This window comes from Rhodoferax mekongensis (assembly GCF_032191775.1).
In the GTDB taxonomy this organism is placed as follows: domain Bacteria; phylum Pseudomonadota; class Gammaproteobacteria; order Burkholderiales; family Burkholderiaceae_C; genus Allorhodoferax; species Allorhodoferax mekongensis.
Genome location: NZ_CP132507.1, coordinates 3032284 through 3087075, shown reverse-complemented (window position 1 = coordinate 3087075; position 54792 = coordinate 3032284). Strand labels below are relative to the sequence as shown.

At 61.1% G+C, this 54792-nt stretch carries 58 protein-coding genes (2 of these 58 cut by a window edge); 22 read left to right on the top strand and 36 right to left on the bottom strand.

Features of this window, described 5'->3' with window-relative positions; genetic code table 11:
- From RAN89_RS14725 to RAN89_RS14700, 6 genes are all read right to left on the bottom strand, one after another.
- On the bottom strand, nucleotides 1–493 hold the 5' portion of the coding sequence (locus tag RAN89_RS14725; protein ID WP_313867002.1) for a 4-hydroxyphenylpyruvate dioxygenase. Its footprint begins 392 nt before the window's first position; only the first 493 of its 885 coding nucleotides appear in the window; it begins with the start codon at nucleotides 491–493; its stop codon lies beyond the left edge, outside the window.
- Between the two features lie 38 nt (nucleotides 494–531).
- Entirely contained in the window at nucleotides 532–1284 is a 753-nt protein-coding gene (locus tag RAN89_RS14720) for an ABC transporter ATP-binding protein (RefSeq protein ID WP_313867001.1), read from the bottom strand.
- Nucleotides 1285–1287: 3 nt separating this feature from the next.
- Nucleotides 1288–2046: an ABC transporter ATP-binding protein gene (locus RAN89_RS14715; protein ID WP_313869408.1), complete on the bottom strand. Its 759-nt coding sequence runs from the start codon at nucleotides 2044–2046 to the stop codon at nucleotides 1288–1290.
- Nucleotides 2046–3029, bottom strand: a complete 984-nt coding sequence (locus tag RAN89_RS14710) for a branched-chain amino acid ABC transporter permease (protein WP_313867000.1) — start codon at nucleotides 3027–3029, stop codon at nucleotides 2046–2048. The genes RAN89_RS14715 and RAN89_RS14710 overlap by 1 nt, the downstream gene beginning before the upstream one ends.
- 19 nt (nucleotides 3030–3048) lie before the next feature.
- Entirely contained in the window at nucleotides 3049–3924 is an 876-nt protein-coding gene (locus RAN89_RS14705; protein WP_313866999.1) for a branched-chain amino acid ABC transporter permease, read from the bottom strand.
- 119 nt (nucleotides 3925–4043) lie between these two features.
- Nucleotides 4044–5243, bottom strand: coding sequence for an ABC transporter substrate-binding protein (locus RAN89_RS14700; RefSeq protein ID WP_313866998.1), 1200 nt, complete (start codon nucleotides 5241–5243; stop codon nucleotides 4044–4046).
- A gap of 220 nt (nucleotides 5244–5463) precedes the next feature.
- Between RAN89_RS14700 and RAN89_RS14695 the strand changes: the two genes are divergently transcribed.
- Nucleotides 5464–6270, top strand: coding sequence for an IclR family transcriptional regulator domain-containing protein (locus tag RAN89_RS14695; protein ID WP_313866997.1), 807 nt, complete (start codon nucleotides 5464–5466; stop codon nucleotides 6268–6270).
- On the opposite strand, the gene RAN89_RS14690 is transcribed toward RAN89_RS14695, so the two are convergent.
- Nucleotides 6267–6533, bottom strand: coding sequence for a hypothetical protein (locus RAN89_RS14690; protein ID WP_313866996.1), 267 nt, complete (start codon nucleotides 6531–6533; stop codon nucleotides 6267–6269). The genes RAN89_RS14695 and RAN89_RS14690 overlap by 4 nt on opposite strands.
- A 72-nt stretch (nucleotides 6534–6605) precedes the next feature.
- Here RAN89_RS14690 and RAN89_RS14685 point away from each other — a divergent pair, with 72 nt between their 5' ends.
- Nucleotides 6606–7058: a hypothetical protein gene (locus tag RAN89_RS14685; protein WP_313866995.1), complete on the top strand. Its 453-nt coding sequence runs from the start codon at nucleotides 6606–6608 to the stop codon at nucleotides 7056–7058.
- 4 nt (nucleotides 7059–7062) lie between these two features.
- Here RAN89_RS14685 and RAN89_RS14680 read toward each other — a convergent pair whose 3' ends face one another.
- Nucleotides 7063–7617 carry a LuxR C-terminal-related transcriptional regulator gene (locus tag RAN89_RS14680; RefSeq protein WP_313866994.1) on the bottom strand — a complete coding sequence of 185 codons (555 nt, stop codon included), beginning with the start codon at nucleotides 7615–7617 and terminating at the stop codon, nucleotides 7063–7065.
- Between the two features lie 100 nt (nucleotides 7618–7717).
- Here RAN89_RS14680 and RAN89_RS14675 point away from each other — a divergent pair, with 100 nt between their 5' ends.
- The 3 genes from RAN89_RS14675 (at nucleotide 7718) to RAN89_RS14665 (ending at nucleotide 9619) form a co-directional block, all read left to right on the top strand.
- Nucleotides 7718–8425: a CoA transferase subunit A gene (locus tag RAN89_RS14675; RefSeq protein ID WP_313866993.1), complete on the top strand. Its 708-nt coding sequence runs from the start codon at nucleotides 7718–7720 to the stop codon at nucleotides 8423–8425.
- A gap of 2 nt (nucleotides 8426–8427) precedes the next feature.
- Complete coding sequence (locus RAN89_RS14670) at nucleotides 8428–9066, top strand: CoA transferase subunit B (protein ID WP_313866992.1); 639 nt, start codon at nucleotides 8428–8430, stop codon at nucleotides 9064–9066.
- Between the two features lie 88 nt (nucleotides 9067–9154).
- Nucleotides 9155–9619 (top strand): hypothetical protein, encoded by a 465-nt coding sequence (locus RAN89_RS14665; RefSeq protein ID WP_087494342.1) that lies wholly within the window; start codon nucleotides 9155–9157, stop codon nucleotides 9617–9619.
- A gap of 62 nt (nucleotides 9620–9681) precedes the next feature.
- Here the strand turns inward: RAN89_RS14665 and RAN89_RS14660 are convergent, their stop codons facing one another.
- The 11 genes from RAN89_RS14660 to gabT all read right to left on the bottom strand — a co-directional run bounded on the left by RAN89_RS14660 (nucleotide 9682) and on the right by gabT (nucleotide 22831).
- A complete protein-coding gene (locus RAN89_RS14660) occupies nucleotides 9682–11244 on the bottom strand; it encodes a DHA2 family efflux MFS transporter permease subunit (RefSeq protein ID WP_313866991.1) in 1563 nt (520 codons plus the stop codon).
- 6 nt (nucleotides 11245–11250) lie between these two features.
- Nucleotides 11251–12516, bottom strand: coding sequence for an HlyD family secretion protein (locus tag RAN89_RS14655; RefSeq protein WP_313866990.1), 1266 nt, complete (start codon nucleotides 12514–12516; stop codon nucleotides 11251–11253).
- Between the two features lie 53 nt (nucleotides 12517–12569).
- A complete protein-coding gene (locus RAN89_RS14650; protein WP_313866989.1) occupies nucleotides 12570–14069 on the bottom strand; it encodes an efflux transporter outer membrane subunit in 1500 nt (499 codons plus the stop codon).
- A gap of 7 nt (nucleotides 14070–14076) precedes the next feature.
- Nucleotides 14077–14586 (bottom strand): MarR family winged helix-turn-helix transcriptional regulator, encoded by a 510-nt coding sequence (locus tag RAN89_RS14645; protein WP_240791971.1) that lies wholly within the window; start codon nucleotides 14584–14586, stop codon nucleotides 14077–14079.
- 114 nt (nucleotides 14587–14700) lie between these two features.
- Nucleotides 14701–16173: an NAD-dependent succinate-semialdehyde dehydrogenase gene (locus RAN89_RS14640; protein WP_313866988.1), complete on the bottom strand. Its 1473-nt coding sequence runs from the start codon at nucleotides 16171–16173 to the stop codon at nucleotides 14701–14703.
- A 100-nt stretch (nucleotides 16174–16273) separates the two neighbouring features.
- Complete coding sequence (gene speB, locus RAN89_RS14635; RefSeq protein WP_313866987.1) at nucleotides 16274–17218, bottom strand: agmatinase; 945 nt, start codon at nucleotides 17216–17218, stop codon at nucleotides 16274–16276.
- 19 nt (nucleotides 17219–17237) lie between these two features.
- Nucleotides 17238–18056: an ABC transporter permease gene (locus RAN89_RS14630; protein WP_313866986.1), complete on the bottom strand. Its 819-nt coding sequence runs from the start codon at nucleotides 18054–18056 to the stop codon at nucleotides 17238–17240.
- Nucleotides 18057–18067: 11 nt separating this feature from the next.
- Nucleotides 18068–19309, bottom strand: a complete 1242-nt coding sequence (locus RAN89_RS14625; RefSeq protein ID WP_428984457.1) for an ABC transporter permease — start codon at nucleotides 19307–19309, stop codon at nucleotides 18068–18070.
- Nucleotides 19310–19336: 27 nt separating this feature from the next.
- The gene (locus tag RAN89_RS14620) at nucleotides 19337–20368 is read right to left on the bottom strand and encodes an ABC transporter substrate-binding protein (protein ID WP_087494334.1); all 1032 of its coding nucleotides are present in this window, start codon (nucleotides 20366–20368) and stop codon (nucleotides 19337–19339) included.
- A gap of 43 nt (nucleotides 20369–20411) precedes the next feature.
- A complete protein-coding gene (locus RAN89_RS14615; RefSeq protein WP_313866985.1) occupies nucleotides 20412–21506 on the bottom strand; it encodes an ABC transporter ATP-binding protein in 1095 nt (364 codons plus the stop codon).
- 32 nt (nucleotides 21507–21538) lie between these two features.
- Nucleotides 21539–22831 (bottom strand): 4-aminobutyrate--2-oxoglutarate transaminase, encoded by a 1293-nt coding sequence (gene gabT / locus RAN89_RS14610; RefSeq protein WP_313866984.1) that lies wholly within the window; start codon nucleotides 22829–22831, stop codon nucleotides 21539–21541.
- 173 nt (nucleotides 22832–23004) lie between these two features.
- Between gabT and RAN89_RS14605 the strand changes: the two genes are divergently transcribed.
- Entirely contained in the window at nucleotides 23005–24423 is a 1419-nt protein-coding gene (locus RAN89_RS14605; RefSeq protein ID WP_313866983.1) for an aminotransferase-like domain-containing protein, read from the top strand.
- 12 nt (nucleotides 24424–24435) lie between these two features.
- On the opposite strand, the gene RAN89_RS14600 is transcribed toward RAN89_RS14605, so the two are convergent.
- From RAN89_RS14600 to RAN89_RS14575, 6 genes are read right to left on the bottom strand one after another with little or no spacing between them, the layout of a single operon-like run.
- On the bottom strand, nucleotides 24436–25605 hold the full coding sequence (locus RAN89_RS14600) for a fumarylacetoacetate hydrolase family protein (RefSeq protein WP_313866982.1): 1170 nt from the start codon (nucleotides 25603–25605) through the stop codon (nucleotides 24436–24438).
- Nucleotides 25606–25611: 6 nt separating this feature from the next.
- Nucleotides 25612–26910, bottom strand: a complete 1299-nt coding sequence (locus RAN89_RS14595) for a TRAP transporter large permease (RefSeq protein WP_313866981.1) — start codon at nucleotides 26908–26910, stop codon at nucleotides 25612–25614.
- Nucleotides 26907–27386 (bottom strand): TRAP transporter small permease, encoded by a 480-nt coding sequence (locus RAN89_RS14590; RefSeq protein WP_313866980.1) that lies wholly within the window; start codon nucleotides 27384–27386, stop codon nucleotides 26907–26909. Before RAN89_RS14590 ends, RAN89_RS14595 begins: the two co-directional genes overlap by 4 nt.
- Before the next feature lie 26 nt (nucleotides 27387–27412).
- Complete coding sequence (locus RAN89_RS14585) at nucleotides 27413–28423, bottom strand: sialic acid TRAP transporter substrate-binding protein SiaP (RefSeq protein WP_313866979.1); 1011 nt, start codon at nucleotides 28421–28423, stop codon at nucleotides 27413–27415.
- Between the two features lie 27 nt (nucleotides 28424–28450).
- Nucleotides 28451–29365, bottom strand: coding sequence for a dihydrodipicolinate synthase family protein (locus RAN89_RS14580; RefSeq protein ID WP_313866978.1), 915 nt, complete (start codon nucleotides 29363–29365; stop codon nucleotides 28451–28453).
- Nucleotides 29362–30132, bottom strand: a complete 771-nt coding sequence (locus RAN89_RS14575) for a GntR family transcriptional regulator (protein WP_313866977.1) — start codon at nucleotides 30130–30132, stop codon at nucleotides 29362–29364. The genes RAN89_RS14580 and RAN89_RS14575 overlap by 4 nt, the downstream gene beginning before the upstream one ends.
- A gap of 143 nt (nucleotides 30133–30275) precedes the next feature.
- Between RAN89_RS14575 and alaS the strand changes: the two genes are divergently transcribed.
- Both alaS and RAN89_RS14565 read left to right on the top strand, forming a co-directional pair.
- On the top strand, nucleotides 30276–32927 hold the full coding sequence (alaS, locus tag RAN89_RS14570) for an alanine--tRNA ligase (RefSeq protein ID WP_313866976.1): 2652 nt from the start codon (nucleotides 30276–30278) through the stop codon (nucleotides 32925–32927).
- 79 nt (nucleotides 32928–33006) lie between these two features.
- Nucleotides 33007–33570: a TlpA family protein disulfide reductase gene (locus tag RAN89_RS14565; protein ID WP_313866975.1), complete on the top strand. Its 564-nt coding sequence runs from the start codon at nucleotides 33007–33009 to the stop codon at nucleotides 33568–33570.
- Here RAN89_RS14565 and RAN89_RS14560 read toward each other — a convergent pair.
- Entirely contained in the window at nucleotides 33549–33917 is a 369-nt protein-coding gene (locus RAN89_RS14560) for a thioredoxin family protein (protein ID WP_313866974.1), read from the bottom strand. The two genes, RAN89_RS14565 and RAN89_RS14560, sit on opposite strands and share 22 nt — an antisense overlap.
- Nucleotides 33918–34038: 121 nt before the next feature.
- Between RAN89_RS14560 and RAN89_RS14555 the strand changes: the two genes are divergently transcribed.
- On the top strand, nucleotides 34039–34815 hold the full coding sequence (locus RAN89_RS14555) for a ferredoxin--NADP reductase (protein WP_313866973.1): 777 nt from the start codon (nucleotides 34039–34041) through the stop codon (nucleotides 34813–34815).
- 57 nt (nucleotides 34816–34872) lie between these two features.
- Here RAN89_RS14555 and RAN89_RS14550 read toward each other — a convergent pair whose 3' ends face one another.
- The 3 genes from RAN89_RS14550 to RAN89_RS14540 are packed head-to-tail and all read right to left on the bottom strand — an operon-like array spanning nucleotide 34873 to nucleotide 35749.
- The gene (locus RAN89_RS14550; RefSeq protein ID WP_087494321.1) at nucleotides 34873–35121 is read right to left on the bottom strand and encodes a TIGR03643 family protein; all 249 of its coding nucleotides are present in this window, start codon (nucleotides 35119–35121) and stop codon (nucleotides 34873–34875) included.
- Nucleotides 35118–35576, bottom strand: coding sequence for a DUF3429 domain-containing protein (locus RAN89_RS14545; RefSeq protein ID WP_313866972.1), 459 nt, complete (start codon nucleotides 35574–35576; stop codon nucleotides 35118–35120). The genes RAN89_RS14550 and RAN89_RS14545 overlap by 4 nt, the downstream gene beginning before the upstream one ends.
- On the bottom strand, nucleotides 35573–35749 hold the full coding sequence (locus RAN89_RS14540; protein ID WP_313866971.1) for a hypothetical protein: 177 nt from the start codon (nucleotides 35747–35749) through the stop codon (nucleotides 35573–35575). Before RAN89_RS14540 ends, RAN89_RS14545 begins: the two co-directional genes overlap by 4 nt.
- Nucleotides 35750–35882: 133 nt before the next feature.
- Here RAN89_RS14540 and RAN89_RS14535 point away from each other — a divergent pair, with 133 nt between their 5' ends.
- The 3 genes from RAN89_RS14535 to RAN89_RS14525 are packed head-to-tail and all read left to right on the top strand — an operon-like array spanning nucleotide 35883 to nucleotide 37188.
- Nucleotides 35883–36242 (top strand): DUF2237 family protein, encoded by a 360-nt coding sequence (locus RAN89_RS14535; RefSeq protein WP_313866970.1) that lies wholly within the window; start codon nucleotides 35883–35885, stop codon nucleotides 36240–36242.
- Between the two features lie 50 nt (nucleotides 36243–36292).
- Complete coding sequence (locus tag RAN89_RS14530; RefSeq protein WP_313866969.1) at nucleotides 36293–36841, top strand: lipocalin family protein; 549 nt, start codon at nucleotides 36293–36295, stop codon at nucleotides 36839–36841.
- A gap of 2 nt (nucleotides 36842–36843) precedes the next feature.
- Nucleotides 36844–37188, top strand: a complete 345-nt coding sequence (locus RAN89_RS14525) for a single-stranded DNA-binding protein (RefSeq protein ID WP_313866968.1) — start codon at nucleotides 36844–36846, stop codon at nucleotides 37186–37188.
- Nucleotides 37189–37197: 9 nt separating this feature from the next.
- On the opposite strand, the gene dinG is transcribed toward RAN89_RS14525, so the two are convergent.
- Nucleotides 37198–39357: an ATP-dependent DNA helicase DinG gene (dinG, locus tag RAN89_RS14520; RefSeq protein WP_313866967.1), complete on the bottom strand. Its 2160-nt coding sequence runs from the start codon at nucleotides 39355–39357 to the stop codon at nucleotides 37198–37200.
- A gap of 149 nt (nucleotides 39358–39506) precedes the next feature.
- Between dinG and RAN89_RS14515 the strand changes: the two genes are divergently transcribed.
- Genes RAN89_RS14515 through RAN89_RS14495 form a run of 5 tightly spaced genes read left to right on the top strand, consistent with a single transcriptional unit; the run spans nucleotide 39507 to nucleotide 44663 of the window.
- Nucleotides 39507–40658 (top strand): transglutaminase-like domain-containing protein, encoded by a 1152-nt coding sequence (locus tag RAN89_RS14515; protein WP_313866966.1) that lies wholly within the window; start codon nucleotides 39507–39509, stop codon nucleotides 40656–40658.
- Between the two features lie 19 nt (nucleotides 40659–40677).
- Nucleotides 40678–42444, top strand: a complete 1767-nt coding sequence (pabB, locus tag RAN89_RS14510) for an aminodeoxychorismate synthase component I (protein WP_313866965.1) — start codon at nucleotides 40678–40680, stop codon at nucleotides 42442–42444.
- The gene (locus tag RAN89_RS14505) at nucleotides 42428–43243 is read left to right on the top strand and encodes a TIGR03790 family protein (RefSeq protein ID WP_313866964.1); all 816 of its coding nucleotides are present in this window, start codon (nucleotides 42428–42430) and stop codon (nucleotides 43241–43243) included. Before pabB ends, RAN89_RS14505 begins: the two co-directional genes overlap by 17 nt.
- Nucleotides 43221–43529, top strand: coding sequence for a TIGR03790 family protein (locus RAN89_RS14500; RefSeq protein ID WP_313866963.1), 309 nt, complete (start codon nucleotides 43221–43223; stop codon nucleotides 43527–43529). The genes RAN89_RS14505 and RAN89_RS14500 overlap by 23 nt, the downstream gene beginning before the upstream one ends.
- 57 nt (nucleotides 43530–43586) lie before the next feature.
- A complete protein-coding gene (locus RAN89_RS14495) occupies nucleotides 43587–44663 on the top strand; it encodes a rhomboid family intramembrane serine protease (RefSeq protein ID WP_313866962.1) in 1077 nt (358 codons plus the stop codon).
- Nucleotides 44664–44731: 68 nt separating this feature from the next.
- On the opposite strand, the gene RAN89_RS14490 is transcribed toward RAN89_RS14495, so the two are convergent.
- Together RAN89_RS14490 and trmB are read right to left on the bottom strand one after the other, a co-directional pair.
- Entirely contained in the window at nucleotides 44732–45661 is a 930-nt protein-coding gene (locus RAN89_RS14490; RefSeq protein ID WP_313866961.1) for a pseudouridine synthase, read from the bottom strand.
- 43 nt (nucleotides 45662–45704) lie between these two features.
- Nucleotides 45705–46493: a tRNA (guanosine(46)-N7)-methyltransferase TrmB gene (gene trmB, locus RAN89_RS14485; protein WP_313866960.1), complete on the bottom strand. Its 789-nt coding sequence runs from the start codon at nucleotides 46491–46493 to the stop codon at nucleotides 45705–45707.
- 225 nt (nucleotides 46494–46718) lie between these two features.
- Here trmB and RAN89_RS14480 point away from each other — a divergent pair, with 225 nt between their 5' ends.
- The gene (locus tag RAN89_RS14480) at nucleotides 46719–48281 is read left to right on the top strand and encodes a methyl-accepting chemotaxis protein (RefSeq protein WP_313866959.1); all 1563 of its coding nucleotides are present in this window, start codon (nucleotides 46719–46721) and stop codon (nucleotides 48279–48281) included.
- Between the two features lie 18 nt (nucleotides 48282–48299).
- On the opposite strand, the gene gluQRS is transcribed toward RAN89_RS14480, so the two are convergent.
- From gluQRS to RAN89_RS14465, 3 genes are all read right to left on the bottom strand, one after another.
- Complete coding sequence (gluQRS, locus tag RAN89_RS14475) at nucleotides 48300–49241, bottom strand: tRNA glutamyl-Q(34) synthetase GluQRS (RefSeq protein WP_313866958.1); 942 nt, start codon at nucleotides 49239–49241, stop codon at nucleotides 48300–48302.
- A gap of 95 nt (nucleotides 49242–49336) precedes the next feature.
- Nucleotides 49337–50377, bottom strand: a complete 1041-nt coding sequence (locus RAN89_RS14470; protein ID WP_313866957.1) for an NAD(P)/FAD-dependent oxidoreductase — start codon at nucleotides 50375–50377, stop codon at nucleotides 49337–49339.
- 62 nt (nucleotides 50378–50439) lie between these two features.
- On the bottom strand, nucleotides 50440–51381 hold the full coding sequence (locus RAN89_RS14465) for a LysR family transcriptional regulator (RefSeq protein ID WP_313866956.1): 942 nt from the start codon (nucleotides 51379–51381) through the stop codon (nucleotides 50440–50442).
- Between the two features lie 111 nt (nucleotides 51382–51492).
- Between RAN89_RS14465 and RAN89_RS14460 the strand changes: the two genes are divergently transcribed.
- The 4 genes from RAN89_RS14460 (at nucleotide 51493) to RAN89_RS14445 (ending at nucleotide 54175) form a co-directional block, all read left to right on the top strand.
- Nucleotides 51493–52194 carry a pirin family protein gene (locus RAN89_RS14460; RefSeq protein WP_313866955.1) on the top strand — a complete coding sequence of 234 codons (702 nt, stop codon included), beginning with the start codon at nucleotides 51493–51495 and terminating at the stop codon, nucleotides 52192–52194.
- A 65-nt stretch (nucleotides 52195–52259) separates the two neighbouring features.
- Nucleotides 52260–52793, top strand: a complete 534-nt coding sequence (locus RAN89_RS14455) for a flavodoxin family protein (RefSeq protein ID WP_313866954.1) — start codon at nucleotides 52260–52262, stop codon at nucleotides 52791–52793.
- Between the two features lie 111 nt (nucleotides 52794–52904).
- Complete coding sequence (locus RAN89_RS14450) at nucleotides 52905–53354, top strand: hypothetical protein (protein WP_428984456.1); 450 nt, start codon at nucleotides 52905–52907, stop codon at nucleotides 53352–53354.
- 14 nt (nucleotides 53355–53368) lie between these two features.
- The gene (locus RAN89_RS14445; RefSeq protein WP_313869406.1) at nucleotides 53369–54175 is read left to right on the top strand and encodes a DUF2145 domain-containing protein; all 807 of its coding nucleotides are present in this window, start codon (nucleotides 53369–53371) and stop codon (nucleotides 54173–54175) included.
- 4 nt (nucleotides 54176–54179) lie between these two features.
- Here RAN89_RS14445 and RAN89_RS14440 read toward each other — a convergent pair whose 3' ends face one another.
- Nucleotides 54180–54792, bottom strand: partial view of a sulfurtransferase gene (locus tag RAN89_RS14440; protein ID WP_313866953.1) — the 3' portion only. 143 nt of this gene lie beyond the right edge of the window; only the last 613 of its 756 coding nucleotides appear in the window; its start codon lies beyond the right edge, outside the window; the stop codon is at nucleotides 54180–54182.

The window sequence follows — 54792 nt, the reverse complement described above, 5'->3', positions numbered from 1 at the left end:
CGGTGATGGCCGGCGGGTTCTTGTCGACTGCAGGTACGGGCGTGAAGTCCACGTCGTAAATAGAGAACTCGCGGTGGCGATCCACAAAGTAAATGCGGCTGTTGCCCACGCCATGCACGGCGGGAATGTGCAGCTCCATCACTTCGACTTGCACTGGCACAGCCCAGGCACCGCGGGCCAGGGCGCGCTTGTAGGCGGCAGACGCATCTTGCACCCGCAGGGCGATGGCGGCGATCACCGGCTTTTCGGTCAGCGCAGCACCCCGGCCGTGGGCGTTGACGATGACGTTGATATCGCCCTGGCGGTAGAGCAGCACTTCACGCGAGCGGTGGCGGGCGATGGGGCGGAATCCCATGGCTTCCAGCACCTGGCCCAGCGCCTGTGGCTTGGAGGTGGCGTACTCGATGAACTCAATGCCTTCCAGACCCAAGGGGTTGGGGCCTTCGTCAATGTGTTCGCGGTCTGCGCCGCTGGGGCGTGGGGTGTTGGCCATGGGTTCTCCCGGTCGTCAAAAAAGAAATACAAAAGGGTTTAAGCGGTGGCGGGGCTGGTGGCCGCACCGGTGTGTGCCCCACCCAGAAACAGGCGTTCAATATGCGGGTCCGCCAGCAACTCTGATGCCGGCTTTTGCAGCACCAAGCGGCCGGATTCGAGGGCAATGGCTTCGTCTGATATCTTGAGTGCACTTTTCACGTTTTGTTCCACCATCAGCACCGTGGTGCCCTGGTCGGCGAGCTTGCGCAAGAGCTTGAACACATCGGCCACCACCATGGGCGAGAGGCCGATGGAGGGTTCGTCAATCAAAATCACCTTGGGGCGCAAGAGCAGGGCGCGGCCGATTTCCAGCTGCTTTTGCTCCCCGCCTGAGAGTGCGGACGCCGGTGAATGCAGGCGCTGGCTCACACGGGGGAAGAACTCCAGCACTTCCGGAATGCGCTCGTGGGTCGTCTTCATGCCCAAGGTGATACCACCCAGCTCCAGGTTCTCAAACACGCTGAGCTGTCCGAAAAGGTTGCGCCCTTGGGGCACAAAGGCAATGCCTTGTGCGAGCAGTTGCTTTTGGCTTGCGCCCGCCACGCTCACGCCGTCAAGCAGGATGTCGCCCTGGCGCGGTTTGAGCAGGCCGAACAGGGTCTTGAGCACCGTGGATTTGCCCGCGCCGTTGGGCCCGAGTAACAGGGTGATGGTGCCGCGCTTGGCTTGGAAGGACAGGTTGTTCAGGATCATGAAATCCTTGTAGCCGGCCACCACGTCTTTGAATTCAATGCAGGTGTCTGTGGTCATGACTCAGCTCCCCAGGTAGGCGTCCAGCACCTGCTTGTTGTTGCGAATTTCTTCGGGGGTGCCGATGGCCAGCACCTGGCCCTCCACCATCACCATGATGCGGTGGCACAGGTCCATCACAAAGTCCATGTTGTGCTCGATGACCACAAACGAGCTCTTCTTGCCGAATTTGGGGTTCTGGTTGAGCTCCTTGAGCAGGGTGCTGATGCCCCCTACCAGGCTGGGGTTCACGCCGGCGCAAGGTTCATCGAGTAGCACCAGATCGGGTTCGCTCATGAAGGCCATGGCAATGTCCACCAGCTTTTGCTGGCCGTAGGACAGCTCGCCCGCCTTTTTGTCGGCCACATGGCGGATGCGGAACTGGTCGATCAGCGCATCGGCCTTGGCGCCCAAACCGGAGTCGGACGGGGCGAACATGCGGCTGAGCATGGAGCCTTGGTGCTCCTGCGCGGCGACGATCAGGTTGTCGCGCACGCTCATCTTGCCGAAGACCTGCAGGGTCTGGAAGGTGCGGCCCACTCCACGGCGGCTGAGTTCCAGCGGACCGGCGTGGGTCACGTCCTGGCCGTTGAGTTCGATCTTGCCTTCATCCGGCGTGATCTGGCCCAGCATGCTGTTGAACAGGGTGGTCTTGCCCGAGCCGTTGGGCCCGATCACGCCGAAGATTTCTCCGGGCATGACTTCGAAGGACACACCGCCGACGGCCTGAATGGCGCCGTAGGCCTTTTTGATGTTGCTAACTTTAAGCACGGGTTGGCTCATCATCGGGCTCCCTGTTGTTGGGCGGCAGCGGCACGGGCGGCGCTGGCTTCACGGGCCTGGCGTTTGGCCTTGATACGGTCAGGAATGCTCAGCAGTCCATCCGGCAACCAGATCATCAGTAACACCACCGCAGAGCCGAACACAAAGAGGTACCAGGCCTGCGCAAAGCGCAGCCATTCGGGCAGGATGACGCCGACGGCAGAACCCAGCAGCGGGCCCAGGAAGTAGCCGGGACCACCGACCACCACCATCAGGTACATCATGATGGACGCGCCGACCGTGAAGGGCGCGGGTTCGATGAACTGCACCAGCGAAGCAAACAACGCCCCTGCAATGCCCGCATAGACAGCGCCAATGGCAAAGCTCAGCAGCGTGTAGCTGCGGGTGTTGATACCCAGGCTTTCGGCGCGTATGGGGTTGTCCCGCAACGCGGTAAATGCCTTGCCCCAGGGGCTGCGCAGCAGGCCCCATTGCAGCGCACCCAGAACGACGGCAGTGCCCAGCACAAAGTAGTAGTACGCAAGGTTGCCTTCCAGGGAATAGCCGAAAAGAGAAGGTCGGGTGATGTTGTTGATGCCGAAAGTGCCGCCGGTCAGCCATTCTTCGTTGCGCATCACCAGCCAGACGGCCGTATTGAAGCCCAGCGTGGCAAAGGCGAGGTAAATCGTCTGCACCCGCAATGCCGGAAAGCCCAATGCGATGCCCACAAAAAAGCAAATCAGCGCGGCAGCAGGCAAGCCCAGCCAGAAGCTGAAGCCCGCTTTCATCAGAATGGCGACGGTGTAGGCGCCTATGCCGAAGAAAGCCGCATGCCCCAGTGACTTCTGGCCCGCGTAACCCACGGTGAGGTTCAGGCCCATGGTGGCGATGACAAACACCAGCCAGTAAGAGAGCAGGTAGATGCCGTAATTTTTAAGAAAAGGCGGCGCAGCGAGCAGCAGGATTGCGCAAGCAGCTATCAAAATGAGAGTAATTTTTTTCATGAGGGTGTCCAGGTGGTACTCAGACTTTGCGTTCCACTTTTTTGCCCAGCAGCCCTTGCGGCTTGAACAAAATCACGACCATGAAGATCACGAGTGCCACCGCATCTTTGTACGCGGGTGAGATATAGGCCGCAGCCAAGTTCTCGCATACGCCGACGATGAGTCCGCCCAACAGCGCACCCCGTGAGTTGTTGAAGCCGCCGATGATGGCGGCGAAAAAGGCCTTGGTGCCCAGGCTCTCACCCATGTCGAACTTGGCAAGGTAGGTGGGCGTGACTAAGAGCGCGGCCGCGACAGCCAGCACGGCATTGATGGCAAAGGCGTAAAAAATCATGCGGGGCACATTGATGCCCAGCACCGACGCGCTTTCGGTGTTTTGCGCCACCGCCTGCATGGCCCGGCCGGTGACCGTTTTGGTCATGAAGGCTTGCACCACAAAGACGAGGATCAGAGCTACCGCAAAGGTACCTACATCCGCCAAGGTAATGGTCACACCGGCGATGTTGAAGAGCTTGTCTGCAAACAGGCTGGGGAAGGGGTGGGCTTCGGCGCTGTAGCCGGCGCGCAGCCCGTTGCGCATGGCAATGGACAGGCCGATGGTGGCCACGACGATGGGCATCATGCCGAACTTGAACAAAGGGTCGACCAAGCCGCGTTTGAACACCCAGCCCAGCAGGAACACGGCCAACACGACCGTCATGGCGAAGCTCACCGCCAGGGGGGCGCCAATGCTCATGAAGCCCAGCATCATGAAAGCGGGCAGCATCACAAACTCGCCTTGGGCGAAGTTGATGGTGCCACTGGCCTGCCACAACAGCGTAAAGCCGAGGGCCGCCAGTGAGTAGATGGCGCCGGTGGCCATTCCACTGAAGAAGAGTTGGAGAAAGTCGGTCATTCGGAGTCCTTGGGGCGCGGTGCCAGCCGGGGAACTGGTGGATCGCCAGTCCCCTGAAGAGAAAGCCCGCCTGGTCCGCTCGGGTGGCTATGCCCGAGCGAGCAGGGGGCTTCAGGCCATTACTTCTTGGCCGGTGCAGCGGGCTTGGCAGCGGCTGCGGGCTTGTTCACGACGATGGGGTTCAGCGGGGGCAGGGTCGCCACCACTTCCTGCTTGCCGTTTTTCACCTCCACCAGGAAACTTTCGCGGTCCAGATCGCCGTTCTGGTCAAAGGCCACGTTCATCAGGATGCCGGGTTCCTTGTCGGTGGTCACCACCAGGCTGTGCAGCGCGTTGGCTACGGCCTTGCGGTCCAGCTTGCCGACCTTCTCAATCGCGGCCTTCAAGGTGTAAATGCCGGAGTAGCCCTTCATGCCGTTGTGGTCGGAGATGTATTTGTACTCACGTTCGAACTTGGCGCGGAACGCACGCACGGCGGGGATGGGGGCATCCACCGTCAGGCCCACGTGAGCGACGGCGCCGTTGGCGGCTTCGCCGGCCAGTTCAATAACCTTCTGGCCGGTGAGGGTGGTTTCACCGACGATGGGCTTGTTCCAGCCCTGCTTGCGCAGTTCGCGCAGGGCACGGGCGGACTCTTCTTCGTTGGTGTACACAAACACGCCGTCGGCATTGCTCTGCTTGGCCTTGAGCACGGCGGCAGAGAAGTCCACTTGGCCGGCATCGGTCGAGATTTCGGCTGCAATCTTGGTGCTGGAGTTGGCCAGCGCCTTTTTGATCATGTCCAGGCCACCTTTGCCGAAATCGTTGTTCACGTAAATGATGGCGATGTTCTTGAGCTTGGCCTGTTCGCTCATGTAGCGGGCCACCTTGGGCATGGCAGTCGCTTGGGTGAAGCTGGTGCGGAAGATGTAGGGATTGCCTTGGGTGGTGATGCTGGCTGCCTCGCCGCCGGTGAAGTTGGGGATCTCCGCTTTGCGGCTTTCGGCCATGGACACCATGATGGAGCCGGAGAACACGGGGCCGAAGATGGCGAATACGTCATCGTCCACTGCTTTCTGTGTCAGGCCCTTGGCCACGCCGGGGTTGGACTGGGTGTCAGAAGTGATGGTCTGGATCTTCTTGCCCAGGATGCCGCCGGAGGCGTTGATTTCTTTCACGGCCAGTTCTACACCGTTTTTGAAGTTGGTGCCGGCGGATGCGCCACCACCGGACAGCTCGACGATATTGGCGATCTTGATCACTTCCTGGCTGAAAGCGCTGCTAGCGCCCATCAGCATTGCGCATGCAGCTATCAATTTGAGAGTGTTCCGTTTTTGCATGGTGTCTGTCTCCTGTTATGGCGTTCGGGTGGGGTAGACCGTCTGTTCGCTAGTCGTACGAATGGGGCGGTTCGAAGCGGACTTTAGCGATTCGCTTGTGTGAATGAAAGCGAAGAATCGCCAGATTGAGCGTTTGTCGTACTTTAAAGATCGATAATCGTTCATTTTGCGGGTAAGCACTAGGCTGACACCGTTTTTCAGACCTCCAGAATCAGCGCCCATGACTACCGAACTCGCCCTGCGCCCTCCTGTTGTGGGGATTGACGCACCCGCCTTGGACAAAAAGGATTGGATTGCCGGTCTGGAAAAAGGCTTGGGCCTGATTGAGGCCTTCGATGACGCCCACCCACGCATGACGGCCAGCCAGGCCGGCGAGCGCTGTGGCATGACCCGCACCGCCGCCCGGCGCTATCTGCTGACCTTGCAGTACCTGGGCTATGTGGCGAGTGACGGCAAGTTGTTCTGGCTGACGCCGCGGGTGCTACGTATCGGGCAGTCTTACCTGGAGTCGGCCCGTTTGCCCCGCGTGGTGCAACCCTTCTTGCAGAGGGTGACTGCGGGTACGCAGGAGATAGCGTATGTGAGCGTGCTGGACGGGGACGAGATCGTCTACATCGCCCGCAACGGCAGCAACCGCCCCATGAGTACCGGCTATGTGTTGGGTTCGCGGGTACAGGCGCAGGTGACGTCTGCGGGCATGCTGATTCTCGCGATGCGCGACCCGGCTTGGCTGGAGGACTGGTTGCAAACCCGGCAGTTCAAGGCCTACACCTCGCACACCATTGCCAGCAAAGACCGCATGCGCGTGGAGCTGGCGCGCATACGGCAGCAGGGCTGGGCTGTCTCAGAGCAGCAACTCGAAATGAATTACCGCGGCGTGGCGGTGCCTTTGATTGACCGCCATGGCGCCCTGATGGGCGCGCTCAACGTCACCATGCCCATGGGTAACGAGAGTACGGATGATGCGGTGCGCCGCGTGCTGCCCGTGTTGCAGGAAACTGCACGCGCCATGCGCAACCTGATTTAAGCCTCGCCGGGCGTCTGCAGCTGGGCCTGCATGTCCGGCACGTACTGGGTGCTGACCCACTCAGAAATGACCTGGGTGGTCATGGACTCGGGGTGGCCGGCTTCTTCACTGACCCGCGCTACTTCCTCGGCGGAAGTGACCACGCTGATGAACATTTGCAGCAAGGCCTGCATGCCACCGGTGGATACTGCGGTGTCTCCCAGTTGCTTCAGGGCAATCCACGCGTCGGTTTCAAAAGGGGCTGGGGTGTAGTGGGTGGTCATGGTGAGTTCTCGGAAATGCGGGAGAGTCTAGCTTCAGTACACTGCGCGGGCTCCCAACCCTGAGACTCACGCATGTCTGACCGCACCTATCTTCCCGTCACAGAGAACGCGAACCCTCGCACCGAGGCAGCGCTAGCGCGGCTGCGCAAGGCGATGGCAGAGATAGAGGCCGAGATTGCAGCGCACCAAGGTGTATACCCGTACAACTTCGGTCGCGTAACCCAAAGTGAGTTGTGTCGCCGGGCGGATGTCAAAAAGGCCACTCTGCAGACGCCGCTGCATAAAGACACCACCCGGGTCCAGATTCTTGCGTGGCTCGATACCGTCACGGCAGGTCTGACTGTCACCCGTGATGCCACCCGAGAAAAGGTCACTGCGGCTGCAGACACGCTAGCCGCTGAAGTGCATCGGTTGGAAGTAGAGCTTCAGGCGGCTTTGTTGCAGCTGGGGCTGGCCGAGCAAAGGTTGGAGGTGTTGGAGATGGAGAGGGCGGAGCTGCTTGCGCGACTTGCGGAAAAAACGTAGGCGTTCAGCCTGCCATCAATTTGTGCACCAAGTCCGCCGTGGTTGAAGCCTTGTACTTGCGCATCAGCCGTGCGCGGTAGATTTCCACGGTGCGGTGGCTGATCTCCAGCGTTTTGCCGATCTGCTTGGAGGTCTGACCCTGCATGAGGTAGGCCGCAACTTCCCGCTCCCGGGGGGTGAGTTCCGCGCGCACCGGACGCAGGGCGCTCAGGTCCTCGAAAGTCCAAATGCCGGCTTCGTGCGGGGCACTGGGGTTCAGGGCCCTGCCGCTCACGTGGCACCAGAAGGTTTCGCCCTTGAAGCGACCGTCCAGCCGTTTCATGATCCGGTCATCCGCGTAGGTTCCATTGCGATTCAGCAAAGGGGCCATGCGCGCGCCGAGGCGTTCAAACTCGTCGGCGCTGGGGTAGAGCACCTGGAAGGACTGGCCGACCAACTGGTCTTTGGTGGCCCCGAACATGTCGCACAGTTGCTGGTTGCAATCGATCATGGTGCGGTTGCGGGACAGCGCCAGCCCGACGGGCGCGAGGTCAAAGGCTTGGCGGTAGTCAATATCCATGCGATATGCAGTGAGGGAAAGGCTTTAGGGGGAACTACGTATCTGGTTACGTAGTATCGTAGCGGCCATGTTGTTTCTATCCACTTAGGAGATACGCGCAGTGAACAAGATTTACCCCAGCGCCGCTGCGGCGCTTGAAGGCATCATCCAGGACGGCCAGTTGCTCGGCGTGGGTGGTTTCGGCCTGTGCGGCATTCCGGAGGCCTTGATTGACGCGCTGCGCGACAGCGGCGCCAAGAACCTGACCGCCATTTCCAATAACGCTGGCGTGGATGGTTTCGGTCTGGGCAAACTGCTGGAGACCCGCCAGATCAAGAAGATGATTTCCAGCTATGTGGGTGAGAACAAGGAGTTCGAGCGCCAGTACCTAGCCGGCGAGCTGGAGTTGGAATTCACCCCCCAGGGTACCTTGGCCGAGAAGCTGCGCGCCGGAGGTGCGGGCATTCCGGCTTTCTTCACGAAAACCGGCGTGGGCACCATGGTGGCCGAGGGCAAAGAGCTGCGCGAGTTTGATGGCGAGATCTATGTCATGGAGCGCTCCCTGGTGCCGGATGTGTCGCTTGTCAAAGCCCATCGTGCCGACAAGTCCGGCAATTTGCAGTTCCGCTTTACCGCTCGCAACTTCAACCCCGCCGTGGCCATGGCCGGGAAGATTTGCGTGGTGGAGGTCGAAGAGATTGTGGAGACCGGCGCTATCGCCCCGGACCAGGTCCATCTGCCCGGCATTTATGTGCACCGCATCGTCCTGAATGCTTCGCCCGAGAAGCGGATTGAAAAACGCACGATCACAGAGAAAGCAGGAGTCTGAACATGAGCTGGAATCAAGACCAAATGGCTGCCCGTGCAGCCCGCGAGCTGGAAGACGGGTTTTATGTGAACCTGGGGATTGGCATTCCCACGCTGGTGGCCAACCATGTGCCTGCAGACAAAGAGGTGTGGCTGCAAAGCGAAAACGGCATGTTGGGCATAGGGCCGTTCCCGACTGAGGACGAGGTGGACGCGGACCTGATCAACGCCGGCAAACAAACGGTAACCACCATCAAAGGCAGCAGCATCTTCGGTTCGGACCAAAGCTTTGCCATGATCCGCGGCGGCAAAATCAACCTCTCCATTCTGGGCGCCATGCAGGTGAGCGAAAAGGGTGATCTGGCCAACTGGATGATTCCCGGCAAGATGGTCAAGGGCATGGGCGGTGCCATGGACTTGGTGGCCGGTGTGAAGCGCGTGATTGTGCTCATGGAGCACGTGGCCAAGAAGAAAGACGGCACCGAGGACCTGAAGATTCTGCCCCGCTGCACCTTGCCCTTGACCGGCGTGGGTGTGGTGGACCGCATCATCACGGACCTGGCCGTCATGGACGTTACTCCCGAAGGGCTGAAGCTGGTGGAGTTGGCGCCCGGCGTCACCCGCGAGGCGGTGCAGGCCAAAACGGGTGTGCCGCTGCTCTGAGATGCACTTTCTAGCGGGTAAGATGCTGCGCAGCCGTGATTCCAGTATCTAACCCGGGGAAAACATGTCCAGAGCGCTTAAATTTCTGATGTTCATCTACTTCGTGGTCTTCGCGACCACGGGGGCTTTCATGGTTCTCATCGTGAATGCGGATGAAACCTCCCAACCCTGGATTGCGCTCCTTGTGCGCAACCACGCCATTGTGTATGCGTGGCATTTGGGCTGCTGGATGGTGATGGGCATGTTTACCAACTACTACTGGGATTTGTTCAACCTCGGCAAGGGGCTGGAGTCCATGCAGGCATTGCGCATTGGTTTGCCTTTGCTGGTGTCTCCGTTTGTGTTCATGCCGGTGTACAACCTTTGGCTGGCCTCCAGCTCGCAGAGCTACATGTTGTTTGCCGTTATCGCTATCCAAAGCGGCTTCTTCTGGCAGGCCCTGTTGACCAAGGTTGCGCCTTTGGACCGGGCACCTTCCATTCCATGGTCGGTGAACAACGGCGTAAACCGCAATGCGCGCGCCAGCAACCCGCAAGGGCCTGAGCTGAGCTGATCAGATCGCTGCAGAAAAAAACGGGGCCTCGGCCCCGTTTTTTTCGTCTGACTGTTGCTTTATCAATGCGCTCCGGCGGCTGCCTCGGAGGCCCCTGCACCGCTACGGGCCGGGCGAGAGAGCCACACCAGCGGGATCAGCAGCACGAAGATCACTGCAGAGGCGTAAAACACGTCGTTGGCAGCCAGCGTTGCTGCTTGCTGATCGATCATGCGGTTGATCTGGCTGAAGGCTTGCTCTGCACTCAGGCCCGCAGCGTTCAGGCCTGCCAGGGCACTGTTGGAGGCCGTGCTGCCCCGGTTGATCATCTCGGTGAGCTGGGCGTGGTGCAGGGCGGTGCGGTCCTGCCACACGGTGACCGAGATCGACGTACCGAAAGAACCGAACAACACCCGGCAGAAGCTGCTCAGGCCTGAGGCGGATGCAATCTTGTCGCCCGGCAATCCCCCCAGAATGATGCTGGTGAGCGGAATGAAAAACAGCGCCAGCGCAATGCCCTGGATCAGGGTCGGAATCATCATGGTGTTGAAGTCCGACAGCGTGCTGAAGTGCGAGCGCATCCAGAGCACCAGTGCAAACACCAGAAAGGCCACGGTAGCCAGCCGGCGGGTATCGAACTTGGCAATGTTCTTGCCGATGATGGGCGACAAAATGATCGCAAACAGACCTACCGGTGCCATCAGCATGCCGGCCTGGGTAGCCGTATAGCCCATAAAGCTTTGCAGCCACAACGGCAGCAACACGATGTTGCCCATGAACAGTCCGTAGGCAATCGACATGGCCACCGTACCGGTCAGGAAGTTGCGCACCTTGAAGAGCTTCAAGTCCACCACCGGGTGGTCATCGGTCAGTTCCCAGGCAATCAAAAAGGCAAACGCAATCACCGACACCACGGTCATGAGGATGATTTCTTCGGAATGGAACCAGTCCAGCTCCTTGCCGCGGTCCAGCATCAGCTGGATGGCGGTCACACCAATCACCAGCAGTGCCAAACCTACCGTGTCGATCGGCAACTTGCGGGTAGGTGTCTCGCGCTTGTGAAAAATAGTCCAGGTGATGAAGCCTGCGATGAAACCAATGGGCACGTTGATGAAAAAGATCCATCCCCAATGCGCGTTGTCCGTGATCCAGCCGCCCAACAGCGGCCCCATCACAGGGGCTACGAGCGTGGTCATGGCCCAGAGTGCCATGGCGAGACCCGCGAGGGCCGGCGGGTAGCTGGAGAGCAGCAGGGTCTGCGCCAGCGGCATCATGGGGCCCGCCACAAAGCCCTGCAACGCGCGGGCACCGATCAGGAAGGGCATGTTAGGGGCAATGCCGCACAACCAGCTGGAGAGCACAAACAGCAGCACGCTGGTGACGAACAACCGCACCTGGCCGAAGCGCTGGGACAACCAGCCCGTCAGGGGCAGGGCAATGGCGTTGGCCACACCGAAGCTGGTGATGACCCAGGTGCCCTGGTTGGAGCTGACACCGAGGTCGCCGGCAATGGCGGGCAGGGACACGTTGGCAATGGAGGAGTCCAGCACGTTCATGAACGTGGCGGCTGACAGTGCAATCGTGCCCCACAGGCGCGCCGACCCTTGCAAGGGAGCGGGCGCAGTGTAGGCGGCGGGGGCGCTCATACCTTGTTACACACCAGCGCCGTTTTTGGCGGCAGCGTGGGCATTGAGCTTGGCACCGCGGCCGAGGTTGGCAGCGATCACCTTGCGCACTTCGTCGCTGGCCTGCTGGTCGAGCGCGGTGTACACATCGGTTTGAGTCGCAGAAGCCGTGCGGGGTGCATCAGCCAATGACTTGCCGCTTTGGTCTGTCACGTCCACTGTGGCTTCCATGGACAGGCCCACGCGCAGTGGGTTCTGGGCGAGTTGCTCGGCATCCAGCGCCACACGCACCGGCACGCGCTGCACGACCTTGATCCAGTTGCCGGTGGCGTTCTGGGCGGGCAACAGGGAGAAGGCGGCGCCCGTGCCGGCACCCAAACCAGCCACCGTGCCTTTGTATTCCATCTTTTTGCCGTAGAGATCAGCGGTGAGCTTGACCGGCTGGCCGATGCGGATGTTGCGCAGCTGCACTTCCTTGAAGTTGGCATCCACCCAGAGTTGGTTGAGGGGGATGATGGCCATCAGCGGGGCACCGGCGGCGACGCGCTGGCCCAGCTGTACGGTGCGCTTGGCTACGTAGCCGTCCACGGGCGCGGGCAGCTCAGCGCGGTGCAGCGCCATAAAGGCCTCGCGCACTTTGGCGGATGCGGCAACCACGCTGGGGTGGCTTTCCACATTGGTGCCTTCGGTCAGGGTCTGGTTGCTGGAGAGCTGCTCACGCGCAGCAGCCACACCTGCCTGGGCGGCGGACAGTGCGTTCTGCGCGGTGGTGAGTTGTGACTTGGCGTGGTTGAGTTCTTCCTTGGACACGGCACCGTTGCCTGCCAGTGCCTGGCGGCGGTTCAGGTCGTCGGTCGCACGGGCAATGTCGGTTTGCGCGCGGGCGATGTCGGACTCACGCAGCGTGACCTGGGCCGACAGCGTGCCGTTGTTGGCATACAGGGTGCGGACTTGACGCACCGCTTGCGCCAGGTTGGCCTCAGCTTGGTCGAGCGCAACTTTGGCATCCGCCGGGTCCAGCTTCACCAGCGCCTGGCCGGCTTTCACGAAGTCGGTGTCGTCGGCCAGGATGGCGGTGACGGTGCCGCCCACTTGGGGGGTGATCTGGATCACGTTGCCCTGTACATAGGCGTTGTCGGTTTCTTCGGAATGGCGCGCGCCGTAGTACTCAAAACCGCCATAGGCCAAGCCCAGCAGTACGACGATGGAGAGAACAGTCAGGGCTTTTTTGCGAGCGGGATTGCCGGATGGCGCAACGGTAGGAGTAACGGTGGTGGTGGAAGAGGTGCTCATGGTGTTTCTTTCAATCTGGTTCAGTGCGAGTTAGGTGGGGCCGTGGTCAGTGCTTAGCGGACTACGGTGTCGCTCGTCGGTGCGGCGGCCGAGGTGGTGTCGGTGTCGGTGAAGCCGCCACCCAGTGCGCGGATCAGCTGGATCTGGGTGTCTACGCTGCGGGCCGCCAGGTCCACGGCCAACTTGCGCTGGGCCAGCACGGCGGTCTCGGCGTTGAGCACGTTCAGGTAGTTGCCCAAGCCTGCCTCGTAGCGTTGCACGGCAATGGCGTAGGCGCTTTCGGCGGATCGCTGCGCGGCTTTTTGCTCGGCCTGCTGGCGTTCAATCGATTGGGTGGATGCCAGCTGGTCGGCAACGTCGCGCACGGCGTCCGCCACAGCGGCGTTGTAGGTCTCAATGGCGGCATCCAGATCCGCAGCCTTGCCTTTGAGGTTGGCGCGCAGGCGGCCACCTTCAAACAGTGGCAGGCGGATGGCCGGACCCACGCCCCATTGGGCGCTGCTGCTTTGCACCAGCTTGTCAAAGCCGATGCTCGAGAAACCGGCAAATGCGGTCAGGTTGATGTTGGGGTAGAACAGGGTTTTGGCGTTGTCCACATCGCGGGTCGCAGCTTCGACGCGCCAACGGGCGGCGACCACGTCGGCGCGCCGGCCCAACAAGTCCATGGACACGGCTTGTACCTTGGTTTGTGCAGCTGCTACGGAATTGATAGCTGCTGGCGCACGGTTGGTGAGCGCCAGGCCTCCATTTTGTTGTCCGGTTAAGGCGGCGAGGGCGTTGGTGAGCAGAGCTTCCTGCTCTTTGAGGGCCTCGATCTGAAAGCGGGCATCAGGCAGGGCGCTCTCGCTTTGTTGGAGCTCGAGTTGGGTGTCCAGGCCGGCTTGCAGGCGATCTTTCACGAGTTGTTGGGTTTGCTGGCGCTGTGCGAGGGTGCGCTGAGCAACTTCAAGCTGACCCTGCACCCGCAGCCACTGGAAGTAGCTGCGTGCCACATTGCTGGCCAGCAGCATGCGGGCGGCCTGGGCGTCGGCTTGAGCAGCGCGGCTTTGGCCGATCGCGGCATCCAGCGCAGCGCGGTTCTTGCCAAACAGGTCCAGCTCCCAGCTGCCAGTGGCTTGCAGCGTGGCAATCTCGCGCTCGCTGCCGGCAATCGGTGCGGGCACCAGGCCGTTGCGGGTGTAGAGCTGGTGGGTGGCATCCAGCCCGGCGTTCAATTGCGGCGCGCTGGCGGCATTGGCGTTATCGATTCCTGCTTGCACACGCTGCACACGTGCCTGGGCCACGCGCAGGTTGGGGTTGTTGGCCAGGGCTTGGGCGACCAGCTGGTTGAGTTGCTCATCGCCGTAGGCTTTCCACCACTGGCTGTCCAGTGCCACGCTGTCCGCAGGAATGGCTTGGGTGGACAAGCCGGCTTGCTGCGCAGCAACGGGCTTGGCCTGCGAAAAGATGCCCGAGAAGTTGGCACACGCGCTCAAAGACGCAATGGCCACCGCGCTAAGCGCAAAACGGCTCCAGCGCAGTGCTTGTGAAGTGGAGAAGATGGTGTCTTGCATGGGGTGGTTAGCGGTCGGTAGAGGGGGTGTCGGCAGCGGCGTTGTTGGCTGCCTTGATGCGTTGGGCGTTATCCAGAATACGGCGCAGATAGCCCTTGAGGTTCTCGAACTCTTCAGTGCTGAAACCTTCGAGGTGGGTGTTTTGCACCTCGCAAAGCACCTGGGGAATGTCGGCTGCGGCTTGCGTGCCGGCAGGGGTGAGCTGGATGTTGACCACCCGGCGGTCTTGCTCGGAGCGCACGCGCTGGACCAGGCCTTTGGCCTCCATGCGGTCCAGCAGGCGGGTGGTGGCGCCGTTGTCGAGCTCGCAGGCGCGGGCCAGTTCGGCCACTGTCGAGGCCTGCTTGTTGTACAGCTTGAAGAGCGGTATCCACTGCGCGTTGGTCAGGTCGGTGTGGGCGAGCTGATGCTCCACCGACTGGGCCACGTGCGAGAGGATGCTGCGCATCAGGTAACCGACGCTGTCTTCCGGCCGGTAACTGTCGGGGCGGTAAAACGAAGGGGCAATGTGTTGCATAGCCCGAATATTAGTTGCCTAAGCAAATATTGTCAAGGCTGATATTGCATGGGCAATGGAATGGGCTAAAAAAAAGCCGGCCCAAGCCGGCTTTCCAGGCATGCGGGTGCAGGCTTATTTCAGGATGTCGCCCAGGCAGAGGTACTTGACCTCGATGTAGTCATCCATGCCGAAGTGCGAGCCTTCGCGGCCGAGGCCCGATTGTTTGACACCGCCGAACGGCACGTGCTCGGTCGCCAGAATGCCTACGTTCACGCCCACCATGCCGTACTCCAGCGCCTCGCCTACGCGGTAGATTCGGCCGATGTCGCGGCTGTAGAAGTAGCTGGCCAGGCCGAATTCGGTGGCGTTGGCTGCGTCAATGGCTTCTTGCTCGGATTGAAATTTGAACACCGGGGCAAAGGGGCCGAAGGTTTCTTCGCGGGCGCACAGCATGTCAGCGGTAGCACCGGATACGACGGTGGGCTCGAAGAACTGCCCTTGCAGGGCGTTGCCGCCGGTTTCCACCTTGCCACCTTTTGCCACGGCGTCCGCCACGTGGCGTTTGACCTTCTCCACGGCGGCGTCTTCGATCAGCGGGCCTTGCACTACGCCGTCTTCAAAGCCGTTGCCGACCTTCATGGCCTTTACTTTGGCGCTGAACTTGGCCACGAACTGGTCGTACACGCCGGCCTGCACATAGAAACGGTTAGCGCACACGCAGGTCTGGCCGGCGTTGCGGTACTTGCTGGCTAGAGCACCTTCCACTGCGGAGTCCACATCGGCGTCATCGAACACGATGAAGGGTGCGTTGCCGCCCAATTCCAGCGACAGCTTCTTGACGGTAGGCGCGCTTTGCGCCATCAGGATGCGGCCCACTTCGGTGGAGCCAGTAAAGCTCAGGTGGCGCACCACGTCGCTGGCGCAAATGACCTTGCCCACGGCAATGGACTGATCGCTGTCGGCGGTGATCATGTTGAGTACACCGGCCGGAATGCCGGCGCGGATGGCCAGTTCGGCGGCGGCCAGCGCGGTCAGGGGGGTCAGCTCCGCAGGTTTGATGATCACCGGGCAACCCGCTGCCAGCGCAGGCGCCACCTTGCGCGTGATCATGGCCAGCGGAAAGTTCCAGGGCGTGATCGCTGCGCACACGCCGATGGGCTGCTTGATGACCACCAGGCGGCGGTTGTTGTCGAACTGGGGCAGGGTCTCGCCGTTGACGCGCTTGGCTTCTTCGGCAAACCATTCCACAAAGCTGGCACCGTAGGCAATCTCGCCCTTGGCCTCGGCAAACGGCTTGCCTTGCTCGGCGGTCATGATGCGGGCCAGGTCTTCCTGGTTGGCCATCAGCAAATCAAACCACTTGCGCAGGATGATGCTGCGCTCTTTGGCGGTCTTGGCTTTCCACGCAGGCCAGGCGGCGTTGGCCGCGGCGATGGCGGCTTCCGCGTCTGCGGCACCGAGGTTGGCCACATCGGCCAAGTGCTGGCCGTTGGACGGATCGGTCACCGCAAAGCGGCTGGCGCCAGTCACCCACTGGCCATTGATGAGTGCGTCTGTCTTGAGCAGGCTGGGGTCTTTCAAGAGGGAAAGCGGCGATGTGGACATGGTGTCTCCTCAATATACAAACAAAACTGGCTGCCAGCGCCCGTGGAATATGCGCAAGCAGCTATGAAAAACGTAGCAAATTCAGGTATGTAGCCGGCCGTCAGCGCACCGGCACCCCGGGCAGCACACACAGCATCTCGTACAACAGGTTGGCCCCTAGCAAGGCGGTATTGCCCGTGGTGTCGTAGGGCGGTGATACCTCCACCAAGTCTGCGCCAACGATATTAAGCCCACGGCAACCCCGGATGATCTCCAGCGCCTGCGGCACGGTCAGTCCACCGATTTCAGGCGTCCCGGTACCGCCGGCGTAGGCAGGGTCAATACCGTCAATGTCAAAGCTCAGGTAGCAAGGGGTGTTGCCCACGCGCTGGCGCACCTGCTTCATCACGGGTGCCAAGGACTGGTGCCACACCTCGTGGGCGGGTACCAGCGTAAAGCCTTGCCTGCGCGGCCAATCGAAATCATCGGCCGCGTAGCCGGTGCCGCGCAAGCCGATCTGGGTGACCTTGTTGCAATCGAGCAGGCCCTCTTCCACTGCGCGGCGGAAGGGGGTGCCGTGCGCAATCCGCTCGCCGAACATGTCTTCATTCACGTCGGCATGCGCATCCACATGCACCATCGCCACCGGGCCGTGTTGAGCTGCAATGGCCCGCAGAATGGGTAGCGCAATGGTGTGGTCGCCGCCCAGAGTAAGGGGTATGCAGCCGTGGCCCAGCACCTCGGCGTAATAGGCGGTGATGATGTCGACAGACTTCAACAACGAATAGGTGTTGATGGGCACATCTCCCAGATCCGCCACTTGAAGGGCATCAAACGGCGCGGCGCCGGTGGCCATGTTGTAGGGGCGCAGCAGGCAGGATTCCGCCCGGATCTGGCGCGGACCGAAGCGCGCACCCGGGCGGTGGCTGGTGCCGATGTCCAGCGGAACACCGATGAAAGCAGCATCCAGCCCTTGGGCGGATGTGGCGACCGGCAGGCGCATCATGCTGGCGATGCCGCCGAAGCGCGGCATGGCGTTGCCGGAAAGAGGTTGGTTCAAATTCATAGGGTAGCGGGGTTCAGGGTCAGGCTTTGCGGCCGCGCAGCCACTCCAACACCAGCAGCATGGCGGTGGTGAACAGGATCAACAAGGTGGCCACCGCTGCAATCGTGGGCGAGATGTTTTCGCGGATGCCGGTGAACATCTGGCGCGGCAGGGTGGTCTGCTCGGCGCCAGCCAGGAACAGGGTCACCACCACTTCGTCAAACGAGGTGGCAAAGGCGAACAGCGCGCCGGAAATCACACCAGGGGCAATCACCGGCAGGGTGACCCGCATGAAGGTGTTGAAGGGTGTCTCGCCAAGGCTCAGCGAGGCGCGCACCAGGTTGTGGTTGAAGTTGGCCAGGGTGGCGAGCACGGTGGTCAGCACAAAGGGGGCACCCATGGCAGCGTGCACGGCAATCAGGCCCACATAGCTGTCGCTCAGACCCAAGGGGGCGAAATACAAGTAGGTGGCTACGCCGATCACGATCACCGGCACCACCATGGGGGCGATCAGGAATGCCATCAGCAGGCCCTTGAAACGAAATTCGGTGCGGGTCAGGCCCACGGCAGCCAAGGTGCCCAGGACCGTCGCAATCACCGTAGCGGCGGGCGCCACGATGAAGCTGTTGCGCATGGCGTTGGACCACTCGGGCGCGGTGAACAAGTGGCTGTACCACTTGGTCGACCAGCCGGGAATGGGGTAGGTCAGGAATGAGCTGCTGGAAAACGACAGCGGAATGATGGCCAGGATGGGCGCAAGCAAGTAGCCCAGCACCAGCACACACACAATGCGCAACAGCCACCAACCGGCCTTGTCGGCCAGCGTGAAGTAGAGGGGAAATTCGGGCAGTTTGAACATGGGTGTCTTTCTTATGCCAAGGCCAGGTCGGATTTCCCGATGCGGCGGTACACGCCATAGAGCACCAGTGTGGTGGCCAGCAGCAGGGCACCCAAGGCGCAGGCCATGCCCCAGTTGACTTCAACGTTGGTGTAGCGGGCGATGTAGTAGCTCAGCATCTGGTCATCTGCACCACCCAGCAGCGCCGGCGTGATGTAGTAGCCAATGGCCAGAATGAACACCAGCAGTGCGCCGGCACCCACACCGGGAAAGGTTTGCGGTACATAAACCCGCACAAATGCAGCCAGCGGAGCACTGCCCAGCGACACAGCAGCACGCACATAGGTGGGTGGCACGCTCTTCATCACGCTGTATAGCGGCAAAATCATGAAGGGCAGCAGGATGTGCACCATGGAAATGATGACGCCGGTACGGTTGAACAGGAGCGCCAATGGTTCGCTGATCACACCGATGCCCAGCAGCGCACCGTTGACCAGTCCTTCGGACTGCAGCAACACGATCCACGCCGCCACCCGAACCAGGATTGAGGTCCAAAAAGGCACCAGCACCAGAATCATCAGCACGTTGGCTTTGCGCTCCGGCAAGGTGGAGAGCCAGTAGGCCAGCGGGTATGCCAGCACCAGGCACAGCAGGGTCACGATAAAGCTTATCTGGAAGGTCCGTACCAGAATGCCGCTGTAAGCACGCTGTTCTTCGGGCATGCGTTCGATATGGCCGTTGGCATCACGCTTCAGGTCCACCGAGGCCAGCAGGTAGTCGGGCGTCCAGCGAGAGCCGTTTTTGGCAATGGCCTGCCAGAACTCCGGCTCGGCCCAGCGGGCGTCTTTGTCCAGCAACTGCTGGCGGACGGATTCAGCATCACCTTCGATGGGCAGGGCCTTGTAGGCACCCATGATCAGCGAGCGTGCCCCGGGCGCTTCGGTGTTCAGGCGGCGCGCCAGAGCGCCGGCATCTGCTGTGTCCGGCAGGTGCGATAAATCTTGAACCAAGGCGGCGTAGGCCGCAGCTTGGGGTTGGGACGTGCGGTCCCAGCCTGCCAAGGCTTCTACCGTGGTGGGCAGGGCCTTGGCGACTTCGGGGTTTTCCACCGCGCGCATCAGGAGAGCTGCAATGGGAACTAGCAGGGTCAGGAGCAAAAACACCAGCAAGGGCAGTGTCAGGCTGAATGCCCGCCATTTGCGGCGGGACTCCGCACGGGAGAGTGCCGCACGGAGATCGCCCGGGGGCTGGATGGCACTGGCTTGCATGGACATGGGTTCAGGCTCCTGACGGTCTACGGATTACTGGGTGGCCCAGGCAGCAAAGCGCTTTTCCAGGGCTTCGCCTTGGTCAGCCCAGAAGGTGGTGTTGAACTGCAAAGCTTCCTTGGCGTTCTTCTCGGAAGTAGGCAGGTCACCCAAGACCTTGGCGCTGAGCTTGGCCAGAGCCTTCTTGTTGGTCGGGCCGTAAGCGATGTTCTGGGCGTACACCGCCTGGTTCTCCGGCTTCATGGCGAAGTTCAGGAACTTGTAGGCGGCGTCTTTCTTGGCAGTGCCCTTGGGGATAACCCAGTAGTCCAGGTCATAAATGCCACCGGGCCAGTAGATTTGCAGGTTGCGGCCTTCGCGGTTGGCGGCGTCAATACGACCGTTGTACACGGTGGACAAGACCACATCGCCAGCCACCAGGAACTGGGGTGCCTGGGCGCCTGCTTCCCACCACTGGATGTTGGGCTTGAGGGCGGTCAATTTCTTGAAGGCGCGTTCTGCACCGTCTTTGGTGGCCAGAACCTTGTAGACGTCTGCGGGCTTCACACCGTCGGCCAGCAAAGCGAACTCGAGGTTGTAGCGGGCGCCTTTGCGCATGCCGCGCTTGCCGGGAATCTTGTTGGTGTCAAAGAAGTCTGCCCAGCTGGTAGGGGCTTTTTTGAGCTTGTCGCCGTTGTAGGCCATCACGGTGGACCACACAAACACACCCACACCACACTCGCTCACAGCGGAGGGCAGCAGGTCAGCTTTGGGGGCAATCTTGCTGTAGTCCAGCTTTTCGAACAGGCCTTCGTCGCAGCCGCGGGCTACGTCAGGGGATTCGACTTCCACCACGTCCCAGGTCACATTCTTGGTTTCCACCATGGCCTTGATCTTGGCTTGCTCACCGTTGTATTCCACTGCGGTGACCTTCACACCTTCCTTGGCTACGGGTTCGTAGTAGGCGACTTTCTGGGCGTTCGCATTGGCACCACCGAAGTTCACCACGGTAATGGCGTCTTGGGCGTGGACATTCATCGCAAAGCAGGCAGCAATAGATGCAGCAGCGATCAGGCTTTTTTTCATGGAGAGATTTCCTTAAGGGTTGAGGAAGGGACGGGGGAAAACTTCAGAGCGCGTAAATGCGCGTAAAGGGAGTCGGGAACTCAAGGTGCACCGTGCTGCCCATGGCAGGCGGTGTGAGGGCACATGCGTGGGTGAGCGGGAGCTTCACGGTGGCTTGCGCCTGGCCGGCACCCATTGAGCACAGCAAGCGCACGTGGTCGCCGTAGTACACAATGCCGGCCACTTGGGCGGCGACGGTGTTCAGTGCAGCGGGCGCCTGTACGTGCAATGCAATCCGCTCGGGCCGCACACATGCTTCCACCATGGCGCCTGCAACAGCGTTATTGACATTGATGCCGGGCAGCGTCTGGCCTTGGCCCAGAACGATGCAGGGGGCATCAGCAGTGCCACCCAACGTGCCTCGAAGCACCGTGCTGTCCCCCACAAAACCGGCCACAAAGCGGTTGCTGGGGGCTTCGTACAGGCTTTGCGCATCCGCCAGTTGCTGGATCACACCTTCGTTGAACACCGCCACCCGGTCGCTCATGGTCAGGGCTTCGCCCTGGTCATGGGTCACATACACAAAGGTCACACCCAGCTGGCGGTGAAGCTCTTTGAGTTCGAGCTGCATGTGTTCGCGTAACTGCTTGTCCAGCGCGCCCAAGGGCTCGTCCATGAGCACCAGTTGGGGCTCGAACACCAGCGCGCGGGCCAGTGCCACGCGTTGCTGTTGGCCGCCGGAGAGGCGGGTGGGCAGGCGCTCGCCCATGCCGGTCAGTCGCACCATGTCCAAGGCCTTTTGCACCCGCTTTTCTTGCTCGTCTTTAGGCACTTTGCGCACGGTGAGCGGGTAGGCCACGTTCTGTGCCACCGTCATGTGGGGGAACAGTGCGTAGTTCTGGAACACCATGCCGAAGTTGCGCTTGTGCGGCGGGGTGCGCGTGATCTGCTTGCCGTCGAGCAGGATGTCGCCTGCTGTGGGGGACTCGAACCCGGCCAGCATCATCAGGGTGGTGGTCTTGCCCGAGCCCGAGGGTCCGAGCAGGCTCAGGAATTCACCGCGCTGGATATCGAGGTTCAGCTCCCGCACCACCAGCTGTTCGCCGTCGTACGTTTTTTGTACGCCGCTAAAGCGCACCAAGGGTTCAGTAGAGGACATGTGTTCTTCGAAAAGCAGATTCAAAAAGGCGATCAGGCCACGGCGGCGAAGCTGTCGGCCAGAATGGCCAAGCCTTCTTCCAGCAGCGCGTCGGGCGCGGTCAAAGGCACCAGGATGCGGATGACGTTGCCGTAGGTACCGCAGGACAGCAGAATCAGCCCGCGTCGTGCAGCCTCTGTGACTACTTTCTTGGTCAGCACCGCGTCTGGGCGGTGCACATCGCCACCTTCAAACAACTCGATGGCGACCATGGCGCCCATGCCGCGTACATCACCGATGGCAGGTACCTTGGTAGCGATGGCCTTGAGCTTTTCAACCAGGAAGGCGCCCATGTCTTGACTGCGTTGCAGGAGTTTTTCTTCTTCAAAGGCCTTCATCACGGCCAGTGCCGCTGCGCAAGCCACGGGGCTGCCGGCATACGTACCGCCCAAGCCGCCTGCGGCTGGTGCATCGATCACATCAGCCCGGCCGACCACACCGGACAAGGGGAATCCGCCAGCCAACGATTTGGCAGTGGTAATCAAATCAGGAGCCACAGGCCATTGTTCGCAGGCGAACCAGGTGCCGGTGCGGCCCGCGCCGGTTTGCACTTCGTCGGCGATCAACAAAATACCGTACTTGTCGGCCATGGCCTTGAGGCCGGAGATGAAATCGGGAGGTGCGACGTAGAAACCGCCTTCGCCCTGCACCGGTTCGACGATGAAGGCAGCAACGCGTTCTGCTTCGATGTCATTCTTGAAGATCAACTCCACAGAATGCAGGGCATCCGCCACGCTCACGCCATGCAGTTCATTGGGAAACAGGGCGTGGAACACTTCTCCGGGGAAGGGGCCGAACCCCAGCTTGTACGGAGCCACTTTGCCGGTCAGACCCAGCGTGAAATTGGTGCGGCCGTGGTAGCCGCCAGTGAAGGCGATCACTCCAGGGCGCTTGGTGTGAGCGCGGGCGATTTTGATGGCGTTTTCCACCGCTTCGGCGCCGGTGGTCAGCAGTAGGCTTTTCTTGGCAAAGTTGCCGGGTGCCATGGCGTTCAGGCGCTCGCACACTTCGACGTAAGGTTCGTAGGCGATCACCTGGAAGCAGGTGTGGGTGTACAGATCGAGCTGGGCCTTGACGGCTTCAATCACCTGGGGGTGAAGGTGGCCGGTGTTGAGCACCGCAATGCCGCCGGCGAAGTCGATGAAGCGGCGACCTTCCACATCCCAGAACTCGGCGTTACGGGCGTTCTTGATGAAAATCTCGTGGGCCTGACCGACGCCGCGGGCAACGGCGGATTGGCGACGGGCATACAGGGCGGCATTGAGAACTTGGCGATCGGCTTGCATAAGGTAGTCCGGTGTTGTTGAACGAGTGGCCGAACTATAGAAACCCGGTCCCCAAACAACCATGTACACATTGATGAAAGTTTCGAGACACTGTGCAGGTCTAAAATCCTGTACAGAGTTTCCCTAAATTGGTGCGTTTTCTGACCACCCGCTGCCTGCTTTACGATCGTGCCATGCTCACACTCAGTCCCGACATTGCTACCCCCCTGGTCAGCCAGATCGTGGACGGGCTGCGCGGGCTGATTGCGGGGCAGGTGCTCAAGCCCGGTACCAAGTTGCCCTCCATCCGCGCATTTGCGGTGGCGCATAACGTCAGCGTATTTACGGTGGTCGAGGCCTATGACCGCTTGGTCGCCCAAGGATGGCTGGTCTCGCGGGCCCATTCCGGCTTTTTCGTAAAGCGGCGTGAGGAGGGCGGCAGCGTAGGGGCACCAGCCCGCGAAGTGGAAACGCCCCGTTTTGATGCAAGCTGGTACCTCAAGCAGATTTTCGAGAACCGGAACCTGCCGTTAAAGCCCGGTTGCGGCTGGTTGCCGCATGATTGGTTGTTCGGTGATGCCGTGCGCCGCAGCATGCGCCATCTCTCCAGCGATGGCTCTGAATTGGACGGCTATGGCCTGCCCTATGGCCACATGGCCTTGCGCATGATCATTGCGGAGTCATTGGCCGAACACCAGATTTCGGCAGACGCCGGCCAGGTGTTGTTGACCCATGGCTCCAGCCAAGGGCTGGATCTGGTGGCGCGCTGCCTGCTCAAGCCGGGCGACACGGTACTGGTAGACGATCCGGGCTACCCCAATCTCTTGTTCATGTTGCGCTTCTGGGGCGTGGACGTGGTCGGCGTGCCGCGCACGGGCGTGGGCTACGACCTCGCTGCTCTGGAGGCCATTCTGACAACCCGCAAGCCCAAGGCCTTCTTCACCCAACCCCGTTTGCAGAGTCCTACCTGTTCGGTTGCTTCGGTGGCGCAGTTGCATCGCTTGTTGCAACTGGCGGAGCTGCACGATTTTGTGCTGGTCGAAAACGACATTTATGCCGACATGGATGCGACTTCACGCACCACGCTGGCCAGTCTGGATCAGCTGCGTCGCGTGGTGTATGTGGGCAGTTATTCAAAAACCATTTCGCCCAACCTGCGTGTGGGTTACTTGTTGGCCCGGCCTGATTTGTCAGCGCAATTCGTGCAGCTGAAGATGATTGCCGGACTGACGTCCTCCGATATTGCCGAGCGGATTACCTTCGGCGCGATTACGGATGGCCGCTGGCGCAAGCACCTGAAGTCGCTGCGGGACCGCTTGGGCGAAGCACACCGCCAAGTCAGTCGCAGGCTGCTGGGTCTGGGTTTTGAGATCTTTCATGAGCCTGAGGCCGGCATGTACCTGTGGGCCCGGCACCCCGACATCGCAGACAGCGCCGTGCTGTCACAGTCAGCGACTCAGGAAGGCATCATGTTGGGGCCCGGCCAGTTATTCCTGGTGGAGCCCCGGCCGACCGGATGGCTGCGCTTCAATGTGGCATTTTGCGCGGATGAGCGCCTGTGGCGCTTTCTGGACCAGCGGATCCTGGTGGGGCAAAGCGCCGAACACGCCTGAGGCGCGCGGCGCTTACAGCAAGCCCCTCTTTGCCAAGTTGCGCATCAATTGTGATGCGCTGAATGTCCAAGGCGGGCACTGGTCGCAGTGCCGCATGCGGTTGCGCAGGGTCCCCAGTTTGGCGCTGTGGATGGTGACCACATCGTCCAACTTGTGGGTAAAGCCGCTGCCCGGGGCATCCCGGTCCTGGACAGGCGCAAACAAAGTGCCCAAGAACAGCATGGCTCCATCCGGGTATTGGTGATGCGGACCTATCAGCTGGGCGGCAAGGTCCAGCGGGTCACGGCTGATGCGTGCCATGGATGAATAGCCATCCATCACAAAACCGTCAGCGCCTTCCACACGCAATGTCAGTTCAGCGCTGCGCACGTCGTTGATGGTGAATTCCTCGTCAAACAAGCGAATGAAGGGCCCTACCGACGCCGAAGCGTTGTTGTCCTTGGCTTTACCCAGTAGAAGTGCTGAGCGGCCTTCCACATCACGCAGGTTCACATCGTTGCCCAGCGTGGCACCCACGACTTCGCCGCGCGAGTTAATAGCGAGCACGACTTCCGGTTCGGGGTTATTCCAGTGCGATGCGGGGTGCAAGCCCGCGTCGTCCCCGCAGCCCACAGCGGCCAGTACCGGAGCTTTCGTGAAAATCTCTGCATCAGGGCCGATGCCGACTTCGAGGTACTGGCTCCAGGCACCTTGTGCAATCAGCACTTGTTTGAGTGCCATGGCCTGCTCAGAGCCTGGTTTGAGTTTGGACAGGTCGTCGCCGATCAGTGACTGGATTTCAGTGCGTATGGCGCTCGCCGCCGCCGGATTGCCTCTGGCTTTCTCTTCAATCACCCGTTCCAGCATGGACGTGGCAAAGGTCACCCCGGCTGCCTTGATGGCTTGCAGATCACAGGGGGCCAACAGCCAAGGCAAGGCAGCGTCCCTGCTGGCAGCGCTGCTGTTGGCCAGCAGGCTTTGCACACTGCAAACAATCTCCCCATGGGCTGCGCGCAGGGCGCGGGCCGGATCGGTGGTTTCGCATACATCACGGGCCGTGGGGAAGCTGATGCTGATGTCGATCACCATGCCATCGCGTACGGTCACCACACTGGGGCCTTGTAGTTCAGGCCGCCAGATACGGCCCAACAGAGTGGCGTGGCCAGCATCGGCCGGCAGGGTGTTGTCAGGAGTGAGTTGCATAGAGGTCTATTGGGTCACGTAGCCCATGGTCTGCGGTAGCCACAGTACGATCTGAGGAAAGCAAGTCATTGCCAGCAGCAGGCAGAGCAGCAAGACCAGGAAGGGCCAGCCTTCCTTCATCATCTCGCCGATAGGAATCCCGGTGAGTGCCTTGGTGACAAACAGCAACATGCCGAAGGGGGGGTGGATCAAGCCGATCATCATGTTCAGGACCACCAGCACACCAAAATGCACCAAGTCTACTCCGAGCAATTTGGCAGCCGGGAGCAGCATGGGCACGAAGACCAAGAGCAAGACGGACACGTCCAAAAAACAGCCCAACACCAGAAACATGACGTTCACCAGCAACAGGAACTGGATTTTGGACAGGTGCATGCTGTCGACCCACATCGCCATGCTTTGGGGCACGCCCTCGGCGGTGAAGGCGTAGTTCAGCATGAAGGAGCCGGCCAAGATCAGCGTGATGACTGCGCTGCCGCGTGCAGACTCCATCACCACACCCCAGAAGCTGCGCCAGGTGAGCGCTCGGAACACCACGGCGGCGAGGATGAGTGCATGCAAGGCAGCCACTGCCGCAGCTTCGGTGGGCGTGAAAGCGCCTGAGTAAATGCCGCCTAGCAGGACGATGGGCATGGACAGCGGCAACGCACCGCGGAAAATGAGCCCGGCCCATTCAGAACGGGGCACCGGTTCGTCACGCGGCATGTTGCGTTTGACCGCGATGATGTGCACCACAAACATCATCAGGCCAGCCATCAGAAAGCCGGGCACTACACCGCCCAAAAACAAGGCGCCGACCGAAGCACCGGACACCAGCGCATAAATCACCATGGGGATCGAGGGCGGGATGATGGGCCCCAGTGTTGCGCTGGCCACCACGACGGCACCGGCAAACCCGCGGGTGTATTCCGGCTTTTTGAGCATCTGGCGGATGGTGACCAGACCGGGACCGGCAGCATCTGCAATCGCACTTCCGCTCATACCTGAAAAGATCACGCTCACCAGAATGTCGACTTGTGCCAAGCCTCCCCGCATACGGCCAACCAGGATGCGGCAAAAGTCAAAAATGCGCTCGCTCACGGTGCCGGCATTCATGATGTTGGCGGCGAATACAAAAAGCGGTACCGCCAGGAGCACGTAGCTGTTGTACAGGCCGTTGCCCACTTGCTCGGCTACCAGACCTACGTCCTGGCCCTTGGCCAGGAGGTAGCCGATGCCCGCAGCCAGCATCGAAAAGCCGATGGGCATACGCAAGAGCAAGCCGGCGAGAAGAACCGCTACCAAAATCCAGAGTCCCAATGTCATATGCGCAGCTCCGCTTCCAACCCGATGCCGCGCACCGCGTTCCCGATGGCCCATGCACTGCGGATGACCAAAGCGATCAGCAGGAATACAAAGGGCATAAAAATCCACATGAAAGAAACGCCCAAAACCGGCGAGCCTTCGCGCGCCATGAAGTGCACATAGTCCCAGCTGGCAGGGATGGCCGCAGCAGATAGGCCGCCAATCAGCAGGCTGCCTGCAATGCGCATGACCTGGCGGCTACGGTAGTTGACGCTGTTCCACAGCAAATCAAACACTACATGTTCGCGCTCGGGCACCACGGCCGCGGCACCCCAAAGAATCACCCACACATACAGAATCACCGCGGCTTCATCGGTCCACGGCAAGGGCTTGTTGAAACCGAAACGCGCCGTGATCTGGATGATGAAAACGATGAACAGGGTCAGGAAAAGGCCGCCGCCCAAGAGGTTGGCGGCCTGTTGCAAGCGTCGCAACATGGTTCAGTCGTCGCTCAATTGCTTCATTATTTGGTCGCGTTGATGCGATCGAGCAAGCCCTTGGGCCACACTTTGGCGTAGTCAGACGCTTGGTAAGTGGCTTGGACGGACTTGCGGAATGCATCCACATCAGGGGTTGATACCTGCAGGCCTTCCTTCTTGAAGAATTCGACGAGCTGGCCTTCTTCCTTGATGCGGTTCTCGTTGTTGTAGGCAGCTGCAGCTTGAGCGGCTGCTGTCACCTTTTGCTTTTGCGCGGGCGAGAGTGCATTGAAGCTCTTGTTGGAGATGGCGATAAAGATGCCGTCTACCAGGTGGCTGGTCAACACGATTTGTTTGGTGACTTCGTAAAACTTGGCAGCGCGTACCGAGGGCAGGGGATTGTCCTGTCCGTCGATGGTGCCGGTCTTGAGCCCCATGTACACCTCGCCGAATGCCAGCGGTGTGGCGGTGGCACCCAGTGCTTCGCCCAGGAACAACCACTCTTTGGAGCCGGGCATGCGCAGTTTCACACCTTTCAGGTCTGCAGGTGTTTTGACCGGCTTGGCTTCGCGCAGATTGACCTGACGGGTGCCCAAATAGACGGTGGCCAGCGGTGTGACTTCCATTTTTTCAGACACAGCCTTGAACAACTCCGCACCAATGGGGCCGTTGAAAATCTTTTGTTGCTGGTCCGGGTCGCGCACCACGTAGCCGGCGGTGAAGATGGAGAACTCGGGAAAGAGCTTGGCAATGTCAAAGGCCGAAATGCTGGACAGCTCCAGGTTGCCGCGGGCCATGGCGGCAGGCTCGGTGCCTTGCTTGAACAGGGTGGCGTTCAGGTTGATCTGGACATCAAACTCGCCGGGGGCCGTTTTCTCCAGTTGTTCCTTGAAGACAGTCCACATCTTGGCGTGCCAGTCGTCGGGCACTGCGGGGGTGGAGATGCGCAGCACGGTCTTGGTCTGTGCCATGGCCGGCAATGCGGGCAGCGCAGCAGCGCCCATTGCGGCAGCGGCGCCCAGCAGGGTGCGGCGATTCAGTCGGGTAGTGGTCATGGTGTTGTCTCCTCGTGTTGTTGGTGTTTACAGGTGGCTCAATGCGGCACCCAGTGCACGATAACCGTTGCGAACGGTTTGTAACTCGGTGTTATCCAAGGGGCTCAAAGGGGCGCGCATGGTCAGCCACGCATCGTCGCCGGACTGCTCTGCAAGCATGGCCTTGTAGACGCCCACAAAGGGCATGCCGGGCTTGACGGATAGCAGCTTGAGCAAATCAAGAATGAGTTGCTCATCCGTCTGGCTGACCTTGTCGGGTGCGCTCATCACCCGCTTCATCAGGCGCGGCGCAATGTTGGACAGGCCATTGATGGAGCCCGAGCCACCTTGGCACATGACCGGTGCCACATGGGGCTCGGCCCCAACCAGAATGGATAACTCCGGGAAAGCACGGGCTAATGCGAGTGAGTGCTCCAGGTCTCCACTGCTGTCCTTTACCCCCATCACCTGTGCGGGGTGGCGACGCACCAGTTCTGCAATGGCTGCGTGCGAGAAGCCGAAGGTGCTCATGAAGGGGAAATGGTAGAGCAGCAACTTCAAGCCATCGTCGCCTATGCCACGCACCACCTGAGACACCGCCTCGATGATGCCGGCGTCCTTTGGTTTATTGAAAAAAAAGGGCGGCATCAGCATCTGACGGTGCACGCCCAAGCCGCTGGCGTGACGGCCCAGTTCGATGGCATCGCCCAGTGCCAACGCAGTGGTGGTCACAATGATCTGGTCGGGACGGATGCCATGGGCCAACATGGCTTCCAGCAGGCCTTTGCGCTCAGCCATCGTGAATGCCGGGCCCTCGCCCGTCGTACCGAAAAGGGTCACGCCATCGCAACCTGCCTCGAGCATGCGTTGTGCATGGGCCAAGGCACGTGGGGTATCTAGCGTGCCGTCGGCGGTGACGGGCAGCAAAAGCGCGGGCCAAAGGCCGTGGATATCGGGGTTCAAACGTGTCTCCTGGTGTTGTCGGTGGGAAGCGGGTCGAAGTAGGGGGTGGAGCTGACGCCCCATTCATTGCGCACTTGCTCCAGCGGGGCATGCATGACCCGGTTGCGGGCGCTACTAATGTGTTCCTCCAACAGGGTGGCGGCTTTGGCGCCATCCCGCGCCCGTAGCGCTTCGATAAAGCGCAAGTGCTCCTGCATGGCTGGAATGAGGCGGCCCGGGGTGATCACGCTTTGTTCGAGCTTGATCAGTCGCACCCGCAAGCTGTTGACCCGGTACTGGTCGGAAATGATGTCATTGCCCAGTGCGTCCACCATGCGGTCATGCAGGCCCCAGTCCAACGCTTGGGCTTCGTCCAGCAGGGTGGCGTCTTGCAAGGCATCGGGCGCCGCGGCACGGGCCAATATCCGGTGGTGGCTGGCTTCAATGGCTTCCAGTTCGGCATCGGTCGCGGTGTGCACAAAGTGCAGCAGCGCCTCGCGTTCGATCATGGAGCGCACCTGAAACGCATTGCGGATCAGTCGCAGGTCCACATGGGCAATCTGCAGCCCGCGTTGCGGCACGGTTTTGACAAGGCCAGCAGCTTCCAGGCGGGGAATCATCTCGCGCACCGCGCCCAAGGGCATATCCAGCAAGGTCATCAATTCGCGTTGCGACACAAACTGCCCGGCACGGATGGTCCCCTCAAACACCTGTCGCGTGAAACCTTGGTAAGCCTTGGCACGCTGGCTCAGCGAGTCGTCGACAGGGCTGTTTACCACTTGATTCATAGCTGACATGTTAGTTGTGGGCCAGTCGGAGTCCTATCGGTATAAACCCGTGACCAATACAACGCATCCGGAGTGGCGGGTCTATCTGCGGGGGCGGCGATAATAGTGGGTTCTATTGATCCACCACTCGAAGAAATTCCGTCATGACCCAGCCCGTAATGAGTGTTGCCGACATTCGTAAATCCTTCCTCGACTTCTTTGCCTCCAAGGGGCATACCGTCGTGGCGTCCAGTCCGCTGGTACCGGGCAATGACCCTACCCTGATGTTCACCAACTCGGGCATGGTGCAGTTCAAGGATGTGTTTCTGGGCACCGACAAGCGCAATTACGTGCGCGCCGCTTCTGTGCAGGCCTGCCTGCGTGCCGGTGGCAAGCACAACGATCTGGAAAACGTGGGCTACACCGCGCGCCACCACACCTTCTTCGAGATGCTGGGCAACTGGAGCTTTGGCGACTACTTCAAAAAGGAAAGCCTGAACTGGGCGTGGGAACTGCTGACCACCGTCTACAAGTTGCCCGCGGAAAAGTTGTACGCCACCGTCTACTTGGAAGACGACGAGGCCTACGCCATTTGGGAAGACATTTTCGTCAAGGCCGGCTGGACCCCTGAGCGCGTTAAGCAAGAGGGACGCATCATCCGCATCGGCGATAACAAGGGTGGCCGCTACAAGAGCGATAACTTCTGGATGATGGCTGACACCGGCCCTTGCGGCCCCTGCTCGGAAATCTTCTACGACCACGGCGCCCACATCCCAGGCGGCCCCCCCGGCAGCCCTGACGAAGACGGCGACCGCTTCATCGAGATCTGGAACAACGTGTTCATGCAGTTCAACATGGACGAGACCGGCGCGGTGACCCCGCTGCCTGCGCCCTGCGTGGACACCGGCATGGGCCTGGAGCGCCTGGCTGCCATCCTGCAGCACGTGCACAGCAACTATGAAATCGACTTGTTCGACACCCTGATCAAAGCCGCTGCCCGCGAAACCGGCTGCACGGACCTGAGCAACAAATCCCTGCGCGTGATTGCCGACCACATCCGCGCCACTGCGTTCCTGGTGAGTGACGGTGTGATCCCGAGCAACGAAGGTCGGGGCTACGTGCAGCGCCGCATCGTGCGCCGCGCCATCCGCCACGGCTACAAGCTGGGCCAGAAGACCCCGTTCTTCCACAAGCTGGTCAAAGACTTGGTGCAGGTCATGGGCGCGGCCTACCCCAACATGGCATCGCAAGAGGCCCGCATCACCGAAGTGCTGCGCGTCGAAGAAGAGCGCTTTTTTGAGACCCTGGCCACCGGCATGCAGATCCTGGACGAAGCCTTGACTGGCGGCGTGAAAGTGCTGCCCGGTGAGGTGGCCTTCAAGTTGCACGACACCTATGGTTTCCCGCTCGATTTGTCGGCCGACGTGTGCCGCGAAAACGGTGTTGAAGTGGACAGCGCCGGTTTTGCCGCCGCCATGGAGCAGCAAAAGGCCAAGGGCCGTGCAGCGGGCAAGTTCAAGATGGACAAGGCGCTGGAGTACACCGGCGCAGGCAACACTTTTGTAGGTTACGAGCATCTGACCCAAGCTGCAAAAATCGTAGCGCTCTACGCAGACGGTACGGCGGTTAGCGAGCTGAAGGCCGGTCAAGACGGCGTGCTGGTGCTGGACACCACACCGTTCTACGCAGAGAGCGGCGGCCAGGTGGGCGATGAGGGCGCGGTGTTCTCGGATGCTGGCTTGTTTGAAGTGGGCGATACCCAGAAAATCAAGGCCGATGTGTTCGGCCACCATGGCACGCTGAAGACCGGCGTTTTGCGCGTGGGCGATGCCGTGACTGCTCATGTGGACGCCGCCAAGCGCGCCGCCACGGTGCGCAACCACAGCGCCACCCACCTGATGCACAAAGCCCTGCGTGAAGTGCTGGGCGAGCATGTGCAGCAAAAGGGTTCGCTGGTGAATGCCGAGCGCACCCGTTTTGACTTTGCACACAACGCGCCTGTGACGGCCGAGCAAATTCGCCAGATTGAAGCGAAAGTGAACGCCGAAGTGCTGGCCAATGCCGCAGCACAAGCGCGCGTGATGGACATTGAGTCTGCCCAGAAGACCGGCGCCATGATGTTGTTCGGAGAGAAATACGGTGAAACCGTGCGCGTGCTCGACATCGGCTCCAGCCGCGAGCTCTGCGGCGGCACCCACGTTCATGCCACTGGAGACATCGGCTTGTTCAAGGTGGTGGGCGAAGGCGGTGTGGCCGCTGGTGTGCGCCGCATTGAGGCAGTGACAGGTGCCAACGCACTGCACTATCTGCAAGACCTGGAAGACACGGTGGGCGCCGCTGCGGCAACGCTCAAGACACCCGTGGCTGAGTTGGGCAACCGCCTGGGCCAGATGGTGGACCAGGTCAAGGCGCTGGAGAAAGAAGTTGCAGCACTCAAGGGCAAGTTGGCTTCCGCACAGGGCGACGAGCTGGTGAGCAGCGCGGTAGACGTGAACGGCGTGAAGGTGCTGGCCGCCAAGCTCGAAGGCGCGGACGCCAAGACCTTGCGCGACACCATGGACAAGCTCAAGGACAAGCTCAAGACTGCTGTCATCGTGCTGGGCGCTGTCGATGGCGACAAGGTGCAGATCGCAGCCGGCGTGACCAATGACACGACTGCCAAGGTCAAAGCCGGTGAATTGGCCAATTTTGTCGCAAGTCAAGTAGGTGGCAAGGGCGGCGGCAAGGCCGACATTGCCATGGCCGGTGGCACCGAGCCTGCCAAGCTGGCCGGCGCGCTGGCCAGTGTGCAAGCCTGGGTAAGTGCCAAGCTGTGATGGCAGAGCGTTAACCGCATAATTGCTATCAATACAGGAGCTGCTCGCGCACATTTCATGGGCGTCAGCGGCTCTTTTTATGCCCAAATCAATTTGGAGTCGACGTCACGCACTGGCTGCTCTCGCGGCGTGGTGGATGCCCGCAGCCCAAGCTGCCGCAGAATCCTCCAGCCCAGGCTTTGACCTCCAGCCGTGGCCGCGCGGTCGCGCGGCGCCAGCGTTTCCCGCGACCGATATGACCGGCCAAGCGGTGTCGCTTCAGGCGTTGCGGGGCAAAGTGGTGTTGGTCAACTTCTGGGCCAGTTGGTGCGAACCCTGCCGGGCCGAAATGCCCTCGCTCCAGGCGTTGGCCGAGCGCGAGAAAGCGCAATTGGTTGTGTTGACCATCAACCTCAAGGAAAGCCCGGAGGCTATAGCGCGCTTTGTGCAGTCCACCGTTCTGACCTTGCCCGTACTGCGCGACCCGCTAGGCGACACTGCGCGCGCTTGGGGCATCAAGATTTACCCATCCACGGTGTTGGTGGACCCCGCAGGCCAAGTCCGCAGTGTGGTGCGAGGGGCGCTGGATTGGGCGGGTGCCGAAGGCGAGACCCTGTGGCGCCCCTTGTTGAGAGCAGAGCCTCAGCGCACTCCCAAGCGCTGAACCAGAGCTTGTACTTCGGCGTCCCGCACAGTAGGCGCCCCATCGGCCGCACTGGATTGAATCAGGCGGCGCAGCGTCTCCAAGTGGGGCGTCACGGTGCCAAAAAAGGTAGCGCGTTCACCTTGGGCAATCAAGAGGGTGGGGAAGTTTTCCACCTCAATCGGGTCCACCAGATCGGCCTCATCTTCCACATCCACCCACTGCATGCGCGCGCCGGGGAACTCCGCTTGCAGCGCGGTGAACAGGGGCTGGTAGTCCTTGCAGGTGCCGCACCATTGGGCACACAGACAGGCAACCAGCAGCGGAGCGGTGGCGGATTCAGCGGAAGCGGACAGGTGCGGGCTCATGACTCAAATCAATATCGATATAACGGGCTTCAGGGGTATGAAGTTTTACAATATAGGGTTTCGCCCTAGGCCTTTGTGGCCTGAGTGGTGCTCCACAGTTTGACCCTCAAGCAAGGCCCCCATGAGTGCATTTCTGGAAGAAACAGTTTTAAGCGTACACCACTGGACAGACCGTTTGTTCAGCTTCACCACCACGCGTGACCCTGCGCTGCGCTTTTCCAACGGTCACTTCACCATGATCGGCTTGATGCAAGACAACGGCAAGCCGCTGCTGCGCGCGTATTCCATCGTCAGCGCCAACTACGAAGAACACCTCGAATTCTTGAGCATCAAGGTGCAGGACGGTCCTTTGACTTCCAAGCTCCAGCACATCAAGGTGGGCGACAAGATTGTGGTGGGCCGCAAGCCCACCGGCACCTTGCTGATTGATTACCTCTTGCCCGGCAAAAACCTGTACCTCTTGGGCAGCGGCACCGGCTTGGCGCCGTTCTTGAGCGTGGCGCGGGACCCCGAGACGTACGAAAAGTACGAAAAAGTCATCGTGGTCCACGGCGTGCGCGAGGTGAATGAACTGGCGTACTACGACTATTTCAAGAACGAGTTGCCCAAGCACGAATTCCTGGGTGAGATGGTCACGAACCAGATGCTGTACTACCCCACGGTGACCCGCGAGGCGTTTGAGCATCAGGGCCGTATCACCACCTTGATCGAGTCCGGCAAGCTGCCTGAAGACTTGGGCCTGCCCCCGCTGGACCCGGCCACCGACCGCATCATGATCTGCGGCAGCCCCGGTCTGAACAAAGACATGCGCGAAATTCTGGACGCCAAGGGCTTCAAGGAAGGCAACACCACCACACCCGGCGACTACGTGGTGGAGCGCGCATTTGTAGAGCAATAAATGCAGGGGCTCTCAAGAGCCGCCTCGTCATGGAAAGGCCTGCTTGCAGGCCTTTTTTTATGCCTGCCGGGTGTGACTGGCCCGGTGCCGCTGCACCTCGGGTGAGCGTAGGGCGCGGTGTTTGGTAACCCGTCCTGCCATGCGTTTGCGCCACATACGGAAAGAGCTGGCCTTCATGTGTGAACGCATCAGCGCGATGACACCGGATTCATTCAAGCCGAATTGCATTTCGATGGATTCAAATGGCGTACGGTCTTCCCAGGCCATTTCGACAATGCGCGACACATCGGCGTCTGTGAGCGTCATGCAGCCATGCTCCCGGCCAACATGCACAGCGCCGCTACCACCGTGAGGTGCAAGCGCATGCCCAGCCAATCGCCCAAGCCGTAGGCCGGGTAGCTGCGCCGGTCTACCGCCAGGCATATGCCCAGCAACAGCGCCATGGTCACCAGTCCTTGGGAAAGGGGCAGCAGCAAAGCGACCCAAGCCACCAGACTGGGAAACACGCCCCACACAAAGGGCCCGGGTTGAGGTGTGAGTGGCCCGCGCATTGCCAGGCCCCAGTGGATAGCGCCCAGAAAACTCGCGATAGTGGCGCCATAGGCCAACAAGGCAAAGGCCGCCTGCGCACGATGCGCGGCCGGAGCCAACCATGCCGCTGCAGCCAGCGCCACAAACGGGATCAGTCCGGCGTATCCCAGTCGGGCGGCCCATCGGGGCAGGGGAGTACCTGTGGGGGACGATGTGAGTGGGGTACTCATGGTGCGTCGCCCGCCGCGTCTTCTGTATCGACCGGTTGGGCCGTCATGGTTTTGTCAATTTCGGGCGTCGGGCGGCACATCATGGTGCCGTTCCATTGCTGGCCGCACCAGCACAGGCCTTCCGCGTTGATGATGCAGGTGCCGGTACCGCAGCAGCGTTCGTCTTCTTCCATGGGGCGTCCTGAATATCCGTGTGAAACAAAGGCGCTTGCCGCTGTGGCAGCATCCGTTGCCCAGATTTTGATGGAATCAGCTCCGCCCGTGTGCACGCGGGCCTTTTTCCTGACTACAGAAAGCCAGTTCACCATGCCCGCACTCAATGTTTTAGGCACTGCTTTGCAGGCCTGCTCGTATGATCCGCTCACCGGCTATTTCCGTGACGGGTGCTGCAATACCGATGCGCATGACCACGGCACCCACGTGGTGTGCGCCAAGGTGACGGCGGACTTTCTCGCCTATTCGCTGCAGCGTGGAAATGACCTCGTTACCCCTCGGCCGGAGTATCGCTTTGTGGGTCTTCGCCCCGGTGATCGCTGGTGTCTCTGTGTGAACCGTTGGCTGGAGGCCTTGCAGGCCGGCGTGGCGCCGCCGGTGCACCTGGAGGCCACGCACGCCAAGGCGCTGGAGCGGGTGAGCCTGGAGCAGCTGAAGGAATACGCCTTGTAAAGCCCTGCGCCACCGCACGGCAAGGCTTGCGTGCCGGTGCATACTGCCACATGAAAAACAAACTTCTATTGCTGTGCTTGGGTGCATTGTGGGCGACTTGCTCCGCCTGGGTCTATGCGGAACAGCCAGCCTTGCAGACCATCGCGACGCTGGACGTGCAGCGCTACATGGGTACTTGGTACGAGATTGCCAAGTACCCCAACAGCTTCCAAAAAAAGTGCGCTCGCAATACCCGTGCGGAATACCAGGCCCTGCCAGACGGTACGGTGCAAGTGCTCAACCGCTGCATCATGGCGGATGGACAAAGCACCGAGGCGCTGGGTGCCGCCCGACAAATCGGCCCCGCCACCTCACCCAAACTGCAGGTGCGTTTTGCGCCAGCATGGTTGTCGTTTTTGCCGATGGTGTGGGGGAACTACTGGGTCATCGATCTGGACCCGCAGTACCAGCTGGTCGCCGTCAGCGAGCCGCAGCGCGAGTATTTGTGGGTTCTGTCGCGCACCCCCAAAGTTGAATCAGTGGCTTACCAAGCCTTGCTCGCACGCCTGGCCCAGCAAGGTTTCGATGTGAAGCGTTTGGAACCCAGCCCGCAGGAGTGAGCATGATCGATGGACTGATTGCAGGGCACTTGGTGGGCTTGGCAGAAACCCGTCAGGGCAAAAACGGCAGCAGCTTCGCGCTGGCCAAAGTCAAAGCCACCGCAGGCGATGGCGAAAACTTGATCGTGAACGTGATTGCCTTCGCCGCTGAGGCCAGCGCCGCGTTGATGGCCTTGGACGATGGCGATGCTGTCGCATTGGCAGGGGCACTGACACCCAAGGTTTGGACCGATAAACAAGGCAATACGCGACCCGCACTGGACATGGTGGCCACGCAGGTGCTTACCTCCTACCACGCGGTACGTAAACAGCACGCGGTTGCCGCACCGGAGATAGGTGCGCGGTGATACAGGCTTTTAAATAGAAGTCCGCGTTCCCAACTTGTAAGCAGGCAAACCTGCCAACATCCGCTTTCCGTAGCCGGTTTGCGTGAGCCGCTTGTCATAGCAGATGACTTGTGCGCGATCTTCCTCCGTGCGGATGGCGCGGCCCGTCCATTGCAGCAGTTTCACGCCGGTGGCGGGGATGACCAGTTCGTTGAACGGATCGCGGCCTACGCTGCGCAGCCACTCGGCACGCGCCTCGTCCACCGGGTCACTAGGCGGTGCGAAAGGGAGCTTCGCGATGAACACTGTTTCGCATAGCGCGCCGGGCAAATCCAGTCCTTCGCCAAAGCTCTGCAGGCCGAACAGCACCGAGGGTAAACCGCTCTCCACCCGTTCGGCGTGTGCAGCCAGCAGCCGCGTGCGGGACTGCGTGCCTTGCACCAGCACCATGTCCATCATGTGGCCGGGCACAGCCTCGGTGGCAGTGCGCATCTGGGCGCGGCTGGTGAAGAGCACCAGCGCGCCACGCTTGACTTGCTCGATGTCTTGCATGAGCGCGCGCACCATTTCAGCGGTGTAGGCATCTGCGTGCTTGGGATCTGTCTGGGTTTGTACCACCGTCAGGCTGCCCTGTTTGGCGTAGTTAAAGGGACTGGCCACTTCCAAGGCGGTCACGTAGTCCTTGTTGGCAAGTCCTGCCTCTTTCAAAAAGTAGTCAAAGCTGCCGCAGCTGGTGAGCGAGGCGCTGGTGACGATGGCGCCGCGCACCTGGCTCCACAAAAACTGGCGTAGCAAGTCGCCGGGCACGATGGGGCAGGCATGGGCGGTCATGGTCAGATAGCCGCTCTCACTCTCGGCTTGCATCCACTTGGCCAGTGGCTGGTCACCGTGTTCCAGCAACAGGTTCGCCGTGCTCACCAGGCTGCCCAGGCGCGGCGCAATGCCGCCCAGCTGGGCATAAAGCTGCGCGCACAGCACCGCCTGGCTGGGGTCGTCTTTGGCGATGGCTTTCACGTCGACGCCCAGTGCTTCCAGCGCTTTGGAGAGGCCGGTGGCCTGTGCTTGAATCTGACGCACCGGCTCGTGCAGCGCTTCGGGCAGCACCCCATGGGCAAAGCGCAGCGTGCCGTCTTTTCCGCTGCCGTGGGCGTCCTGGCCGGTGTGGGCCCACACCAAGTCCATGGCCATGCGGGCCACGGAGGTGAGGGCGCCCTTGAGCTGGCTGGTCACTGTCTGCACGTCTTCGCCCAAGTGCAGGGCCAATTTGCCGGCGACCTCGGTCATCGTTTTGGGCAACTTGTCGAGCCAGCGCAGGTTGGACAGGTCCATGGCGCTGGAGAACTGGTCGAGCGCGACGGCTGGCAGGTGGTGGCCTTCGTCAAACACCACCAGGCAGTTGTCCAGGTCGGGCAGGGTTTTCATGCCCAAGGACGCCAACACCAGGTCGTGATTGGCCACGATGACATTGGCCTCCGCCAGCTTGGTGCGCGCGTTGTAGTAGCTGCACTCTTTGTAGCGCGGGCAATGGCGCGCGGTGCAAGTGTGGCGCTCGGCGGCCACGGCTGACCAGTCGCGTGGGTCCGGCGTGTCGGCCAGGTTGTCGCGGTCGCCGTCCCAACTGGCCACAGCCAGCTTGTGGGCCATGCCCTCATACAGGGCTTGGCGGCGTTCTTCAATGGCCTCTTGCGAGAGGGCGCTCACCTTGGGCTGTGGCAAGTCATCGTCAAACAAATCGTCTTCGGCCGCGCCGCTGCCCACCAGCCGCTCCAACTTCACCTTGCACACATAACGCCCGCGGCCCTTGGCCAGTGCGTAGGCAAAGGGCTGGTCCATGCTGCGTGCCAAGGCGGGCAGGTCTTTGGTCATCAGTTGCTCTTGCAAGGCCACGGTGGCGGTGCTGATGATCACGCGCGTCTTGCGCTCCAGCGCCATGGCAATCGCGGTGCTGGCATAGGCCGCACTTTTACCCACACCAGTACCGGCCTGGATGACCGCAATGGCTTTGGTGGGGTTGGGGTGCTCGCCGATGTCGGCCTGCGCCAGGGTGGCGGCCACGGCCTCGGCCATCTGGTGCTGACCGGCGCGACGCCTGAAGCCGCTGGTGCTGCCCACCACCTGCTCAAAGGCACGCAGGGCGTGCTGTGCCAGGGCGGCGTTGGCAGGGGGCAGGGAGGAAAAATCGGAGCTCAATGGGATGACGGCCAGGTGCCGTTGCAGGGTCGGGAAAGAGGGGGAGGGGTGAATATACAGGCAGCAAGGGATAATCGCGCCTTCGCCGTTGTTCAGCCGCCGCCTCTTTGCGCACTTCACGGCCAGATCATTCTCCCGGGGATTTCAGCATGACACATCAAAGCCAGACTGCCGCAGGCAAGCAAAACCCGGCCGCACGCCGCCAATTTATGAAGAATTCGGCTGTAGCGCTCGCCGGATGTGCGCTGCCTGCTATCAATTTTGCACAAACTGCTCCGGCAGTAGACCGTCAGTTCAGCCCCAAACCTGCCGAATGGCGCACCTTTGAGGTGACCACGCGGGTCGATATTGCCAAGCCCCAAGGCGCTACCCGCTTGTGGTTGCCCGTGCCCTCCATCAACAGCGAGTGGCAGCAATCGCTGGAGAGCAGCTACTCCAGCAACGGCAGCGCCCGCATGGAAGACGACAACGCCACCGGTGCCCGCATGCTGTTTGTGGACTTTGCCGCCGACCAGGCCAAGCCCTTTGTGGAGCTGACCAGCCGCATTCGCACCCGAAGCCGCGCCCAGGACTGGAGCCTGAAGACCGCCGTGGCCGAAGATGCCGCCACCCTGAAGTACTGGACCCAGCCTACTGATTTGTTGCCGCTGGACGGCATCGTGCGCACCACCGCGCAGGAAGCTACCCGCGGCGCAAAGACCGATGTAGAGAAAGTGCAAAAGATTTACGACTGGATCGTGACCAACACTTACCGCGAGCCCAAGGTACGCGGATGTGGTGAGGGCGACATCAAGACCATGCTGGAGACCAACAATCTCGGCGGCAAGTGCGCCGATTTGAATGCTTTGTTTGTAGGTTTGTGCCGCGCAGCCGGCGTGCCTGCGCGCGATGTATATGGTTTGCGCGTGGCACCCAGCGCTTTCGGCTACCGCGAGCTGGGTGGCAACTCTGCCAGCCTCAAAGGCGCACAGCACTGCCGTGCCGAGGTTTACCTCAAAGGCTATGGCTGGGTAGGCATGGACCCCGCCGACGTGGCCAAGGTCATGCGCCAGGAAACGCCGGAATGGATCAAGTCCGCCAGCAACCCGCTGGTGGCTCCGGTCAACAAGGGCTTGTTCGGCGGCTGGGAAGGCAACTGGATGGCCTACAACGTGGCCCACGACGTGGTGCTGCCCCAATCCAAGGGCCCCAAGCTCGGCTTCCTGATGTATCCGGTGGCAGAAACTGCGACAGGACGTCTGGACTCGTATGCGCCGGACGACTTCAAGTACCAGATCAGTGCCAAGGAACTGACAGCTTGAGCCTGCAGCGCGCTTGCCCATGACGATTCCCCGCGCGCTGCTGGAGTTCGGCGACCCGTACCACGCAGGCCAGCCCCCGGTGCGTCTCGCCTTTGGTGAGCCGAAGCAGGTGCTGGTAGCCCGCACGCTAGCCGAGGTGCGGCCCGTCCTGGAGCAGGTGGATGCACTGAGCCGTCAAGGTTTGTGGTGCGTGGGCTATGTGCGCTACGAGGCGGCACCGGCTTTTGATGCGGCGCTACAAGTCCATGCGGCCGAAGGCCCGTTGGCGTGGTTCGGTGTGCACGCGCAGCCCTTGGCGGATGCCGATGTGCAGCAGCCCACAGGGCTGGAGCCGCATGTGCCTTGGACCCCGCGCATCAGTCGCGAGGCGTTTGACGCCAACATGGCGCGCATCCACGAGGCCATTGCAGCTGGTGACTTTTACCAGTTGAACTACACCGCGCAGTTGGAGGCACCGTTTCCAGCTGCGCCTTCATCAAACTCGGCAGAGAGTGCCTGGGCCTACTTTGCGGCGCTGCGGCGGTCACAGCCGCGAGCCTATGGCGCCTTCATCGATACCGGTGACGAACAGGTGTTGTCGGTGTCGCCGGAGCTGTTTTTCGACTGGGATGGTCAGCGCATTTTGAGCCGCCCCATGAAGGGCACAGCCGCCCGAGGCGCAACCCCGGAGGAAGACGCGGCCAACGCCGAGCGCTTGCGCAGCACTCCCAAAGAGCTGGCCGAGAACGTGATGATTGTGGATTTGATCCGCAACGACCTCTCCCGTGTGGCGCAGCCTTTCAGTGTCAAGGTGCCGCGCCTGTTTCATCTGGAGGCGCTGCCCACGGTGTGGCAGATGACCTCGGACGTGGTCGCCACCACCCGCGAAGGCACCCGCCTGTGGGACTTGTTTGCAGCGCTGTTTCCCTGTGGCTCGGTGACTGGTGCGCCCAAGGTACAGGCCATGCGCCAGATCAGGGCACTGGAGCCGGATGCGCGCGGGGTGTATTGCGGCGCGGTGGGCGTGGTGCGCCCGGGTGGCCATACGACCTTCAATGTGCCCATTCGTACCGTCACAGTGCGTGGCGGCGAGGCGCGTTGCGGTATTGGTAGTGGCATTACTTTTGACGCGCAAGCCGAGGGCGAATGGCAGGAATGGCGCAGCAAGCGCATGTTTCTGGAGCGGGCCAGCCAGCCCTTTGAGTTGCTGGAAACCATGGCACTCCGCGATGGCGTAGTGCTCAACCAGGCCTTGCATTTGCGACGCATGGCAGAGGCGGCAGCCCACTTTGGCTTTGTGTGGAATGAGGGGCAGGTCCTGCAGGCCGTGGCTGGGGTGGTGCAATCACATCCCGCTGGCGCGTGGCGTGTGCGCGTGCTCTTGCGGCCGGATGGTCAATGCACGGCCCAAGCGTTTGCGCTGGCAGATACACCCGTGCCGGTGATGCTGCAACTGGCCGATCGTCCGTTGGAGGAGGCGCATGGCGAGTTCGTGCGTTTCAAGACTACCCGCCGCGCCCATTACGACGCCTTCACGCCGAGCGACCCGGCAGTTTTTGACACCATTCTCTTCAACTCGCAGGGCGAAGTGACCGAGTGCACGCGCGGCAACATTGCTTTCCTGCTTGACGGGCAGTGGGTCACGCCACCCTTGTCCTGCGGCATGTTGCCCGGCGTGGGCCGCGAGGTGCTGCTGGCACAGGGACGATTGAAAGAGCAGGTGGTGCGGGTGGAGCAGCTGCCGCAAGTGCAGGGCATGGCTTTCATCAACAGCCTGCGGGGCTGGCTGGATGCGCAACTGGTTTGACCTGAAAGCATTGGGGCGACTGGCAGTCTGTGCCAGCCTTGCGCTTTTCGCGATGTTGGGCCCCGTGGCGGCGCAAAGCGTTTCGCCTGCCAAACCGGTGTGGATTAGCGTGCCAAGGGTGGGTGGGCATTTAGGCGCCGCAGACATCGGGCTGGTCATCAACATCAACGACCCCTACTCCGTGGCCGTGGGTGAGCACTATGCCCGTCAGCGCGGCATACCCGCTGAGCAAGTGCTGCGTCTGGCCATGCCGGTGAAAGCCTCGCTGAATGTTGCCGAGTTTGAAGCGCTTGCTCTGGAAATCAAATCCGCAATGGTGCCTAAGGTGCAGGCCTTGGCGCTGGCCTGGACGCAGCCGTATGCCGTGGAGTGCAACTCCATCACGTCCGCGTTGACGCTGGGCTTCGTGCCTGAGCTTTGCAGTCAGACCTGTGCGCCCAGTCCCCCGTCGGTCCTGTTCAACCAAGCCAGCGTCCGGCCGTTTACTGATTTTGGGGTGCGCCCCAGCATATTGCTGGCTGGCAAAACCGTGGCGAGTGGGATAGCGCTGATCGATCGCGGCGTGGCCTCTGATCGGCAACTGGGCAAGCGGGGCGTGCCGCCTGCCAGCATGGTGTTCCTGCGCACGGCGGATGCTGCGCGCGGCGTGGTATCCGCCCATGCCATCCATGGGTCAGCCGGACCCCATGCTGCCGCTGGGGGCACAGCTCAGGGTGCAGCCCGACAAGGGGGAGCTGCCGGGCCGCTTGGTGATCCTCCAGACCGGTGCAGTGCGGGTGGAAAACCCTGCCAACATTGACTGGCTGCCCGGTGCCCTGGCAGACCACCTGACATCGTTCGGTGGCCAGCTCTCCAACACATCCGGGCAGATGACGGCGCTGGAATGGCTGGAAGCTGGCGCCACTGCCAGCTACGGCACGGTGAGCGAACCCTGCAACCATTGGCAGAAGTTTCCCCACCCCCAAGTGTTGCTGTTGAATTATTTGCAAGGCGCCACTGCCTTGGAGGCCTATTGGCGCAGTGTGGCGTGGCCGGCGCAAGGGGTGTTGGTCGGTGAACCTCTGGCCGCACCTTTCGGGCGATAAGCCAATCCCGAGTTGGCTGCTCGGTAGACTGTGCCACTTATGCCGTTTGATGTTTCCATGTCTCCCCCTCCCGCACTGACAGACCTGATGCGCGCGCCCGCACGTGAGGCTCCGGTGACGGCGGGTCTCATGGTGCTGAATGTGATGGTCTTTCTGGCGATCGCGTTGGCTGGAGGCGGCTGGTGGCATGCAGTCAACGGGGTGCAGTTGGATTGGGGCGCGAATTTCGCCCCTGCTACCCAAGATGGTCAATGGTGGCGTCTGTTGAGTGCCATGTTCATCCACTTCGGTGTGTGGCACTTGGCGGTGAACATGTGGGCGCTGTGGGACATCGGTCGCTTGCTGGAGACTTTGTTGGGGCGCTGGCGCTTCGCCGCGCTCTACCTGGGCGCCGGGGTATGCGGAAATCTGCTGTCCTTGGTGGTGCAGGGCAATCGCGCAGTGTCCGGAGGTGCGTCGGGCGCGGTGTTCGGCCTCTATGGGGCTTTGCTGGTGTTTTTGTGGGTCGAGCGTAAACAGGTAGAGGCGGGCGAGTTCCGTTGGCTGTTCGGGGGCGCTCTCGGTTTCTCGGTGCTGATGTTGGCTCTGGGGTGGTTCATGCCCGGTATTGACAATGCAGCCCACGGCGGGGGACTGGTGGCGGGGGCGTTGTGGGCAGGTTTGTTATTGCAGCCCTGGACATCAGGCAGCCCTGCAGTCGGGCTCCGACCTTGCTTGTCGGCGATCGCATTGATCGGCGCTATCGCTTTGCTATGTGTGGTGTTGCCAGAGCCCGTCTACCGATTGGGCGAAGAAATCAAAGCGCGCCAGAGTGTTCAACGTTTTCTTTCGGACGACGAGCGAATCCATGAGCGTTGGACATCGCTTCTGAATGATGTTCATAACCGTCGAGCATCGTTTGAGTCAGTGGCGGGGCAGTTAGAGGCCGAAGTCGTCAAACCTTATGAGAACAGCTTTGAATACCTGATGCAGGCTTCGCCCCAGGGTCTGGCGCCCTCAGCAGGTAACCTTGCTGCCATGCAAGCGTACGCGGCCAGCCGTGCGAAAGAGGCCAAACGGCAATCCGCGGAATTGCGACGAGGGCAACTGCCCGCAGTCACGGCGGACAAGTCGGGCGCCGAAGAGCGGCCTTGAGGGCGGTTGGCGATTACAGCCCTGCTTTGCTATCAAAAATATAGCGTTTTGCGCAGTAAGTTCGGGCGCTAGCCGCTGATATGTTGCACAGTCTGCAAGGGCAGCAAACTTCTGCGACTCTCAAACACGCGTGCCACCCCGGTCAGCGGATCGGTGAATGCCAGTCTTTTGGCCAGCAGTTGCAGCGGGCGGCTGTAGACATTGGTGCCTTCCGGAGTCAGCTCCGGGTAAATGCCGTCAAACAAGATGGGCAAACCCAGTGCATGCATGTGTACCCGCAGCTGGTGGCGCTGGCCGGTCAACGGGCGCAGCGCGTACCGGGCCCAATCGCCCGCTACTTCCAGTGGCTCGATGTCGGTGATGGCATTCACCTCGCCCGGTACTTCGGTTTGTTGCATGAAGTGCTCTGCGTCGCCAATCCGGCTTTCACGGTGCAGCGGCCAGACCAGGCCCGGCTTCCAAGGGGCTATGCATTCGTAGGATTTGCTCACGCGCCGTTCGCGGAACAGGGCCTGGTAGGCATTTCGGCCAACGGGTTGCACGCTGAACAGCACCAATCCTGCGGTGTCTTTGTCGATACGGTGGACGGGTGAGAGGTCCGGCAGGTTCAAACGCAGCTGCAGGCGGGCGAGCAGGGTCTCGCGCACATGTTTGCCACTGGGCACCACGGGCAGAAAGTGCGGCTTGTCCACCACCAGCAGATGTTCGTCTTGCCAGATCACTTCCTCCTGAAAGGGGATAGAGGGTTCATCCGGCACTGCGCGGAAGTAGTACAGACGCCGCCCCGCCGTGGCCGCGTCAGTGGGGCGGGCTGCTTGGTTGTCAGCGTCAATGATGTCTTCAGACGCAAACCGCTTTTGCCACGTGCTCGCCGGCACGGAGGGAAAGCGCTGGCAGAAAAAATCGAGCAGATCCTTCCAAGGCCCTGGCGTTACGACGACGCAGCTGGGGCGCACCCCGTGGCGTGCCGCAGGTGCAAGGGGCCGGATGCGCGCCATGGCGAGGGCCTGCTATGTAAAAGTCCCGCGCAGGCCCAAGCGCTTAGACGCGCTCGAACACCACGTCCCACACCCCGTGGCCCAGCTTGATGCCGCGATTTTCAAACTTGGTCAGCGGGCGGTAGTGCGGTTTGGGTGCATAGCCGGCCAGTTCGGGGTGATTGGGCAGTGCGCGGTTCTTGAGCTTGGGTTCTGCACTCAGCACTTCCAGAATTTGTTCCGCATAAGGCTGCCAGTCGGTGGCGGCATGCAGGTAGCCCCCCGGCTTGAGGCGGGCTGCCAACTTGGCCACCAAAGGCGACTGGATCAGACGGCGCTTGTTGTGCTTGGTCTTGTGCCAGGGGTCGGGGAAGAAGATGTGCACACCGTCCAGGCTGGCCAGCGGGAGCATGTGATCAATGACTTCCACCGCGTCGTGGTTGCAGATACGGATGTTGGGGATGTTGTGTTCGCCGATGCGCTTGAGCAAAGCGCCCACGCCGGGCTCATGCACCTCACAGCACAAAAAGTTGGTGCCCGGCAGGGTCAGGGCAATTTGCGCTGTGGCTTCGCCCATGCCGAAGCCGATTTCCAATACGACCGGGCGTTTGGCATCGTTTGGGGCTTCAGCACCCGCTGCACCTGCGAAGACCGCTTCGAAATTGATAGCAGATGGCTGGTAGGGCACCAGAAACTGGGGGCCCAACTCCGCCATGGCGCGCTCCTGCCCGCTGCCCATGCGCCCGGCGCGCTTCACAAAACTCTTGATGGTCCGCATGAAGGGCTTGGCTGCTTCCTCGGGCAAGGAGGGTGCATCGGAGGTGTCGGGAGAAGCGGAATGGGGGTTCGTCATGGCGGCGGGCTGGAAGGGGAAGCAGGGCCTGCATTGTAGGCAGTCTGGTTGGCGGCCTAACGATTTTTCAAAACACTGAATTTATTTCATTGTGAAAAATGTTTTTAACAAAATTATGTTCAATATCACTAATATGATATATTGTGTTTTTGTGTGTTTGCGCACAGAGGCGCACTATTGCAGTGGTCTTCCAACTTGTCAGGGTTCACACTGAAGGGATTTTGGATGTTCAAGTCATTACGCTGGGTCATGGCCCTTCTGGGCACGATTGGTGTGGCAGCTGCCCTCGCAGTGGCGGCCGAGGGGTATCACTTCATCAACAAGCTGGACGACTCGGCCAACAAGGTCTACGTGGCCAAGGATGTGGTGGCCGACATCCTTCCGCCTCCCATGTACCTGATCGAGATGCGCTTGGTGCTCTCGATGATGATGGACGGGAGCCTGAATGCGGCGGATGGCAAAAAGCGTTTTGACGAGCTGGCCGCCGAATACGCCCAGCGCGTCGACTACTGGACAAAAAACCCGCCTTTTGGGCTGGAGGCCAAATTGCTGGGTGCCCAGCACACGGCAGCCAAAGCCTTTATTGCCGCGGCGCGCAGCCAGATTGTGGAGCCGGTGGTCGCCGGCCAGATGGATGCCGCCAAGGCTAACCTCGCCGCGGTGCATGGCCTTTACATCGAACACCGCGCCGGCGTGGATGCCACGGTGACGGAAGGCAATGCATTCGCCGCAGCCACGATGAAAGACTTTGACGACACCCATAGTTTCAGTACCGGAGCCATGCTGGTTACGGCTTTGGTTGCCGGTGCGACTGTCTTTGTGGTGTACCGCGTGGTGTTGGCCAGCATCCAGAAGCCGGTGCGTGGCAGTACGCAGGCAGCCAAATTGATCGCTGCGGGAGATCTGGCAACGCATGTGGCATTGGATGAGGGCCGCACGGACAGCTTGGGCGCTTTGCAGGATGCTCTCCAGACCATGCGCACGGGTTTGAACCGTACCGTGTCTACGGTGCGTAGTGTGGCTGACAATGTTGCGAACGCCAGCTCTGAAATTGCACAGGGCAACCACGACCTGTCTGCCCGGACAGAAAGCCAGGCGAGTGCCCTGCAGGAAACTGCGGCCTCCATGGAAGAGCTGACCGCGGCCGTGAACCAGAACGCCGAGTCTGCCGCGCAAGCCAACATCCTTGCCAAACAAGCGGCTGATGTTGCTCAGCGGGGCGGCGCTGCCGTGGAGCAGGTGGTGGAGACCATGCGTGGCATCAACGAATCATCCCTTCAGATTGCGGGCATTGTCAGCGTGATCGAAGGCATTGCCTTCCAGACCAACATTCTGGCCCTGAACGCGGCGGTGGAAGCGGCGAGAGCCGGTGAACAAGGCCGTGGTTTTGCTGTGGTGGCGTCTGAAGTGCGCTCGCTGGCCGGACGCAGTGCGGAAGCGGCCAAAGAGATCAAGGCTTTGATCGGGGCCAGCGTGGAGCGCGTAGCCCATGGTTCTGCCCTGGCAGACAACGCCGGCGCCACCATGGCGGACATGCTGCAAGCAACCCAGCGTGTGAGCAACATCCTGGCGGAGATCAGCTCTGCCAGCCAGGAACAATCCAGTGGTATTTCGCAGGTGGGCGACGCTGTAATGCAAATGGACCAGGTCACCCAACAGAACGCCGCACTGGTGGAAGAAATCGCCGCCGCTGCCAGCAGCCTCAAGATGCAGGCAGCCGAGCTGGTGCGTCAGATGGCGCAGTTCACCGTGGAAGACGAAAAGCGAGGAACTTTGCTGTTGGCGTGATTGGCTTTGTGATCCCGCTCAGGGAAAGCGCAGGCGCCACTCGCCTGTCCAGTGAAGCAGGGCTGCGCGGACACCTCCGGTCTGGGGTTGCAGCCCCAAGGCGGTCGCAGCGCGGTTGAGCGCGGCCAGCGGGTCTGAGAGGTCCAGTGCGGCAGCGCCGTTTTGCTTGCTCAGTTTTTCGCCATTGGGGCCCAGCTCCAAGGGCGTGTGCAGGTACTGCACGGGTGGTAGCCCCAGCGCCGCCTGCAGCGCCAGCTGGCGCACCGTGTTGTCCGCCAGGTCTGCCCCCCGCACGATGTGGGTGATGCCTTGTGCCGCATCGTCTACTACCACCGCCAGCTGGTAGGCCCAGAGGCCATCTGCCCGCAGCAACACAAAGTCACCCACTTCGCCCGACAAATTCTGAGATTGGAGACCGAGTCGCCGGTCTGTCCATTCCCAGTTCGGGCTTGGAATTGCTATTGTTTCCGTAGCTGCTTGCGCATATTCCTCGGGCGATGGCGCCTTTTTTCGCATGATTTCTGCCAGGTCGGTGCGGAATCGCCATGCACGGCCGGTGCGACCGTGCAGCCCCGCGCGGCAGGTGCCGGGGTAGACCAACTCGCCATGGCGTGACTTGCTTTCCCCCAAGGCTTCCCGAGCCAGCGCAATGTCTTTGCGCGAGCACGCACAGGGGTAGGCCATGCCCTTGACAATCAACCGGTCCAGGGCGTCGCGGTACAGAGGGCAACGCGTGCTCTGCCACACGGGCGTTTCATCGGGCAATAGTCCGCAGGTGGCCAGTTGCTGCAGGATGAATTGGTCTGCACCGGGCACGCAGCGTGGCGTGTCCACATCTTCGATGCGCACCAACCATTGCCCGCCATGGGCGCGGGCGTCCAGCCAGCTGGCCAGTGCAGCAAGCAAAGAGCCCGCATGCAGCGGGCCCGTGGGGGAGGGGGCAAAACGACCTCGGTACATGGGGAAGATATTCTGGCGTGAGCGCCGCCGGGCCGCCCCAAGGCGCGAAGGCCCCCTTGGGGGGCAGCGACCCGCGGAGCGGCGGAGCGTGGGGGCTATATTGCCAGTGCAAGTTCCAGGCCGGAGACAAACGCGTCTTCCACGCGGTGGCCTATGCACCAGTCACCACACACGCCGATGCCGGATTTGCTATCCCACAAAAAGCTCTCGCCCAAGGGCGCTTCGGTTTTGGCATAAAGCCAGCGGTGCACTTGCGCGTGGGCGGGTTCGGCACGGATGCCGGTGATTTCAGCAAAGGCCTTGATCAGCTTGGCCTGAATGCGATCAGGGGTGTCGTTCAAATGCTCCTGGGACCAGGCTGCACTGGCCTGCACTGTCCAGCGCTCGACCTTGCCGCGGCCGGGCTTGCTGGATTCACGTGACAACCAAGCCACGCGGTGGTGGGTGCTGCGTGCGGCGTTCCACTGCGGGCCCAAGGTAGTGAGGCCGGGCTGCACCGCCTGGGGGTAGGCCAGCATCAGGGTCCAGCAGGGAGCGACGGAGACTTTGGAGGTTTTCTTGGCCAGCGCGGCGCCTTTGGGGGTGGTGGCCAGCAGTTCTTGGGCTTGGGGGTGGGGGATGGCGAGAATGACCTCGTCGAAGCCGCCATAAACATGGTTGGTACCCGCATCGCCCGAGGTGCGCAACTGCCATTTCTTTTTGTGCAAGGAATCCTGTTCCAGCGCCGTCACGCGGGTGTTCACTAGGAGTTGGCCTGCATCCAGCAGTGGCTTGGCCCATGCGCGCAACAAGGCGTTCATGCCGGGTACAGGCACCCAGTGCGCATCGCGGCCGGGCAGGGCTGCGGCAGCGACGCGCCCATGCGAGTCCAGCACGCGCACGGTGTTGGCACTCCAGGGGCGGCACAGGCCGGGCGTGGTTTGCAGGGCCTGGGTGAAACGCGCATCCCGCACAGTGAAGTACTGGGCGCCATGGTCAAAGGTGCCGAAGGCGCTTTCCCGCGTCGACATGCGTCCGCCGGGGCCACGGCTTTTTTCAAACACGGTGACGGTATGACCGGCCTGGACCAGTGTGCGCGCACAGGTGATGGCTGCCATGCCGGCGCCCACGATGGCGATGTGTCGGGGTGTTGTCATGGGCGCAATCTCCAGTAGTTGTAATGGTCTCTTTATACACGCAGCTGCAGGGCGTAAATCGTTTATGAAGTGCGGTGTTCCGATATCAGTGCGTTGCGTGTGGTCTCACTCTCCAGCTGATTGAGCCACCACTGCAAAGCATTGCCCTGGTTCACCGTTTTGGACAGGCGCCAGGCATAGTGCAGCGGCACCGTGCGCTGGGGTCTTTCTGTTTTTTTGACCACCAAGCGGCCGGTGGTGATGTAGCTGTCAGCCATGCAGCGGGGAAGGTTGCCGCCGCCCAGCCCGCGCAATTGCGCGTCCAACTTGGCCTGCATGGTGGGCACGGTAAAGACGTCCTGCCCACTCAGCAAGCCGTAGGTCTGGCCCGCTCCGCGCTGGATGGAGTCCGCCACAGCCACGGCGCGGTGCTTCTGGATCAAGTCATCGGTCAAAGGCTCGGGGGCATCGGCCAGAGGGTGGTGGGGGGCCACGGCATACACAAAAGTCATGCTGCCCAAGGGTTTGCTGTGCACGCCCGCAGTGCGCGCGGAGTCGGGGCCCACACCCAGGGCCAGGTCGGCCTGCCCGGTGAGTAGCGCTTCCAGGGTCCCGGAAAGCGTTTCTTCCCGAATCCGAATGCGGGTAGGGGGCGATTGGCTGAAAAAGCTCTCGCACAGCTCCATCACCACCGGTTTGGAAATCACCGTGTCGATGGCAATGGTCAGTTGCGGCTCCCAGCCAGTGGCCACACGCTTCACACGGTTGGCCACGGCGTCAATATCTTCCAGCAATCGAGCGCCCTCGCGCAGCAGCTCCGCACCGGCGGCGGTGAGCTTGGCCTGGCGCGAGCTACGGTCATACAAGAGCACGTCCAAGGCGTCTTCAATCTGGCGCACCCGGTACGTCAGGGCGCTGGGCACCATGCCCATCTCGCGGGCGGCTGCGGCGAAACTGCCAGCCTCTGCGATCGACTGCAACATGGAGAGTGCGTCGGGGGTGAGGAAGTCACGCGCGGTTTGCATGGTCGATACCCTTAAGTTGAGAATTTTTGAATGATGCCATCAAACGGCATGGATGGAAATCGAGTGCCCGGGGCATAAAGTTCAACCCATACGAAACCAGAGGCACATCACATGTTGACCGTACGCAAATCGCAGGACAGAGGTTATGCCGACCACGGCTGGCTCAAGTCTTTCCACAGCTTTTCGTTCGCCGGGTACTACGACCCCGCGCACATGGGCTGGGGCAATCTGCGCGTCATCAATGAAGACCGCATCGCTCCCGGCACCGGTTTCGGCACGCATGGCCACCGCGACATGGAGATCATTAGCTACGTCATGTCGGGCAACCTGGCGCACAAAGACAGCATGGGCAACGTCAAAGGCATTCCACCGGGCGATGTGCAGCGCATGAGTGCAGGCACCGGCGTAATGCATAGCGAGTTCAATCACGCGCCCAACGACACGACCCATTTCTTCCAGATATGGATCGAGCCTAATGTGACCGGCATTCCGCCAAGCTACGAACAAAAGACATTCGCCGCAGCCGACAAGCAAGGCACCCTGAAACTGGTGGCTTCGCCGGATGGTGCGGAGGGCAGCGTGCTGATTCACGCCGACGCCAAGCTGTACAGCGGTTTGTTGGACGGCGCCCAGGCAGCAAGCCTGGCGCTGGACCCCTCCCGCAAGGGCTATGTGCAGGTGCTTCGCGGTTCGGTATCGGTGAACGGCACACCTCTGCAGACCGGTGATGCTGCGTTGCTCAGCGCCGAAAGCACCCTGGTGCTCAACGCCGCGAAGGACGCCGAAGTCCTGGTTTTTGATCTGCAGGCCTGATTTTTTTCCGATGTCCGCAAGGTGCGGGCATCTTTCTTTGAGTCTTTTTACCTAGGAGTTAACAAATGGCAAAAGTAGCAGTCGTGTTCCATTCCGGTTACGGTCACACCCAGCGCGTTGCGCAATTCGTGGCAGAAGGCGCCAGCGCCGAGCTGATCACCATCGACGCCAATGGCGATATCACCGATGCCCAGTGGGCCACTCTGGACGCGGCAGACGCTGTGATCTTCGGTTCCCCCACTTACATGGGAATGGCCTCTTGGCAGTTCAAGAAGTTTGCCGATGCATCCAGCAAGCGTTGGTTCACCAGCGCCTGGAAAGACAAAGTGGCTGGCGGCTTCACCATTTCCGCCAGCCCCAGCGGTGACAAGCTGTCCACCATCCAGTACTTCATCACCCTGTCTCAGCAGCACGGCATGATCTGGGTCGGCCAGCCTGCCATGAACGACGGCATCATCAACCGCATCGGTTCCAACTCCGGCGTGATGGCCCAAGTCGGTCCTACCAGCCCTGCGGAAGACATCCCCCAAGGCGATCTGGACACCGCCAAAGCCTACGGCGCACGCGTGGCATCCATTGCCGCCAAGCTGAAGGCCTAAGGTTTTTCAGACTTCTTCGGTCTGAAATGCGTGAGCCCGCTTCGGCGGGCTTTTTTGTGTCCGCCGGAAAATTGCGTAAGCTGTGGGCTTTCAGACAACTGGAGTGCCGTTTTGAAGATCCGCTTTGCTACCAAAGTAATAGCTGCTTGCGCAATTCTGGCGGGCGCTAGCACGCCTTTTTATGCCTATTCACAGACTGACGCTTCTGCGTTCAGTGCCATCAGTGCCATGCCTGTGGCTTCTGTGGTCGGGGCCAGTGCGGGTGCGGTAGTCGCCATTCCCGTCGCGTTTTCTACGGCGGGAGCAGTGTTGGTGGTGAAGGGTGTGGAGGCCTCTGCCAAGGGCACGGTCTATGTGCTGGAGCGCATGTCCGATGGCGCGCGGGCCAGCGTGGAGGTCTCGGGCAAAGCAGCCTCCGGTGCCTCCGCGGCCGTGGGCACAGTTGTGTTTGTCAGCGTGATCAGCACCGGCGTGGTGTTGTCCGTTGCGGGCAAGGTGATTGCCTTTATCCCCAACGAAATCGGCAAGGCCCTGTTGCACAACGAACGCGTCAGCCAGTGAGCCTCCTTAGCTCCATGCAGCGTTGCTTGGCTGCCGGCCTGCTGGTTGTTTCTTTTGCGGGTCAGGTACAGGCCGGCCGCGCTTGTAATGAGCCGCAGGACCTGAAGCCTGAGACCGTGGAGAAGTCCATGACCTTGGCCTGGAAGACGCTACAGGCGCTGGATGCCAGCGGAGCCAAGGTGGTCGTCATGGCGCGCGCCGGACAGGACCTGAGCAAATACGGTGTGCGTTACTCGCACCTGGGGTTTGTGTACCGGCAGGACACCGCGGATGGCGGGCATGTGTGGCGGGTGCTGCACAAACTCAATCTGTGCGGCACAGCGGAATCTGCCATCTACCGGCAGGGGCTCGGCGAGTTTTTTCTGGATGACCTCTGGCAGTACGAAGCCGCCTGGGTCGTCCTCAGCCCGCAAGCCCAATCCGCGATGCTGAGAGTGCTGCAGGATGCGCAGCAGTCCCTGGTGCTTCACCAGCCGCGCTACAACATGGTGGCGTATCCATGGGCAGAAAAGTACCAGCAGAGCAACCAGTGGGCGATCGAAACACTGGCCTTTGCGATGACGGCCGGCACTGCAGAGCCGGTGACCAGCCGCGCTCAGGCGCAGCGCTGGTTGCAGCGCGCCGCTTACCAGCCTACGACCCTGACGATCAGCCCTTTGGTGCGCCTCGGAGCGCGCATGACCAAGGCGAATGTGGCCTTTGATGACCACCCGGATGAGAAGCGCTATTCCGACCGGATAGAGACTGTGACAGTGGACTCTGTGTTTGCCTGGCTCAAGCGCGCCAATCTGTCCGCCGGCGACCCGGTGGTGCAGCGCTAGGCGCTCAGACTTCGCTGCTGTGCTGCAGGCCGGTCGCCTGCAGATCTGCACCGAGTGCCCGGCGCTCATCGAATACAAAGCAGCCGCCCTTGTAGTGGCTGCCGTCGGTTTCCTCGAAATATTTGAGGATGCCGCCTTCGAGCTGGTAGACGTGTTCCAAGCCTTCTTCACGCATCAGTATGGCTGCTTTTTCACAGCGGATGCCCCCGGTGCAAAAGCTGACCACGGTTTTGTCTTTGAGCTCGTCCAGGTGCGCCCGGAAGGCGTCCGGGAATTCGGTGAACTTGGTGATGCGCCAATCAATGGCGCCATCGAACGTGCCTTCATCGACTTCAAAGTCATTGCGCGTATCCAGGGTGACCACCGGGCGGCCATGGTCATCATGCCCCTGGTCCAGCCAGCGTTTGACGGTAGCCGGTGCCACCGAAGGTGCGCGGCCTTCGGCGGGCTTGATGGTGGGGTGGTTCATGCGGATGATTTCCCCCTTGACCTTCACCAGCATTTTTTTGAACGGCTGGGTATCTGACCAGCTTTCCTTGGGAGCGATATCCGCAAACCGGGGGTCTTGCTGGAGCTGGCTGACAAAACTCCGTACATCATCCGCCGGACCGGCGAGA

Coding starts and splice junctions, on each gene's coding strand:
- RAN89_RS14655 (WP_313866990.1), bottom strand. CDS start 12,516: ATGAGCACCTCTTCCACCACCACCGTTACTCCTACCGTTGCGCCATCC.
- RAN89_RS14540 (WP_313866971.1), bottom strand. CDS start 35,749: ATGGAAGAAGACGAACGCTGCTGCGGTACCGGCACCTGCATCATCAAC.
- RAN89_RS14480 (WP_313866959.1), top strand. CDS start 46,719: ATGTTCAAGTCATTACGCTGGGTCATGGCCCTTCTGGGCACGATTGGT.
- RAN89_RS14605 (WP_313866983.1), top strand. CDS start 23,005: ATGCTCACACTCAGTCCCGACATTGCTACCCCCCTGGTCAGCCAGATC.
- RAN89_RS14525 (WP_313866968.1), top strand. CDS start 36,844: ATGATCGATGGACTGATTGCAGGGCACTTGGTGGGCTTGGCAGAAACC.
- alaS (WP_313866976.1), top strand. CDS start 30,276: ATGACCCAGCCCGTAATGAGTGTTGCCGACATTCGTAAATCCTTCCTC.
- RAN89_RS14710 (WP_313867000.1), bottom strand. CDS start 3,029: ATGAAAAAAATTACTCTCATTTTGATAGCTGCTTGCGCAATCCTGCTG.
- RAN89_RS14720 (WP_313867001.1), bottom strand. CDS start 1,284: ATGACCACAGACACCTGCATTGAATTCAAAGACGTGGTGGCCGGCTAC.
- RAN89_RS14455 (WP_313866954.1), top strand. CDS start 52,260: ATGGCAAAAGTAGCAGTCGTGTTCCATTCCGGTTACGGTCACACCCAG.
- RAN89_RS14645 (WP_240791971.1), bottom strand. CDS start 14,586: ATGCAACACATTGCCCCTTCGTTTTACCGCCCCGACAGTTACCGGCCG.
- RAN89_RS14545 (WP_313866972.1), bottom strand. CDS start 35,576: ATGAGTACCCCACTCACATCGTCCCCCACAGGTACTCCCCTGCCCCGA.
- RAN89_RS14555 (WP_313866973.1), top strand. CDS start 34,039: ATGAGTGCATTTCTGGAAGAAACAGTTTTAAGCGTACACCACTGGACA.
- speB (WP_313866987.1), bottom strand. CDS start 17,218: ATGAATTTGAACCAACCTCTTTCCGGCAACGCCATGCCGCGCTTCGGC.
- RAN89_RS14640 (WP_313866988.1), bottom strand. CDS start 16,173: ATGTCCACATCGCCGCTTTCCCTCTTGAAAGACCCCAGCCTGCTCAAG.
- RAN89_RS14690 (WP_313866996.1), bottom strand. CDS start 6,533: ATGACCACCCACTACACCCCAGCCCCTTTTGAAACCGACGCGTGGATT.
- trmB (WP_313866960.1), bottom strand. CDS start 46,493: ATGACGAACCCCCATTCCGCTTCTCCCGACACCTCCGATGCACCCTCC.
- RAN89_RS14615 (WP_313866985.1), bottom strand. CDS start 21,506: ATGTCCTCTACTGAACCCTTGGTGCGCTTTAGCGGCGTACAAAAAACG.
- RAN89_RS14445 (WP_313869406.1), top strand. CDS start 53,369: ATGCAGCGTTGCTTGGCTGCCGGCCTGCTGGTTGTTTCTTTTGCGGGT.
- RAN89_RS14465 (WP_313866956.1), bottom strand. CDS start 51,381: ATGCAAACCGCGCGTGACTTCCTCACCCCCGACGCACTCTCCATGTTG.
- RAN89_RS14470 (WP_313866957.1), bottom strand. CDS start 50,377: ATGACAACACCCCGACACATCGCCATCGTGGGCGCCGGCATGGCAGCC.
- RAN89_RS14595 (WP_313866981.1), bottom strand. CDS start 26,910: ATGACATTGGGACTCTGGATTTTGGTAGCGGTTCTTCTCGCCGGCTTG.
- RAN89_RS14665 (WP_087494342.1), top strand. CDS start 9,155: ATGTTCATCTACTTCGTGGTCTTCGCGACCACGGGGGCTTTCATGGTT.
- RAN89_RS14685 (WP_313866995.1), top strand. CDS start 6,606: ATGTCTGACCGCACCTATCTTCCCGTCACAGAGAACGCGAACCCTCGC.
- gluQRS (WP_313866958.1), bottom strand. CDS start 49,241: ATGTACCGAGGTCGTTTTGCCCCCTCCCCCACGGGCCCGCTGCATGCG.
- RAN89_RS14660 (WP_313866991.1), bottom strand. CDS start 11,244: ATGAGCGCCCCCGCCGCCTACACTGCGCCCGCTCCCTTGCAAGGGTCG.
- RAN89_RS14590 (WP_313866980.1), bottom strand. CDS start 27,386: ATGTTGCGACGCTTGCAACAGGCCGCCAACCTCTTGGGCGGCGGCCTT.
- RAN89_RS14680 (WP_313866994.1), bottom strand. CDS start 7,617: ATGGATATTGACTACCGCCAAGCCTTTGACCTCGCGCCCGTCGGGCTG.
- gabT (WP_313866984.1), bottom strand. CDS start 22,831: ATGCAAGCCGATCGCCAAGTTCTCAATGCCGCCCTGTATGCCCGTCGC.
- RAN89_RS14505 (WP_313866964.1), top strand. CDS start 42,428: ATGCGCAACTGGTTTGACCTGAAAGCATTGGGGCGACTGGCAGTCTGT.
- RAN89_RS14705 (WP_313866999.1), bottom strand. CDS start 3,924: ATGACCGACTTTCTCCAACTCTTCTTCAGTGGAATGGCCACCGGCGCC.
- RAN89_RS14565 (WP_313866975.1), top strand. CDS start 33,007: ATGCCCAAATCAATTTGGAGTCGACGTCACGCACTGGCTGCTCTCGCG.
- RAN89_RS14600 (WP_313866982.1), bottom strand. CDS start 25,605: ATGCAACTCACTCCTGACAACACCCTGCCGGCCGATGCTGGCCACGCC.
- RAN89_RS14460 (WP_313866955.1), top strand. CDS start 51,493: ATGTTGACCGTACGCAAATCGCAGGACAGAGGTTATGCCGACCACGGC.
- RAN89_RS14530 (WP_313866969.1), top strand. CDS start 36,293: ATGAAAAACAAACTTCTATTGCTGTGCTTGGGTGCATTGTGGGCGACT.
- RAN89_RS14700 (WP_313866998.1), bottom strand. CDS start 5,243: ATGCAAAAACGGAACACTCTCAAATTGATAGCTGCATGCGCAATGCTG.
- RAN89_RS14490 (WP_313866961.1), bottom strand. CDS start 45,661: ATGGCGCGCATCCGGCCCCTTGCACCTGCGGCACGCCACGGGGTGCGC.
- RAN89_RS14575 (WP_313866977.1), bottom strand. CDS start 30,132: ATGAATCAAGTGGTAAACAGCCCTGTCGACGACTCGCTGAGCCAGCGT.
- pabB (WP_313866965.1), top strand. CDS start 40,678: ATGACGATTCCCCGCGCGCTGCTGGAGTTCGGCGACCCGTACCACGCA.
- RAN89_RS14650 (WP_313866989.1), bottom strand. CDS start 14,069: ATGCAAGACACCATCTTCTCCACTTCACAAGCACTGCGCTGGAGCCGT.
- RAN89_RS14495 (WP_313866962.1), top strand. CDS start 43,587: ATGTCTCCCCCTCCCGCACTGACAGACCTGATGCGCGCGCCCGCACGT.
- RAN89_RS14560 (WP_313866974.1), bottom strand. CDS start 33,917: ATGAGCCCGCACCTGTCCGCTTCCGCTGAATCCGCCACCGCTCCGCTG.
- RAN89_RS14550 (WP_087494321.1), bottom strand. CDS start 35,121: ATGACGCTCACAGACGCCGATGTGTCGCGCATTGTCGAAATGGCCTGG.
- RAN89_RS14585 (WP_313866979.1), bottom strand. CDS start 28,423: ATGACCACTACCCGACTGAATCGCCGCACCCTGCTGGGCGCCGCTGCC.
- RAN89_RS14715 (WP_313869408.1), bottom strand. CDS start 2,046: ATGAGCCAACCCGTGCTTAAAGTTAGCAACATCAAAAAGGCCTACGGC.
- RAN89_RS14515 (WP_313866966.1), top strand. CDS start 39,507: ATGACACATCAAAGCCAGACTGCCGCAGGCAAGCAAAACCCGGCCGCA.
- RAN89_RS14625 (WP_428984457.1), bottom strand. CDS start 19,309: ATGTCCATGCAAGCCAGTGCCATCCAGCCCCCGGGCGATCTCCGTGCG.
- RAN89_RS14535 (WP_313866970.1), top strand. CDS start 35,883: ATGCCCGCACTCAATGTTTTAGGCACTGCTTTGCAGGCCTGCTCGTAT.
- RAN89_RS14670 (WP_313866992.1), top strand. CDS start 8,428: ATGAGCTGGAATCAAGACCAAATGGCTGCCCGTGCAGCCCGCGAGCTG.
- RAN89_RS14630 (WP_313866986.1), bottom strand. CDS start 18,056: ATGTTCAAACTGCCCGAATTTCCCCTCTACTTCACGCTGGCCGACAAG.
- RAN89_RS14620 (WP_087494334.1), bottom strand. CDS start 20,368: ATGAAAAAAAGCCTGATCGCTGCTGCATCTATTGCTGCCTGCTTTGCG.
- RAN89_RS14695 (WP_313866997.1), top strand. CDS start 5,464: ATGACTACCGAACTCGCCCTGCGCCCTCCTGTTGTGGGGATTGACGCA.